The organism is Neisseria sp. P0020.S005, from assembly GCF_051957055.1.
In the GTDB taxonomy this organism is placed as follows: domain Bacteria; phylum Pseudomonadota; class Gammaproteobacteria; order Burkholderiales; family Neisseriaceae; genus Neisseria; species Neisseria subflava_A.
In genome coordinates this window covers 55198-111783 of the sequence record NZ_JBQCWV010000007.1, presented here as the reverse complement: position 1 = coordinate 111783, position 56586 = coordinate 55198, and the positions used below count along the sequence as shown (strand labels likewise).

The following is a 56586-nucleotide window of genomic DNA, read 5'->3' as shown; positions in this document are numbered from 1 at the left end:
GGTTGCTGTCGTTTTTAAGGGCGGCTTGGATTTCGGCAACCGTGCCGCTGAGGAAGGTTTCAAACGTTTTGGTGATTTCGCGCGCCAAAGTCAAACGGCGTTCGGGGAACTGCGCGGCCATATCCGCAAGGCTTGCTTCGATACGGTGCGGCGTTTCAAACATCACAATCGGAAAATCGGCTTCCGCCCATTTGGCCAACAGCTTTTGACGTTCGCCGGTCTTAGGCGGCAGGAAACCGTTGAAGTAAAAATCGGATTCCGTCACCCCAGCCACGCTCAACGCCCCCATGACCGCGCTTGCGCCGACTACAGGCACCACTTTAAATCCGGCTTCGCGCACGCGGGTGGCAAGTTTCGCACCGGGATCGCAAACCGCAGGCGTGCCCGCATCCGAAACTTGGGCGACGCTCAGGCCGTCTGAAAGATAGGCGATAATTTTATCGGCCATTTGCTGCTCGTTGTGTTCGCGCACGCTCACGAGTTTGCCCTGAATGCCGTACGCACTCAAAAGCTGGGCGGTAACACGGGTGTCCTCGGCGCAGATAATGTCGGCCTTTTGCAGAACGGCCAGCGCGCGCAGCGTTATGTCGGCTAAATTGCCGATGGGTGTGGCGACAACGTATAATGTCTGTTTTTCGATGCTGTCGACGGCTTTTTGCAGGTGTTTTGTGTACATAGATTCAAGGCCGTCTGAAACGGCGTCTCTTTAAAAACAATGATTATATAACGGGTAAACTTTTCATGCGCTTAAACCACAAACAGGGGGCGGCGGCCGAAGATGCGGCACTGGCATTCCTGCTGGACAAAGGCTGCTCGCTGCTGGCGCGGAACTGGCATTGCGCCTACGGTGAAATCGATTTAATTGTCAAAAACGGCGGTATGATTGTGTTTGTTGAAGTAAAATACCGCAAAAACCGAGGTTTCGGTGGTGCCGCATACAGCATCTCGCCGTCCAAATTATTGAAATTGCAACGAAGTGTAGAGTATTATCTGCAAAAGTACGGGTTAAACCATGCGCCCTGCCGCTTGGATGCGGTACTGATTGAGGGCGACGGCCAACCCGAATGGATTCAAAATATTACAGGTTAACCTCATGACAACATTACAAGAACGCGTTTCCGCGCATTTTGCCGAGAGCATCCGCGCCAAGCAAGAAGCCGAAAAAGTACTGGTCGAGCCGACCGTACAGGCTGCCGAGCTGATGCTGCAATGCCTGATGAACGACGGCAAAATCCTGGCTTGCGGCAACGGCGGTTCGGCTGCCGACGCGCAACACTTCGCCGCCGAGATGACCGGCCGCTTTGAAAAAGAACGCATGGAATTGGCCGCTGTCGCGCTGACGACAGACACTTCCGCCCTGACCGCCATCGGTAACGACTACGGTTTCGACCATGTATTCAGCAAACAAGTGCGCGCGCTCGGACGCGCCGGCGACGTATTGGTCGGTATCTCCACCTCCGGCAATTCCGCCAACGTTATCGAAGCCATCAAAGCGGCACACGAACGCGACATGCACGTCATCGCCATGACCGGTCGCGACGGCGGAAAAATCGCCGCCATGCTCAAAGATACCGACGTTTTGCTCAACGTCCCTTATCCGCGCACTGCCCGCATTCAGGAAAACCATATTTTGCTGATTCACGCCATGTGCGACTGCATCGACTCCGTCCTGCTTGAAGGCATGTAACCCTTTCTTTTCAGACGACCCCCTTAAAGGCCGTCTGAACACCCAACCGTCCATACCCAAGGAAAAGGATATGAAGAATATCAAACGCTACGCCCTCCCCGTTCTGACTGCGACCCTTTTGAGCCTGAGTCTGAGCGGCTGCGTCGGCGCACTGATCGGCGGTGCTGCCGTCGGCACCAAATCCGCCGTCGATCGCCGCACCACAGGCGCGCAAACCGACGACAACGTTATGGCCCTGCGTGTCGAAACCACCGCACGCTCCTACCTGCGCCAAAACAACCAAGTCCAAGGCTACAAGCCCAAACTGAACGTTGTCGGCTACAACCGCCACCTGCTCCTGCTCGGCCAAGTGGCTACCGAAGGCGAAAAACAATTTGTTGAGCGCATTGCCCGTTCCGAACAAGCCGCAGAAGGCGTGTACAACTACATCACCGTTGCCTCACAAGCGCGTTCGCTCGGCGATGTGACCAACGATACTTGGGGCACATCCAAAGTCCGCGCCACCCTGTTGGGCCTCAGCCCGGCCACCCAAGCACGCGTCAAAATCGTGACTTACGGCAACGTGACCTATGTGATGGGCATCCTCACGCCTGACGAACAAGCCCGCGTGACCCAAAAAGTCAGCACGACCGTCGGCGTACAAAAAGTCGTGACCCTCTATCAAAACTACGTTGCCAACTGATTCACAGGCAACTCAGGCCGTCTGAATATTCAGACGGCCATTCCTCCAACAATTACCTGCCACATCATGTCCAAGAATAATAAAACCCCTTTCCAACTTAAGCCCAAACACCTAATCCGCGCCTTATTCCTTGTCAGCTTTATCGCCGTCGCAGCCCTTGTTGCCGGCGTATTCAGCACCCTAAACTCCAGTAAAACCGACGTACCCGAAAAAAGCCCTGCCGAACAAACCGACACACGCATTGAAGTTTGGCGCCCCAACGGCACTATCGAACTTGAAACCGTCCAACCCGCCCAAGAAGGCGACGCAAAAACCGCCTCCGGAAACCCTGTCGTCCCACAGGACGAAAAAGGCGAAAAAGCGGAAGAAGGTGTAAAAACCAACCGCCCCACTACACACCGCGGCAAACGCACAGAAAACAAACGCGCTGAAGCCGACAAATCAGAAAACACACAATCCGACAACAGCAGCCCTGCCGCTCAAAACACACCTCAAGCAGACAGCCAGCCGGTAGCAAACAAAGCCGCACAAGCAGCAGAAAACAAACCGGCAAAAGCCAAAGTCCCCGAGTCCAAACCGACTCCGAAAGCCGAGCCTGAGGCCAAACCACAAGCCAAACCGCGCAATAAAGACAATCTCGACAACCTGTTTTAAACAGACGGCACACCCGTCCCGTTCAGACGACCCCCATGCCGTCTGAAACAAGAAGGAAACCTCATGGACAAAGTCATCATCAAAACCCCCGAAGAAATCGAAAAAATGCGCGAACTCGGTCGCTTGGTCGCCGAAGCCCTCGACTACATCGGCCAATTCGTCAAACCCGGCATAACCACCAACGAAATCGACAAACTCGTTTACGACTACCACGTCAACGTTCAAGGCGGTTATCCAGCCCCCCTCAACTACGGCAACCCGCCCTACCCGAAATCCTGCTGTACCTCTGTCAACCACGTCATCTGCCACGGTATTCCCGATGACAAACCGCTGAAAGAAGGCGACATCGTCAACATCGACCTGACCATTAAAAAAGACGGCTTCCACGGCGACTCCAGCCGTATGTTTACCGTCGGCAAAGTCTCACCGATTGCCCAACGCCTGATCGACGTGACTCACGCCTCCATGATGGCGGGTATCGAAGCGGTCAAACCCGGCGCCACCCTCGGCGATGTCGGCTATGCCTGCCAACAGGTTGCCGAAAATGCCGGCTACTCCGTAGTACAAGAATTCTGCGGACACGGCATCGGCCGCGGTTTCCACGAAGCGCCGCAAGTGGTCCACTACGGCCGCAAAGGTGAGGGCCTCGTCCTCAAACCGGGCATGATTTTCACCATCGAGCCGATGATCAACCAAGGCAAACGCCATCTGCGCATCCTGAACGACGGTTGGACAGTGGTCACCAAAGACCGCTCACTCTCCGCCCAATGGGAACACGAAGTTTTGGTTACCGAGACCGGCTACGAAATCCTTACCATCAGCCCTGCCAGCGGTAAGCCTTAACCTTGAAAAAACCTTCAGGCCGTCTGAAAACATAGATTCAGACGGCCTAAAATTTATTCGCATTCTCAATCCAGAAAACCGAATAAAAACTCGAAATTAAGTTTTTACCCATATTGAATTGTTTAATTATGTAAAAATTTGCTTATGCCATATCTAAGATAAACGCATAATTTAATGATTTATATAACAAAATTTTACTGAAATAATGAATTAAGAAATATTTACACAAATTATGGCAGACAGCAGAAAACTTCTTTCGAATATACTGTCTAATTATCTAGATCAGCCATTTGCAATACGCCCACATATCACCCCAAAAAACAATAGGGAAAAGGATGCCGGCATTCTTGCAGACCTTTTTTATGCCTAATGGCATACACTAAATACCACAATAAGGAAGATTCATGAAATCGTTCGAAAAAATTGAAAATATCCGCGATATCCGTAAAAAACTCGGCCTGAACCAAATGGACTTCTGGAGTCGCATTGGTGTGACTCAATCCGGTGGTTCCCGTTACGAATCCGGCCGCAATATGCCTAAACCTGTACGCGAATTGCTGCGTTTGGTACACATCGAGCGCGTAGATTTAGCTAAAGTCAACCGTGACGACTTGGCCGTTGCTTCCCTGCTGAAAAACCGCGACCCTGAGTTGTACGCTTCTCTGAAAAAAGAAGCCAAAGCCGACAACAAAGGCAAATAATCAAGCCATTCAAAAAGCCGTCTGAAATTCGTTTTCAGACGGCCTTTTTACTTTCTGCACACTAAGGGCATGTCGCATACATGTCCTTTTTCATTTACGGCTGATACTGTTTGAAATAGTCCAACACCGTTTGCGGCAGCCATTGCAGATTCAGACGGCCCTGATCGCGGCTGACAAAGCCGACATGACCGCCGTATGCCGGTTGCAACAGCGTAACGGCCGAGGACACATCCCGCCCGGTCGGCAGGGCTTCCGGCGGCAGGAAGGGGTCGTTGACGGCATTAAGCAACAGCAACGGCGTATCCACGCCTTTCAGAAACGGTTTGCAGGAATTGCGGCGGTAGTAATCGTGGCGGTCGGCAAAACCGTGTAGCGGCGCGGTAAAGCGGTCGTCAAAATCGCCAAGCGTTTTGCAGTTTTGCTGGCTTAAGGCCGTCTGAAACCGGGGAATCGCCTGGGCTTTCGGCAACAGTGAATTCAAAAAATAGCGCGTGTAAATCAGTCGCGTCATGCCCTGATCAAAACGCGTACCTGCCGCTACGGCATCAACCGGTGCAGAAACGACGGCAGAAGCGCGCGGAACGGCATTGCTGCCCTGCTCGCCCAAATATTTGGCCAAAGCATTACCCCCCAAAGAAACGCCGACGGCGTAGATGATTGAATAGCGTCGGGCCAGCGTGTTGAGCATAAAGGCGATTTCAGTCGTATCGCCGAGGTGGTAAAACACGGGCGCGGTGTTTTCTATGCCGCCGCAACTGCGGAAATGGGCAACCACGCCATTCCAACCGCGCTGCTGTACGGCTTTCATCAACTCGACCGCGTAATGGCTCTCGCTGCTGCCTTCCAGTCCGTGGAACAAAACCACCAGCGGCGCATCAGGGTCGGCGCTGTCGACAAAATCGTAGGCAACTTGGGTTTTGCCGGTACTGTCGGGCAGAAGCTCGCGGCGGTAGTCGGGCGCTTTGCCTTGCAGCAACTTGGCAAACAGGGTGTCGGCATGGCCGTTTCTGAGCCAATAAGGCGTGTTGGGTGAACGTGTATTCATGATTCGTTTCTTCTATTTTTCAGACGGCCTGAAGATGAGCATATACACCAGCAAGGCAGTCAGCGTGCCGTTTGTCCAGCCTGCCCAAACGTCGGTGGGATAATGCACGCCCAAATAAATGCGCGAAAACCCGGTCAACAGGGCAAAGGAAATACCGCCTATCCAAGCGGCGCGGCGGTAGCGCGTGCGGCGGCAAAGCAATATCAGCATGACGGCAATGGCGGCGGAAAACGTACTGTGGCCGCTGGGGAAGGAAAAATTGCTCTCTTCAATCAGGCGCGGCCAAAGCAGCGGACGTTCGCGGGCAAACCATACCTTCACAATCAGCATGTTCAAAGTCGGCACCAATGCCGCCAACACGCAAAACAGTGCCTCGCGCTTCTTATCGGCAAAATACAGGGCTGCGGCGACTGCGCCGATCAGCGGCACGGCAATCGCGGTTTTGCCCAGATAGTGCAACACAGTGGCAATCGGGTCAAACCATGTTCCCGCGTGGGCATGGACGGCGTGCATCAGCGGCGGCTCAAAAGCAAAGCCGCCATATTGCGCCAGCCAAATGCCGATGATGAGGGTCGGCGGTAAAAACAGCAAAGAGGCAAAAGTCAGTGCGCGTCTGGATTGGGCCGGGGATAAGTGCATTATTCCACCGTTTCTTTCAAAGTCGCGCCAATCGCCTGCAAACCCTGCAACGCATCTTCCCACGCCACATCCAGCAAGCGGCAGGCCTCGCCTTCCGCTTTGATGCCGAACTCGATATGCGGCGGAGTATAACGGCCGTCTGAATCGGTACGGCCCACGGTAGGCAGGCTGTACGAACGGACGCCGGCGTAGGTACGCTCAAGATGTTCCATAATCGGCGTAATGCGTGATTCGGGTTGGTCGAACACATATACGCTACGGCTGCCGCGTTCGGTTTGGTTGAAGCGGTCGGCGTAATAAGTTTCCAATACCCATTCGGCCATCGGGTGCGCCATCACGGGGAAACCGGGGAAGAAATAATGCTCACGGATGGAAAATCCGGCGATGTTGTTAAACGGATTGGGCACCAATTCCGCGCCCTCGGGAAAATCCGCCATCTTCAGGCGTTGGGCGTGTTCCGGCGAATCGAGCGGCTCGCCGCGTTTCCGGGTCACGCCTTCGATAAACTTGGCGGCTTCAGGATGGCGGACGACAGGCAAATCCAAAGCGGCCGCTGCGGCTTGGCGTGTGTGGTCGTCAGGCGTAGAACCAATACCGCCGGTAACGAAAGTCGGCAGGCCGTCTGAAAAACTGCGGCGCAGTTGTTTGACCAGCAAATCGGGCTCGTCAGGCAGATATTGCACCTGATTGAGCTTCAGCCCGTGCGATTCCAATAAGGATTTAAAAAAGGCGAAATGCTTGTCTTGACGGCTGCCATGCAGGATTTCATCGCCGATGATAATGAGGTTAAAAGCGTTCATGATGAGGTTTCTTTAATACGGCCCTCCGAACATTCAGACGGCCTAATTGCTGACAATGTATTCCATTTATAAGATAATGGTTTCAACTTTTCAAGTCTGGAGGAATCCCAATGAGCCAAAACCATACCATTTTACAAAATCTCCCCATCGGTCAAAAAGTCGGCATCGCCTTCTCCGGCGGTCTTGATACCTCCGCCGCGCTGTTGTGGATGAAACTCAAAGGCGCGCTGCCTTATGCCTACACCGCTAACCTCGGTCAGCCCGACGAAGACGATTACAATGCCATTCCTAAAAAAGCGATGGAATACGGCGCAGAAAACGCCCGCTTAATCGACTGCCGCGCGCAGTTGGCACACGAAGGCATCGCCGCCATCCAATGCGGCGCGTTCCACGTTTCCACCGGCGGCATCGCCTACTTCAACACCACGCCTCTGGGTCGTGCCGTTACCGGCACCATGCTCGTTTCTGCCATGAAAGAAGATGATGTGAATATCTGGGGCGATGGCAGCACCTACAAAGGCAACGACATCGAGCGTTTCTACCGCTACGGCCTGTTGACCAACCCGGCGTTGAAAATCTACAAACCTTGGCTCGACCAACAATTTATCGACGAACTCGGCGGCCGTCACGAAATGAGCGAATTTCTGATTGCCAACGGCTTCAACTACAAAATGTCGGTTGAAAAAGCCTACTCTACCGACTCCAATATGCTGGGTGCCACCCACGAAGCCAAAGACTTGGAATTCCTCAACAGCGGCATCAAAATCGTTAAGCCCATCATGGGCGTTGCCTTCTGGGACGAAAGCGTCGAAGTCAAACCCGAAGAAGTCAGCGTGCGCTTTGAAGAAGGCGTGCCGGTTGCACTGAACGGCAAAGAATACGCCGATCCTGTCGAACTCTTCCTCGAAGCCAACCGCATCGGCGGCCGTCACGGCTTGGGCATGAGCGACCAAATCGAAAACCGCATCATCGAAGCCAAATCACGCGGCATTTACGAAGCCCCGGGAATGGCATTGTTCCACATCGCCTACGAGCGTTTGGTTACCGGCATCCACAACGAAGACACCATCGAACAATACCGCATTAACGGCCTGCGCCTCGGCCGCCTGCTCTACCAAGGCCGCTGGTTTGACAGCCAAGCGCTTATGTTGCGCGAAACCGCCCAACGCTGGGTTGCCAAAGCCATTACCGGCGAAGTCACCCTCGAACTGCGCCGCGGCAACGACTACTCGATTCTGAACACCGAATCGCCCAACCTGACCTACCAACCGGAACGCCTGAGTATGGAAAAAGTTGAAGACGCAGCGTTCACACCGCTCGACCGCATCGGCCAACTGACCATGCGCAACCTCGACATTACCGACACCCGCGCCAAACTGGGTATTTACTCACAAAGCGGTTTGTTGGCATTGGGCGAAGGCTCCGTATTACCGCAGTTGAATAATAAGGAGTAGAATCAGGGGGCTTTAAAGCCCCCTTATTTTTAAAGGAATAAAATGAAAGAATATAAGGCCGTCATTTATCAAGAGAACCTGCTTTCCAGTTTGGTTTTCGGCAGCGCCAAAATCAATCCGGTCAAATTCAGCGATTTCCTCAATAGCCACGCTTCGCAAGGCTGGAAGGTCGTTACCATGGAAAAAGACCAGCGCCGCATGCTGCTGTTTTTCGTGCGTGAAGCCTACGTCGTCATTTTGGAAAAAGAACGTGTTTAAACTCGGCGTCTATGCCTGTCTCGGATTGTTCGTCAGCTGGGTGTTTCTCTTGATTTTTCAACTTTGGTTTTCCTTCGTCGATGCCGATTTGTTTCTCAAAATCACCCTGACCATGGCAGGTCTTTTCATTATCATTATGGCCAGCTTACTGGTCATCGGCCAGTATTTTTCCGAAAAGAAAATGAAAGACGACGGATTTATCAACTGATACTACTTCGGGAAGCGCCATGTATGCTTTATCCGAAACCTTGACGCAACATCCTTGTTTAATAGACAAGGCCGTCTGAAATGTAAGTTTCAGACGGCCTTATTACCCTTCCCAAATTTATCAAATACCATGAAATTCTTTTCTCACTTTTATCTTGAAAACCATATGTATTTCAACGACTACTTGAAATACGTCCTGATTTTCGCCGCCCTCGTCATCCTCTTGCTCGCCGTATCGCAATACCTGCGCCACCGCATGGACACCAAATACCGCGACCTGAGCATTATTGCGCTGTTGTTGCTTATCCTCATCTGCGGCACGCAATATCTTTCATACAGCGAGCGTCAAAACTTTGCCGCCGATACTTCGCGCATGGTGGGTTTTCTCAATGCCTTGATTGAAAACCAAAAAGTTGAAAAACAAGACATCATCGTCAACAGCACTCGCCTGTTCAACGGCATGATTATCGGCATCAAAAACCAATACTACGAAGTCCATTTCAATCAAGACTTCTCCGCCTACACGCTGACGCCCATCAATTTGGTCAACAACAATATCGAACTCATCGATAAAGAATAACAGGATACACACACATGGAAGCATACTCCCTGCTCGCCCTCAAACTACTGATGGGTATTTTAGGTTTGATTTTGCAAATCAACCTCTTAGGTAAAGGCAACCTCGCGCCGACCTCCGCCATGGACCAAGTGCAAAACTATGTACTCGGCGGCATCATCGGCGGCGTGATTTACAGCGACAGCGTCGGCCTGTTGCAATTTTTCCTCGTGCTGATTTTGTGGACGCTGTTGGTCTTGAGCCTGAAATTCATCAAAAACCACAACCGCTGGGTCAAATCCATCATTGACGGCAAATCCGTCTGGGTTATCGTCAACGGCAAAATCCAAACCGATGAATGCATGAAAAACGGCATCAGCGCACACGACCTCATGTTCAAACTCCGCGCCGCCGGCATCTACGAAATCTCTGCCGTCAAACGTGCCGTGATGGAACAAAACGGCCAGCTCGCCGTCATTAAGTACGGCGACGAAAGCCTGCGCTATCCGCTGATTACAGACGGCCAAGTCGACCCCGACATCCTCGAAATCATTAAGCGTGATGAAGAATGGCTGCAACAGGAACTCGACCACCTCCACCTTGAAGCCTCGCAAGTCTATATCGGCGAATACATAGACGGAAAATTGGTGGCACACCGTTATCCTTCTTGATTTGAAAATAGCAGGCCGTCTGAAACCTTAATTTCAGACGGCCTTTTTGTATTCAGCCCAAACACTGATTTTTTAATCGCGATATTCAAACGTTGTGCCCAAAAATTGAGCCAGTGCGGAGATGTGGGAATGTCGAGGGTCTTTGACGGCGGTCAGCAATAAAATATTGCCGTGCTGTTTTTCCAAATCCAGCAGCCGCTTGATAGCGGCCTGCTCGGCATCGCCTTGCAGCTCTTCGTGATAACGGCTGACAAAACCGTCAAAATTCTCAGCCGGATTTTCATGATACCAGCGGCGCAGGTTTGCACTGGGCGTAATGTCTTTGAGCCAAATCGCCGTAGCGAAAACTTCTTTATGGACGCCGCGCGGATAAAGGCGGTCGATAAAGACGGCGGTCTGTTCGGGATTCGGCTGATAAGCATAAATGCGTTGTACGGTAAACATTTTTTCTCGTCTCCAATGGATTCAGGCCGTCTGAAAATTCAGACGGCCTGATATTTTTTAGGTTTAGAACAGTTTTTTGACTTCGGCTTCGATATCTTCGGCACGCATAAAGGTTTCGCCGATCAGGAAAGTATGCACGCCGTGGCCGCGCATGAAATCGACATCTTCTTTGTTGCGGATGCCGCTTTCGGTTACAACGGTTTTACCGTTCAATTCAGGCAAGAGGTCGAGGGTTTGTTGCAGGGTCACTTCAAACGTACGCAGGTTGCGGTTGTTGACGCCCCACAACGACGTGGTCATGTTGCGGCATTTTTCCAGCTCGGACGCATCGTGCAACTCCAACAATACAGTCATGCCCAATTCGTGGGCAACGGCTTCAAAACGCTCAAGCTGCCCGGCTTCCAATGCGGCGGCAATCAGAAGAACCGCATCCGCACCCCACGCGCGCGCCTGATAGATTTGGTATTCGTCGATGATGAAATCTTTACGCAAGACCGGCAGCGCCACGGCCGCACGCGCCTGTTTCAAATACTCGGGCGAGCCTTGGAAATAAGGTTCGTCCGTCAACACGGACAAACAGGCCGCGCCGGCTTTTTCATAGGCAACGGCGATTTCGGCAGGATGAAAATCAGGACGGATCAGGCCTTTGCTCGGGCTGGCTTTTTTGACTTCGGCAATAATAGCAGGCAGATTCTGCGCGTGTTTTTCACGGATTGAGCCGATAAAGCTGCGAACCGGCGCGGCTGCCTGCGCTTGGGCTTTGATGTCTTCCAAGGAAACGGCGGCTTTTTGGGCGGCCACTTCTTCTGCTTTGGTGGCAAGGATTTTGTTGAGAATATCGGTCATGGCGTTTTTCTATTGGGGCTGATTTTCGGGTTTGAGTCGTGCAACATGCTGCTGCAGATTAGATTTCAGACGGCCTGAATGCCGCTATTTTAATGGTTTGAAAAAAGGCGGGCAAGAATGCCCGCCTTTGTGTCTGCTTCAATTTAGTGATGAATGCCCAAAACGGACGCGTTGTGACTGATGATTTCGTCCGCCAAAGACGGATTGTCGTTCAGCTTGATGCCGTAGCCGGGCACCAATTCTTTCAGACGGCCTGACCATGATTCGGCATGACCTGGGAAGCATTGGTTGATCAGCTTAATCATCAAAGGTACGGCGGTTGATGCACCTGGGGACGCGCCCAGCAATGCGGCCAGCGAGCCGTCGGCATGGGCGACGATTTCGGTACCAAATTGGAGTACGCCGCCTTTTTTCGGGTCTTTTTTGATGATTTGCACACGCTGACCGGCGGTAATCAGTTCCCAATCGTCAGGGTTGGCTTCCGGATAATACTCTAAGAGCGAAGTGAAGCGTTCTTCTTTGGTTTTACGCAATTCGCCCAAGAGGTATTTGGTCAGCGGCATATTAGCCCAACCGGCGCGGAGCATGGGGTAGAGGTTGTCCATGTGGATGGACATCGGCAAATCCATGAGCGAGCCTTGTTTGAGGAAGTTAGGGCGGAAGCCTGCATACGGGCCGAACATCAAATGGCGTTGGCCGTCCACGTTGCGGGTATCCAAATGCGGAACGGACATAGGGGGCGCTCCGACGGAGGCTTGGCCGTATACTTTGGCGTTGTGTTGCGCGGCCGTTTCGGGATTGCTGTTGCGGAAGAAGAGGCCGGAAACCGGAAAGCCGCCGTAGCCTTTGCCTTCGGGGATACCGGATTTTTGCAGCAGGGTCAGTGCGCCGCCGCCTGCGCCGAGGAAGACGAAACGGGTGCGGAGTGTCAACGGGTCGTCATCCTCTTTGGTGCTGCTGGTTTTCAGCACCCATGCGCCGTCCGATTCGCGGTTGAGGTCGTCGACATGGCGGTTGAATTTGATTTTTACGCCTTTGTCGCTCAAGTATTTGACCATCTGGCGGGTCAGGCTGCCGAAATCGACGTCTGTGCCTTCGGCGGAGTAGTTGGCGGCGATGGATTGGTTTTCATCACGGCCGTTGACAACCAGCGGCGCCCATTCGGCAATTTTGGCGCGGTCGGTAGAAAACTCCATTTTTTCAAAGAGTTTTTGGTTTTTGAACACGTCGAAACGTTTTTGCAGATAACTGCAATGGTCGGCGTTCATCACCAGCGACATATGGGGGACGGAATTGATGAAAGTGCGGTCGGTCAGTTTGCCTTCTTCGACCAAAGTCGCCCAAAATTGGCGGCTGATATGGAATTGTTCGGCAATATTGAGGGCGCGGGTCGGATCGATCGTGCCGTCAGCAGTCAGGGGCGCATAGTTCAATTCACACAGCGCAGAGTGTCCCGTACCGGCATTATTCCATGCATTTGATGATTCCAACGCTACATCTTCCAAGCGTTCGATCAGGGTGATTTCCCAAGATGGTTCGAGTTCTTTGAGCAATACGCCCAAAGTGGCGCTCATAATGCCGCCGCCTACTAATACGACATCGGTTGCTTCAGCCATGGTTTTACTCCTACTAAAGTCAGGCATGGTTTGCCTTGTGGTTATCTATCATTATAAACAACTGATTTCATAGGAATTGTTTTGTATTTTTGTTGTGTGTGAAACTTTTGTTGCCTGCTGAGTTTCCGAGCGTAAATGGCGGAAGGCAGTTTCGGTTTGGGTTCCAGATTTCAGGTCTTTATAATATGTTATTGAGAATTTAGTAGATTTTACGGAGAAATGCAAAGATTTTCTGTTCGGTTCATATAAAAATAAGAGATTAGGCCGTCTGAAAACGTTTTCTTAACCTTTATCCGCCAACGTTTGCCAAGAAAAAAGAATTTTTCATTTCTTTTTTAATTGACCGTTTTTGTCAGCAATTTCAGCGCTAACAAACGTGAATCAACCGCCAATCTGCTATCATTTCAACTTATCCCACAACAAGGCAAACCGCCATGTATCTGACACAAGAAAAGCCCTACCGCCCCCTATTGGTCGCACTGATGTTCCTCACCCTGCCGCTGGCGATGATATTGCACAATATCGTGCAAATCGCCTTTTCAGACGGCCAAGGACTGTTGGTTACAGTCAAAAACGGCACATGGGCATGGCAAAGCGGCTGGCAGGATTCCGTCGCATGGTTTGTCTGCGGCATGTTTGCCTTCCTCAACTTGCCGATTGCCGGCGGACTGACCAAGCTGGCGTATAAAAAAATGATGCGCCGGCATTCGCGTTACGCCATCTTCCTTGCCGGTGTCGCAGCGTGTGCCTCAGCGGTGGCAGGCTTGATTTTTGAAGCCATCTTAGGCAATGCCGCATTGGCAGGCATGCGTGGGCAAGGCGTGTTCTACTACACCCTCTCCGTATGGATCATCGCCATGCTGACCCTGCCCAAACAGCTCACGCGCGCGCCGGAGCAGCCCATCGTCTTTCACAAGATGAAACGTTGATTCAACAGGCGCAAACATTTTCAGACGGCATGCTTTCCGTTACCATTACATCCAACGCGTTTTAACCAATAAGGAATAACAAATGAATCAGGCGCAACAGCTCCGCGACGGCATACAGGCACTGGGTTTGGACATCGACGAAGCCAAACAGGCCAAACTCCTAGACTATGCCGCCCTGCTGCAAAAGTGGAACAAAACCTACAACCTGACCGCCCTGCGCGATCCCGCCCAAACCGTCAGCCATCACCTGCTCGACAGCCTGACCCTCCTGCCCTATATCGAACACGCGCAAACCATGCTCGACGTCGGCTCCGGCGGCGGACAGCCCGGCATACCCACCGCCATCTGCCGTCCCGACCTCGACATCACCCTCCTCGATGCCAACACCAAAAAAACCGCCTTTCTGCAACAAGCCGTCATCGAACTCGACCTTAAAAACGTCCGCGTCATCAGCGGCCGCGTAGAAGCCGCCGCCGACTGCCGCGCCGACGTCATCACCAGCCGCGCCTTTGCCGAACTCGCCGACTTCGTCAACTGGACCGAGCACCTCCTCAAAGACGGCGGCTACTGGGCAGCCATGAAAGGCGTATACCCGCAAGAAGAAATCGATAAACTGCCCGAAAGCGTCGCCGTCGAAAAAGTCGAAGCATTGCACGTCCCCCAACTCAATGCCGAACGCCATATCGTCATCATCCGCAAAAAGGCCGTCTGAAAACAACCCAAGCATACCGAATAACGGTACAATCCAGCCATCCACACTTAATACGACAGCAAAGCACATGAGCGCACAAATCCTCGCCGTCGCCAACCAAAAAGGCGGAGTCGGCAAAACCACCACCACCGTCAACCTAGCCGCCTCCCTAGCCTCCAAAGGCCGCCGCGTCCTCGTCGTCGACCTCGACCCCCAAGGCAACGCCACCACAGGCAGCGGCATCAACAAAGCCACCATCGAAAACGGCGTTTACCAAGTTGTACTCGGCGAAACCGACATCCCCAACGCCGTCGTCCGCAGCAAAGAAGGCGGCTACGACGTATTGGGCGCCAACCGCACACTTGCCGGCGCAGAAGTCGAACTCGTCCAAGAAATCGCACGCGAAATCCGCCTCAAAAACGCCCTGCAGCTCGTTGCCGACAACTACGACTACGTCCTCATCGACTGCCCCCCATCCCTGACCCTGCTCACCCTCAACGGCCTGGTCGCCGCCAACGGCGTCATCGTCCCCATGCTTTGCGAATACTACGCCCTCGAAGGCATTTCCGACTTAGTGGCCACCGTCCGCAAAATCCGCCAAGCCATCAACCCCGACCTCGATGTAACCGGCATCGTCCGCACCATGTACGACAGCCGCAGCCGCCTCGTCGTCGAAGTCAGCGAACAGCTCAAACAACACTTCGGCAACCTGCTCTTCGACACCGTCATCCCCCGCAACATCCGCCTAGCCGAAGCCCCCAGCCACGGCCTCCCCGCCCTCGCCTACGAAGCCCACGCCAAAGGCACCCAAGCTTATCTGGACTTAGCTGATGAACTGATTGCACGGTTGGAAAAATAAACAGAAATATGAATATAAAAAGGCCGTCTGAAAGTTGGGAAATACTTTCAGACGGCCTTTGGTTTGATTGGAAAGAACATTTTTAAAAGACCGCGTGCGTGCGTACCGCACACACCCTACACATAGATTTCAAACTCTTTATGATTCATAGGTAGGGTGTGTGCCCGAAGGCACGCACGCGGTTTGATGTAGGCTACGACTTGCTAGACAGGCTACGCTGGCTACACATAAATTTCAAATTCTTTGTGATTCATAGGTAGGGTGTGTGCCCAAAGGCACGCACGCGGTTGCATGGAGGCTACGGCTTGCTGCCGATTAGGCGGGCGATTTGGCCGTAGGTGGTGACTTTACCGAAGGGTATTTCTGAGACGGCGGAAAGGATTTCGTAGGCGAGATGGTCGTTTTTGGAGCGCATGGAATAAGTAGAGAAATAGCGAATCTAATAAAATATTTTTAAAAATAATAAGATAGTGTTTAAAAGGTATTTGGATTAGGTTAATTAAATTGACAAAAAACATAGCCGTGTTTAAATTTAAAGAATTTTAACATTTTGTAATGAATTACTTAAAAAGAAAATCAAGCTTTCTTGAAATTTGTGTTTTATGGAATTAGATTTAATTTAGTCCCTACTGTTAAGTGAGGTGTGAAATGGCAGCAAAATCATTGGCGGTAGCTAAATACATATTAAATCGGCAACGTGAAAAAAATGACACCATGACTGCAATGCAGCTCATTAAAGTTGCGTATATTGCTCATGGCATGATGTTAGGTGTGTTTGGTCGATCTCTACTTGATGAGCAAGTTGAGGCATGGCCTTATGGTCCTGTTGTAAGATCGATTTATCAGGCTATTGCTGGACAAGGTGCTCTTCCTATTACCGATGTTAGAGGGGTGCCAGATGATTGGTACAATCATATTGATCCAAGTGAACGCAAAATTTTAGATTATGTTTGCGACGTATATGGGAATCTCCCTGCTTTTACTTTATCTGATGCTACGCATAAAGAGGGAACTCCTTGGGATACCACTATGAAAAATATAGGAGGATATTACCCACCCATATCAGATAACTTGATAGAAGAGTTTTACAGAACACATGTCATAGGGAAACCTCATGACCGACTGTAGCCAACAATTTTTATTTCCACCTGATGATGAAGGAAGTCAGGAACGGCTAAACGAGTTAGTAAGCCCCTCAACTAGATTTACAAGTACAACTTCTAGTTACCAAAGTCAAAATGCTCTTTTAGAAGATAAAGCAATTCTACTTGACCAATATGACAAACTGGATAAGCAAGAAGCTTTGGAAAACAAGAAACAAAATAGAGAGCTCAGAAAAGATTTTGCTTATAAAGCATATGAGATTGCTTGCGGATGTCTTTCATTTTGGATTGTAATCGTTTGTCTCAGTGCAATTGTGAGTTTTGTTACTGGGCGTGTATTTTTATCAGATACAGCCCTTGGGATTGTTACAACTGGAGTAACTGTAAATGTTTTTGCTGCTTTATTGACTGTTATTAAAGGACTCTTTTCAAAAGAAGGAGATTAAGATTTTTAAGGCTACCTGAAAATTTTCAGGTAGCCTTAAATTTATTCCAACCCCTCCCACACCTTCAACAACCTCTTCACCGACACCGGATACGGCGTCTTCAACTCCTGCGCAAACAGCGATACTCTCAATTCTTCAATCATCCATTTAAACGCGGCGAGGTCGTCTGAAACGGGCTGTCCTTGTTTTATCAAGCTATCCGTTTTTTCCTGCCACATTTGTTCCAGCTCTTGAATATCGGCTTCGCGGGCTGCGTCGCGGGCGGGGTTGCTGCTGTATTTTTCAAGGCGCAGGGTCATGGCTTTGAGGTAGATAGGGAGGCGCGGCCATTGTGCCCATGGGGTATGGCTGGCAAAGCCGGCGGCAAGCAGGGTTTGCAGGCGTAGTCTTAGAAGGTGAGTCAATGGGTGTTTGCCGAGTTTACTGTTGAGTTCGGCATAGGCGGCGGCGGTTTCCTGCAAGTAGCGGCTGAGGGCTTCTTTGACGGCGGGCAGGCGGCTGCGGGCGCGTTTGATTTGCTCTTTGAAGGCTTTTTCGTTGCGCGGCAGCTCGTCTTCGCCGATAAAGGCGCGGTCGCAGACGGCTTGGGTGAGGTCGTCGCGCAGGGTGTCGGCGTTGATGTGTTTGAGCAGCATGGCGGCTTGAGTGAAGCCTTGGATGCCTTTGTTCAGGTCTTTAACTTGCTCTTTTAATTGCAGCTTCATCAATTCGATTACGCCTTGACGGTGTGCCTGTTCGGCGGCTTCGGTAGTGTCAAATAGGCGCAGGGCGATGCGGCCGTCTTTTTCTTTTTGCAGGCCGAGGTAGCCGGTGAGCTGTTGTTTGCCGCGGGCGAATTTGATGGATTCGGGCAGGGTGCCGATGTCCCATGCGGTAACGTTGTCGCGCTCGAATTCTTGGGTGTTGTCGCGGAAGGTAACGGCAGCGGCTTGGCCGAGTTGTTGTTGCAATTCATGCAGTTTGCGGCCGCCGGCAAGCTCTTGTCCGCCATCGTCGATAATGCGCAGATTCAGATAGCAGTGTTCGGGCAACTCTTGCGCCGCCCATGCGTCTTGGTCGATTTGCTCGAGAATCCGCATATCGCCGGCGCTTTTGGCGATAAAGTGCGCCAACTGGGGAATGATGGCGGCTTGGCGGTCGGGATTGCTTTCGAGAAATTTGGTGATGAAATCGGGTACGGGCACGCAAATGCGGCGGATTTGCTTCGGCAGTGCTTTAATCAGCAGCTGGATTTTTTCGCGCAACATACCGGGCACCAGCCATTCGAGCGACGGCGCGTGCAAGCGGTTGAGGACGGTCAGCGGCACGGTCATGGTCACGCCGTCAAGCGGATGGTGTGGCTCGAAGCGGTAGGAAAGTTTGAACTTGCCGTCTGCGGTTTGCCAGAATTTTGGGAACTGTTCTTCGGTAATGTGCGCGGCGGCGTGTTGCATCAAATCGTCGCGGCTGAGGAACAGCAGGCGCGGATTGTCGCGTTCGGCGGTTTTGAGCCAGGCTTCAAAGGTGCGGATATCGGCAAGGGGCAAAGGTTTCAGACGGCCTTTTTGAGATGTAGGCTGCTTTTTGGGTTTGGGGTCGTCTGAAACATTTTGTCGGGTACGTGAACTCGGTTCTCGCTCGCGGTTGGACGCATCTTTGGAATCCGCGTGCGCGGCTTGCGCCACACGCCCTGCGTTGCGCTGGTTTGCTTGTCCGTTTTGATCGGCTGTCTTGTCCGACTGGGTTTGTCCGCCCTCTTCGCTTCCCCAAACGCCGCCTTTCGCGTCTTTCCACACCAGCTCGGGCAGGCATTCGTTATAAAACGCAAACAGGGCTTCGTCATCGACCAATACGTCTTGCTTGCGCGATTTGTGTTCGAGTTCGGTAATTTCTTTAATCAGCTTTTTATTGTGGGCAAAAAAGGCCGTCTGAAGATTGCTTTCCTGCGCCACCAATGCGCCGCGGATAAAGATTTCGCGCGCTTCTTCGGGCGCAACTTTGCCGTAAGACACGGGGCGGCGCGGCAATACGGTCAGGCCGTAAAGCGTCACGCGTTCGCTGGCGACGACTTCGCCGCGTTTTTGTTCCCAGTGCGGCTCGAAATAATGGTAGCGGACGAGGTGCGACGCTTCCTGCTCTATCCATTCGGGCTGGATAACGGCGACATCGCGCGCGTAAAGGCGCGTGGTTTCAACCAATTCTGCCGCCATCACCCATTTGGGCTTGGCTTTGAACAGGGCTGATGCCGGGAAAAGGTGGAAGCGGCTGCCGCGCGCGCCGGTGTAGTCGTTGCCGTCGGGCGATTTCATGCCGACGTTGGCGATGAGGCCGGTGAGCAGGGCGCGGTGGATTTGTTCGTAGCCGGCTTCTTTGGCGGCGCGGATTTGGGCGCGGTGTTGCTTCTTGTCCAGTTGTTTTTGTTTGAGTTTGGCCGCCAAATCTTGGTCGCCTTGGCTTTCAGACGGCCTTAATTGTTCTTGGGAAGGAGGTTGTCTAAACGCGGCTTCTTTGGTGGTCAAACCCATTTCAATCGCGGTTTGGGCAAGCTGGTGGTGCAGCTCGCGCCATTCGCGCATGCGCAGGTGCGACAGGAAATATTGGCGGCACCACTGCACCAGCTGCTTGTTGGACAAACCTTTGTCGCGCTCGCGCTGGAAACTGTCCCAAATATTCAGATAGGCAAGGAAGTCGGATTGCTTGTCGGTAAAACGCTCGTGCGCCTTGGCCGCGGCATCGCGCGCTTCCAGCGGCCGTTCGCGCGGGTCTTGAATCGACAACGCGGACGCGATCACCAATATTTCTGCCATGCAGTCGTGTTTCTTCGCCGCCAGCAAAATGCGCGCAATTTTCGGGTCGATGGGCAGGCGCGCCATTTGTTCGCCGAGCTTGGTCAGACGGTAGCGCGTGTTGGTACCGATATGGCCCGAACTGTTTTGCAGGCCGTCTGAAACATTGGCTGGGTTGGATCGTGCATCCATGCCTGATCCGCGTACTTGGTTTTTCATATTTTGCATAGTCTTGTCGGTCGGGCATCTTCCCCGACATCATCTAAATTTGTCTTTATTGGTTTTCACGCCACTTATTGCGGATAAACATATTCCGCCTTACCGTCGCGAATGTTCAAGCTGCCTGCATCGCCTGTAATCAGATTGCCCGTTACCGAGCCTTCGCTACAACCTGAAACCGGCATATCGTAGCCCAGCGTGTGAATCAGGAACGTTGAAAGCTGCTGATGGAAGGCAATCTCGCAAGGTGCAAAAGCCTGGTTGGCAGCCTGTTGCACGGCCTTATCCGGGCTGTACAACACCAGCGGCACGAGATAGCTGTCGGGCTGCACCGTGCCTTGATTGTAGGTATCCTGGCGCACATACTGGCCATGATCGGAGGTATAGGCAAACAGCCAGTTGCCGTCAGGCTGCTTTTGCAGCTGCTCGAATACGGTTTGAATCATTTGGTCGGTTTTATGGATGGTGTTGTCGTACTTATCCACAATATTGGCTTCGCCGAATACTTTATCTTGAGGCTGCAACAATGCGCCGTATGGGACGTGCGAACCGCGTTGGTGCAATACGATAAAATGCTTGCCCTGCTGCAAATTGATTTTGTCGAACAGCGGCAGCAGCTTCTCATCAGGCATATTGTCGCCGTTGCCGTAGCCAAGCTGCGTCGGCTGAATCAGATGGTCTATCCATTTCTTACCGATTAAGTTCAAAATCGCCATCTCGTTTTCCGCCTGCGCGCTGTAAAAATACGTTTCATAGCCCTGCTCTTTGGCGAGGCGGAACATATTGGTATCGCCGCTGCTGATTTGTTCATAGCCGTTGGCATGCGGTATCGCATTGAAAAAGCTGGGCAGGGACACAGCCGTCATCAAAGCGGCGGAATAGCTTTGTTTCACAATCGGCTTAAATTCGGCTTGCGAAAGCTGGGTTAAAAACGGCGAAGTTTCGCGTCCGTAACCAAACAGTTTCAAATGCGCCGCACTTTCGCTTTCGCCCATAATCAGGACGATATTTTGAACACTGCCCTGCCCGATTTTGCTTGGCGCTGGCTGTTTGAACACAGGGATTTTGCTTAAATCAAACAACTGATACGGCAACACGCGCCCGACAAAATAGCCGAAGCTGAAATAATTGGCTTTGACTCGGCTGTATGTCGGCTTAGGCGAAATACCGTGTTCCTGCGTCGTACTGAATGAACGTCCAAAAATCAGCAACATCGCCGCAATAAATAAAATATCGGCGGCAAAATGCGTCTTACGGCGGAACTTGGCAAGGCTGCAAAACAACACGACTTCCAACACGCCCCACAACGCAGGCAGCCACAACTTATCCAACATCGACGCGCCCGCGCTGCCGACTTCGGTAACCTCTTTCAGCATCAGCCAATAATTAATGCCCGTTATCCAACTTTGATAAACCGCGTAATGCACATTGTTGGCAATAATGCTGAACGCAAAAAACACCGCAATCAACAAACGCGTCACCTTATAACGCGCAAACAGATACAGCGCAGCAATCACAAATGTCAGCGCAAACGTTTCCGCAATTTTCGCAGTCGGCAGAGTTTCAATCCCGAATACAAAGCGATAGGCGATTTCGCTGGCAGTAAGTAAAGACGAATACAGAACAAGCGTGAGGAAAGATTTTTTCATCATTAATATTTCACAATAAAAAATTTACCGATTGGGTTTTAAAACCCAATATTCCCTTTTCAATAGTTTTTAGTTTCTCAATGATTTAGGCCGTCTGAAAATGAAACATGACCTGCCATTTTATGAAGAAAGCTTTTATTTTCAGACGGCCTCCACCGCCCCCAATTCCAGCAATACCTGAAAACCGTCATTGATATACACTGGAATGTTACCAATAAAATATAAGTAATTTTCAGATCAATGGGCGATCGTGCATTTATTTGATTGTTCAAGCTGCATCAAGGAGACTAGAATCAGTTTCAGAGATCATAATAGATTTTAAACTACATGAAAAATTTGACATATCAAGTTAACTTCTTCTTTCTAAAGCTTCATCAAATAAAAACTGCCCACCTTGAATCTTTCCGTTTTCAATCAGCAAAGTTGCCTTAAAAGGCATTGGTGCTGTAGCTGATGCAGAAATTTGTGTTAATTGCTGGATTAATTCTTGCTGATAATATTTAAAATCCTCATTACATCTATGAAATAATGCTTCATATGCTAAGGTACTACTATCAAAATTAGTAATGCCTTTGGCATTTTTACTAGCTTGTCTCAAATGTTCTTGTATTTTGGTAACTCTACAACTAATAAATTTATCAGTATCACTTACAAAAGTTTTTAATTCATTACTATAAAATTCTTTGTTTATTTTATTGGCATTACCCATGTAAAGAATAGCATACATCATCATTACAACATTGCAGCATAATTGATAAGACTCATAATATTTATCCCACTCTTTCATTCTTTTAATCATGGATTTAACATCTCCACTATTATTCATTCCCATGAAACTATCAAATTTAATATTACAAATTTGTTCAAATACTCTATGCAAATCTTTTTCTAAATGTGATTTAATTGCCAAATTATCATCTAATCCTTTTTGCAATCTACCTTTATTTTCATTAAAAATAGGCGTTTCTTGCCCATAACCGGTCATGTGCTCACTTACCAACTTAAGCAGTTTAATAGTTGTATCAATTTTGCTACGTCGTTCATCTTCTAGAAAATGCCTAATTTCATTAATTCCTTTTTGTATTTCTTTTAATTTTTCATTGATATCAGCTAAATGTTTTTGAGCAACAACTGTTGAAGCCAAATTAAAAATAACTCCTGAATTAATAACTTGTTTCAACGTATTAGCCTCAAAAATCCTTACATTCTCCGTAACACCAAATTTCCCATCCTTATTAACGCCATGAACCATACCGCGCAAGCCATTTCCATCTTTGGCAAGTGTAAGTTTTCTAGGGTCTATATTGATGCTGACTATTTGATTTTTAACTGTTTCAAATTTCGTTGCCAATGAAGGAATATTACTAAACAACTGATTAAATGAAGAAATATTAGATTCATTAAATTCATTTTTTATTTTAGGCGGTTCGGTATATTCAGTTAAAGATAGAATAACATCTTTATCAGCAGCATCCGTGATAAGCAAGTCTTGATTTGACAAAATTTTTACGGATTCAATTTCTTGTTTATCCCAATAGTTTTGCTTCATCATTTTCAACCATGAGATTTGAACAACAAAAGGGATGGTAATTCGTAAAGCAGGTGAAGAGAGACCTAATGCGAAGCCTCCTATTATTCCATCTGTTATATTTTTAGAAATTATTTTTCCCATATCTATGCTTTTTTTATATCTATCTTCAAAAAGTATAGATTCCCACTCGGTAGAAAATAAGGTTTGAATAATTTTTTGTTCCTTCTCCTCATTAGTAAGTTGATTTTTATCTCCAATTAATAACTTAAATACATCGTTTAAAATTTCATGATACGTGATTAAATTATCTTTACTTCTTATCGCATTAACAAAAGTATTTCCACCATATTTTTGAAACTCAATTAATAATAAATTGATCTCATCTTTTGTAAAATTTCTGTTTGATTCCTTTGCCAAAATCAAAACATCTTTAACCGTTGAATTTAGCGTACTACGCCCTTTACCAAAATCGGTTATAATATCAACTAAATCAATAATATGTTGTTTATCAACTGTCAAAAGAAAATCAACTAATTCTTGTCTTGCCATTTCATATCTCAAAATTTTCATTAAAAATATTTTTAGAATATTGCTATATTGAACCTAAAACCAATAAATTTATGTAAGTTTCGTCTTAAACCAATGATATATATTGCCAGATAACATTGGTTATTCTAACAACCTATTTTACTGTTTTCAGACGGCCTCCACCGCCCCCAATTCCAGCAATACCTGAAAACCGTCATTGATATACCGCGAATCGGGCATTTCTAAAAATGGGAATGCTGCTACGTCGCCCAAGTTCAGCGATGCCATGCGCAGGATGACGGCGGCGAGGTTGCTGCGGACGATTTCTGGGTCGGTAAATTCGGGGCGGCTGTTAAAATCTTCTTCTGAAAACAGTCGGATACATACGCCTGCGGAGACGCGGCCGCAGCGGCCGGAGCGTTGGCGGGCGGCGGCTTGGGAGATTTTTTCGACATGAAGCTGCTCCACTTTCGCCCGTGCAGAATAACGTTTGACACGTGCTAGGCCGGTGTCGATGACGTATTTGATGCCCGGCACGGTGAGCGAAGTTTCGGCGACGTTGGTTGCCAGCACGATGCGGCGTTTCGCGCCTGAGGGGTGGAAGATTTTGTGCTGTTCGGCGTGCGACAGGCGTGCGAACAGGGGCAGGATTTCGTCGTTTCGGCGCAGCGTGGATTTGCGCAAGGCTTCGGTGGCTTCGCGGATTTCGCGTTCGCCCGGCAGGAATACTAAAATATCGCCTTCGCCATAGCGTGCCAATTCGTCGGCTGCATCGACAATCGCGTCGGTCAGCTCGACTTCTGCATCGTCTTCGTCTTTGCTGGTCAGCGGTCGATAGAGGATTTCGACGGGATACGTCCGTCCGCTCACTTCTAAAACGGGGGCGCCGTTGAAGTGTTGGGAGAAGCGTTCTGCGTCTATCGTTGCCGAGGTGATAATGACTTTCAAATCGGGGCGGCGCGACAGCAGTTGTTTCAAATAGCCCAAGAGGAAGTCGATGTTCAGGCTGCGTTCGTGCGCTTCGTCGATGATAATCGTGTCGTAGGCGGCGAGATAACGGTCGGTCTGGGTTTCCGCCAACAGGATGCCGTCGGTCATCAGCTTGACGTAGGCATCACGCGAGGTGTGGTCGGTAAAGCGCACTTTATAGCCCACCGCGCTGCCTATTTCGGATTTCAGCTCTTCGGCAATCCGCTCTGCCACGGAGCGCGCAGCCAAACGGCGCGGCTGGGTATGCCCGATTAGCCCCGCTGCCCCGCGTCCGAGTTCCAAACAAATCTTGGGTAACTGCGTGGTTTTGCCCGAACCGGTTTCGCCGCAAATAATCGTTACCTGATTCTCGGCAATGGCTTTTTTGATTTCGTCGAGTTTTTCGTGAACGGGCAGCGTGTTGTCGAATTCGGGCTTGGGCAGTTTGGACAGGCGTTGCAGATAGAGGTCGTGCGATTTTTTGTATTTTTCCTCAACCTTAGCCAAGCCGCCGTATTTATTGGGGTTTTTAAAGGCAGATCGCAGAAAATGGCGGTCTTTGGAGAGGGTTTGGGCGAAATCGGGTTGCGGCATGATGGTGCAATGAATTAAATAATGTGAAAAGAATGGAATTATAGCAAAAGGCCGTCTGAAACTTGCTTGCTTTCAAGTTTCAGACGGCCTTTGTATGGGTAAACCGTTTTAGTCGGCGGCGTGCCAAGGTTTTTGCATACCGGCGTGGAAACTCGGTTTTTCTCCGCCCCACAAGGTGTCGATGTCGTAGAAGTCGCGCACGGCAGGGAGCATGACGTGGACAACGAGGTCGCCTGCGTCGACGAGCGTCCATTCGCCGCTGTCGCCTTCGGTGCTGAGGATTTCGAAACCGGCTTCTTTCAAATCGACGGCAACGTTGTTCGCCAGTGCTTTAACTTGGCGTGTGCTGTCGCCGCTGGCAATAATCATGCGGGCGAACAGGGAGGTTTTGTCTTGGGTTTCCAAAACAGAGATGTCTTTGGCTTTAATGTCTTCGAGGGCGTTTACGGCCACTTCGACCATTTTTTGCAGGTCTTGCAATTCTTGTTCGTTCATTATTTTCCTAGTTGAAATGTTTTCAGACGGCATTATAGCTTATCTGCCTGAATAAACGCTATTTTTCATAGAGTTTGTGTTGACGGATGTATTGGGCGACAGGTTGCGGCAGGCCGTCTGAATGGTACGTTTTGGCGAGATTGGCGCGGATTTGGGTGGAGCTGGTATTGTGCAGCGGCGCGTTGAGGATGCGGACGCTGCCGTTTTGCAGGGCTTCGCCGAGCCATGCGTGCAATTCGCGCGGGGTTTTGTTGAGGTTGTCGCCCTGTCGCATGGCAATGGCGATATGGGTCTGGCGCACGAGGGTTTGCCATTTTTTCCATGTGTGCAGCTGCATCAGGCTGTCGCTGCCCATCAGCCACCACAGTTGCGCGCCGGGAAACTGCTGGCGGAAGATTTGAACGGTGTCAAACGTATAGGTCGCGCCGTCGCGGACGATGTCGCAGTCGCTGGCGGCGAATTTCGGCTCGTCGGCGATGGCGAGTTCGACCATATTGAGGCGCTCTTGTGCCGGCGTGCGCGTGCTGTCTTTGTGGTACGGGTCGCCTGCCGGCAGGAAGACGACAAGGTCCAAACCGATTTCGTCGGCGAAGGCGCGGGCGATGTGGAGGTGGCCGTCGTGAATGGGGTCAAACGTGCCGCCGAATAATCCGATGTTTTTCATTTCGTGGTGGTGTCTGCGTTAGATGTTTTGGCCGTCTGAAGCAGGCAGGCTGCCGTCAACAATCAGGTTGAGCTTGCCTGTGGTCGGATGGATGACCAGGCCGTGGATGGCGATGTTGTCGGGCATCAGCGGATGTTTGCGAATCAGCTCGACGGTATGGCGCACGCTGTCTTCGACGTTGTCAAAACCGGTCAGCCAGCCGTCCAAATCGATACCGGCATTGCGCAGGGTTTCGATGCGGTCGTCGGGGATATTGCTGTCGTGTACGCGTTGGAGGAACTCTTCGGCGTGTAATCCGCGCATACCGCAGTCATGGTGGGCAATGACCATGATTTCTTTGACTTTGAGTTCAAATACGGCCACCAACAAACTGCGCATCACCGAACCCCAAGGATGGGTCACCAGCGCACCGGCGTTTTTGATGAGCTTGGCGTCACCGTTTTTCAAGCCCAACGCATTGGGCAGCAGCTCGATAATGCGTGCGTCCATGCAGGAAAGGATGGCCAGCTCGCGGCCGGGGTATTTGTTGGTAAAGTATTTTTCGTATTCGCCCGTTTCGACGAAATGTTGGTTATAGGCGAGGATTTCGCTCAATTCGCTCATGATGTGCTCGTTTCGGATGGTTTACTCTATTATAGCGTTTTTCGGGTAGTGCGGTTGTTTTGCAAATTCGCCGTAAACGGCTAAAATCGACGTATCTTTAGTTCTTTTGGAGGATGCGCCATGTCTCAGTCTTTCCGTTTTGAACAGGTATTCGCGTCCGATGTCCACGACGCATTGTGGGATTGGGCGCAAACCAGCTATGGCGCATCCGACGATTGGTGCATTCTGTATCTCAACAGCCTGCCTTTAGGCCGTCTGAACCCGTTATGGCGCGAACGCCTCGGGCAAGATTGGACAGGCAGGCAGTCGACCCTTTCAGACGGCCTGAATTTGGAAACCGACAGCTGGGCTCAGATGGGCGACAGTTTGCAAACGCTGGCGCAACAGTGGCGCGAGTGCGGTTGGCTCAAAGGTTGGCGCGGTGAAAAGTTCGACATCTGCGACCAGTCGGGCAAGCCTTTATGTGCACTCGAACGCGCCGCCTTCCGCCCGTTCGGCCTGATGAGTCAGGCAGTGCATTTGAACGGATTGGTCGAAACAGAAGACGGTTTGCGCTTTTGGATAGGCCGCCGCAGTCCGCACAAAGCCGTTGATCCGAACAAACTCGACAACCTGACCGGCGGCGGCATCAGCAGCGGCGAGATACCGTCTGAAGCCGTCTGCCGCGAGGGCGAAGAAGAAGCCGGCATTCCCGCTTCATTAACCCCCCATATCCGACCGACCGCCCAAATATATAGTTTGCGCCCGGTTAATCGCGGTGTCCATAACGAAATCCTGTATATTTTCGACATCGTCCTGCCCGAAGACTTCCAACCCGCCAACCAAGACGGCGAAGTTGCCGGTTTTGAACTGATGGACATCACCACCCTGCTCGATGCCATGTTGGGCGGGCACATGATGCACGATGCCCAGCTGGTCACGATCGAAGCCTGCCGTCGATACGGCCTGATCGACCCCAAACATCCGCTGTCTGCATGGCTCGACAGCATCCGTTGCCGACCCCATTTTTAAAGGCCGTCTGAAACCATGTTGCAACTCAAAAACATCAACAAATGCTTCGGCAGCAAAGCCGTTGCCCAAGACATCAACCTAAACGTCGAAGCAGGCGAAATCCTAGCCGTACTCGGCCGCTCCGGCTGCGGCAAATCCACCCTGCTCAAAACCATCGTCGGCCTGGTGCGTCCCGACAGCGGCGAAGTCTGGCTCAACGGCGACAACATTACCGACATGCCGTCTGAAAAGCGCAATATCTCGCTGATGTTTCAAGACTACGCCCTTTTGCCGCATTTAACCGCTCTCGACAACGTCGGCTTCGGCCTCAAAATGCGCCACCTGCCCAAAGCCGAAATCGAAGAACAATCCATGCAGGCCTTACGCGACATCGGTTTGGAACACGAAGCGCAACGCAAACCCGAAAGCCTCTCCGGCGGCGAACAGCAACGCCTCGCCCTCGCACGCGCCCTCATCACGCGCCCGTCGCTATTGCTCTTGGACGAAGCCTTCTCCAGCCTCGACACCCACCTGCGTCACCACCTGCGTACCCTGACTGCCGAACGCATCCGCAGTCAAAACATCCCTGCCATCCTCGTGACCCACTCCGCCGAGGAAGCCTGCACCATGGCCGACACCATCGCCATCATGCACGAAGGCCGCATCCTCCAACACGGCACGCCGGAAACCCTTATCCGCCGCCCCGTCAACGCCCAAGCCGCCCTGCTACTCGGTTTGGCCAACACCGGCGACACACGCTACATCCCCCAACACGCCATCCGATTCGACCCGGACGGCACGTCCGTCCGCATCAGCGAAGCCATTCCTCTCGCCGAAGGCATACGCCTCACCCTCACCCATCCGCAATACGGCGATTTAATTTGGTATCCCCACGCCGACCACGATACGGACAAACCGCAAACCGGACAGGAAATCCGCATCAGCGTGGATGAAAGTCAGATTGTTTGGTTTAATTGAATCTAATGGATTGAGAAAAAGAAAAAGGCCGTCTGAAATTTAAGTTTCAGACGGCCTTTGTTATCTCAGCCATCAATCAGACAAACCCATCTGATCTACAAGCGCTTTTTACTTCACTTTCGTACATACCTCACGGGCAGTCCCGTCTTCAGACACCAATTTGCCTGTTTTATCCAGTTGATACACATTATCTTTTCCGGGTTTGTCCATCTCCGCGACCAATCCGGTGTACATCATGCTTTCCAAGAGTCGTCCATCCTCCGACTTTTCCAACCACGCCAGCGTTTCGGGGCTGTGCTGTCGTGAAACTTCGCTATATTTGATTTGGCTTTCCGTCAAGGCATTGTTTTCAAAACGCCATTTCCCTGAGCCGACAACACGGTATGCCAAGACATTGCCGTCATCATCGATTTTGAGTATAGCATCGCCACGGAAACTGCCGTCCTGAAGATATTCGACTTTTGCATCACTGCGAATGTTTTCATCAGAACCCACGCAATGCCATGTACCGACAATCGGAGAAGCCAGAGCAGTTGTTGCGGATAAAAGCACCGGCAAAATAAAGAGTTTCATCTATTTCCTTTCTTAAAATAGGCCATCTGAAAAGTTGCAACGACATTGAAGCTGCATTTTCAGACGGCCTTTGCGAGTATTTTACTGCAGGCGGACGTTCAAGAAATATAAATCACGAGACCGGCAATCAGCACCAGCTGGACACCCAGCTTCATCAGTGCAGTACGACTGACGAAGTAGATAAACCAAGTGCCGGTCAAAATCAACAGTAGAATAATCAACCACGGCCGCCATTTGTTGAGGTGGACGGCTTCGGTAAAGCAGGTATAAATATGAAGTACGACGATGGCGACGATGAACAATATAGGCACGATGAAGTCCATAATTTGATTTCCTTTTAATGAGGCCGTCTGAAAACCCTGGTTTCAGACGGCCTTGTTTAAATCAAAATCAGTCTTTCAACTTCGCCAACTGAGTTTGGACTTTCGCCATTTTGTCTTCCAATTCCGCCAAATCGGCTTTGTCTTTTTCCACCAAATGCGCCGGGGCTTTTTCTGTGTAGCCGGGTTTGGAGAGTTTGGCATTGAGTTTGTCCAAGGCTTTTTGCAGCTTCTCGGCTTCTTTGCTCAAACGGGCGGTTTCGGCGGCTTTGTCGATTTCGACTTTCAACATCAGGCGCGCGCCGTTGCAGACGGCGACAGGTGCGTCTTCCGCTTCGGGCAGGCTGTCCACCAGCTTGGCTTCGGTCAGTCGGGTTAGCGACGGCAGGTATTTGAGCAGGCCTTCGAGTTCTGCACTGCCTTCGACAAAGAGCGGTGCTTTGACGTTTGGCGCGATACCCATTTCGCCGCGCAGTTTGCGCACTTCTTCCACCAAGTCTTTCAATGCGGCCATTTTGTCGAAGGCCGTCTGAACGATTTGTTCTTTATCGGCTTGCGGATAGGCAGCCAACATGATGCTGTCGGCGGTTTTGGCATTCGCCAGAGGCGCAACAACCTGCCACAGCTCTTCGGTAATGAAAGGCATGATTGGGTGCAGCAGGCGCAGGATGGTTTCGAGTACGCGCACGAGGGTGCGGCGCGTGGTGCGCTGGGTTGTCGGGCAGCCGGTTTGGATTTGCACTTTTGCCAGCTCGATGTACCAGTCGCAATATTCGTTCCACACAAATTCGTACAGCGTTTGCGCGGCCAGGTCGAAGCGGTAGGTTTCAAAGGCTTCGGCAACGGCGGCTTCGGCTTGTTGCAGTTTGCCGATAATCCATTGGTCGGCAAAGGTAAACGCCAACGGCTGCATTTCGTCTTGACCGCAGTCTTTGTCTTCGGTGTTCATCAACACGAAGTTGGTGGCGTTCCACAATTTATTGCAGAAGTTGCGGTAGCCTTCGGCGCGCTTGAAGTCGAAGTTCACGCTGCGACCGAGGCTGGCGTAGCTCGCCATGGTGAAGCGCAAGGCGTCCGCGCCCATGCTGGGGATACCTTCGGGGAAGAGTTTTTTCGTGGCTTCTTCCACTTTCGGCGCGGTTTCGGGTTTGCGCAGACCGGTCGTGCGTTTCACTAGCAGCTTGTCCAAGTCGATGCCGTCGATCAAATCCACAGGGTCGATGACGTTGCCTTCGGATTTGGACATTTTTTTGCCTTCGTGGTCACGCACGATGCCGTGGATGTACACGTCTTTAAACGGTACTTTGCCGGTGAAGTGTGTGGTCATCATAATCATACGCGCCACCCAGAAGAAGATGATTTCGTAGCCTGTTACCAAGACGTTGGACGGCAGGAAGGCTTTGAGTTCGTCGGTTTCAGACGGCCAGCCGAGCGTGGAGAACGGCACGAGCGCGGAGGAGAACCATGTATCCAATACGTCTTCTTCGCGGGTCAAGCCTGTTTTGCCGGCTTGTTTTTCGGCTTCTTCCTGATTGCGGGCAACGTAAACATTGCCTGCTTCGTCGTACCACGCGGGGATTTGATGGCCCCACCACAGTTGGCGCGAGATACACCAGTCTTGGATGTTGTTCATCCATTGGTTGTAGGTGTTGACCCAGTTTTCGGGAATGAAGCGCACTGCGCCGCTGTCGACGGCTTTTTTGGCTTTGTCGGCGAGGCTCAAGCCTTTGAATTCGCTGTCAGGCTCGCCACCGTTTGGGGTGGCGGACATGGCGACAAACCATTGGCTGGTCAGCATCGGCTCAATCACTGAGCCGGTACGGTCGCCTTTCGGCGTCATCAGCGTGTGCGGTTTGATTTCGACCAAGAAGCCTTGTTCCTGCAAATCGGCAACCATTTGTTTGCGCGCGGCAAAGCGGTCTAAGCCTGCGTATTTTTCAGGCAGGGCAAAGCCTGGTTGCGCTTCGCCTTTGAAGTTGAACACTTCAGCGTTTGCCAGCACTTTGGCTTCCAAATCGAACACATTAATCAGGCGCGTGTCGTGGCGTTTGCCGACTTCGTAGTCGTTGAAGTCGTGCGCAGGCGTGATTTTCACGCAGCCTGTACCAAAGTCTTTTTCGACGTATTCGTCAGCAATCACGGGGATGGTACGGCCGGTCAGCGGCAGGATCAATTCTTTGCCGATTAAATGGGTATAACGTTCGTCTTCGGGATTGACGGCAACGGCCACGTCGCCCAGCAGTGTTTCAGGGCGGGTAGTCGCCACGATGACGGCTTCGGCGGGATTGTCCGCCAGCGGATAGCGGATGTGCCACATAGAGCCTTGTTCTTCCACACTTTCCACTTCCAAATCAGACACTGCCGTACCCAAAACCGGATCCCAATTCACCAAGCGTTTACCGCGGTAAATCAAGCCTTGTTCATACAGACGCACAAACACTTCGGTTACGGTTTCGGCACGCACGTCGTCCATCGTGAAATACTCGCGCGTCCAGTCGGCAGAGCAGCCCACGCGGCGCATTTGTTGGGTAATCGTGCCGCCGGAAACTTCTTTCCATTCCCACACTTTTTCCAAGAATTTTTCGCGCCCCAAGTCATGACGCGACACGTTTTGCGCGGCAAGCTGACGCTCGACCACGATTTGCGTGGCGATGCCCGCGTGGTCGGTGCCGGGAATCCAGGCGGTGTTGCAGCCTTTCATGCGGTAGTAGCGGGTCAGGCCGTCCATGATGGTTTGGTTGAAGGCATGGCCCATGTGCAGCGTGCCGGTTACATTGGGCGGCGGCAGTTGGATGGAGAAAGACGGTTTCGTCAAATCCATATCAGGCTGGAAATAGCCCTGCTCTTCCCAGTTTTGATAATGTTTGGATTCGATTTCGGCTGGATTGTATTTGTCTAACATGATGGAACTTTGTGAAATTAAGGTTATTTTTGATGTGCGGATTATAACGCAAAAAGGCCGTCTGAATCATTTCAGACGGCCTTTGGCATACGGGTTTTAAAAATGGAACAATACCAGGCTGACGGCAATCACCGCCATGCCCGTTGTCAGGCCGTAAACGGTTTCGTGGCCGTCTGAATAGCGTTTGGCGGCCGGCAGCAGCTCGTCCAACGCCAAAAACACCATCACTCCGGCTATCACGCCGAACACCGAACCAAACACGGCAGGCGACAAAAACGGCTGTAAAATCAAATAGCCCAAGGCCGCTCCCAAAGGTTCGGCCAAGCCGGATAGCAGACACGCCCATACCGTTTTCTTACGGCTGCGGGTAGCAAAATAAACCGGCGCGGCGATGGAAATGCCCTCCGGAATATTATGGATGGCAATCGCCAAGGCCAAAGGCATCCCGACCGCCGGATTTTCCAAGGTGGCAAAAAACGTCGCCAAGCCTTCGGGGAAATTGTGCGCCGTAATCGCAAACGCCGCCATCATGCCGACTCGCGCGATATGGCGGCGTTTGCTTTCTTGAAACGACGGGTCTTGCGCGTCTAAAGTTTCATGCGGGTTCGGCACCAGGCGGTCAATCAGCGCAATGCCGCCCATACCGGCCAAAAATGCCATGGTCGCCGCCGCAAACGCGTGGTCTTTATCATAAATTTCAGCGAACGCCTCGCTGGACTTACTGAATATCTCCGTCAGGGAGACATACACCATCGCACCGCCGGCAAATGCCAAACCAAACGACAACACGCGCGGATTAGGCGTTTTGGAAAACATCACCAAGCCGCTGCCTAATACGGTAAACAAACCGGCAGCCAGCGTGATGGAAAAGGCAACGGCCAAATTGGACATCGAAAAATCGGGCATGAGAAAACCTGCGCTAAAAGCTGGGACAGGTTCAGACTAACACTTTTCAATGATTATGATAATAGTTATTATTTATTTTATTGATTGGATACCCGGATTTTGAAACAAAAGGCCGTCTGAAAAATGGTTTTCAGACGGCCCTTAAGTTTGAAATGTCGCTAAACCTTATCGCTTTCCAGCTTAAGCCTGATAGCGTGACAGGCTCAAATCGTCGCTGCGGATTTCGGTGTCTTTACCGCTCACGATATCGGCGGTTAATTTTGCCGAACCCAGCGACATGGTCCAGCCCAAAGTGCCGTGGCCGGTATTCAGGAAGAGATTATCAAAGCGGGTGCGCCCGATTAACGGCGTGCTGTCGGGCGTCATCGGTCTGAGGCCGCTCCAGAACAATGCTTGGCTCAAATCGCCGCCTTCGGGGAACAAGTCGTTGACGACCAAAGCCAAGGTTTCGCGGCGTTTTTCGGGCAGTTTGATTTCGTAGCCCGACAATTCCGCCATGCCGCCGACGCGGATTCTGTTGTCGAATCGTGTGATGGCGACTTTGTAGCTTTCATCGAGAACGGTGGAAACCGGTGCGCCGTCTGAATTGGTGACCGGCAGGGTCAAGGAATAGCCTTTGACAGGATAAATCGGCAGATTGAGGTCCAACTGAGCCAAAACCGTCCTGCTGAAGCAGCCGAGCGCGCAGACAACGGCATCTGCTTCAAACCACCCTGTTTCGGTTTCAACGGCTTTGATGCGCAGCCCGTTGTGGTCGATGCGGCTGATGGTTTGGTTGAAGTGGAACTGTACGCCCTTTTCCTGACACAATTTGTATAGGTTTTCAGTGAAGAGGTGGCAGTCGCCGGTCGCGTCTGCAGGCAGGTGCAGGCCGCCGGCAATTTTGGTGGTAACGCGTGCCAGCGCAGGCTCAAATTCCGCGCATTCTTCGGGTTTCAGACGGCGGTACGGCACGCCGTAACGTTCCAAAACGGCAATGTCTTGTTCTGCCGCTTCGACTTCTTTAGCCTGACGGAAAATCTGCAACGTCCCTTTCTTTCGCCCTTCAAAATTCATGCCGGTTTGCGCTTCAAAACGGCGGAACATTTCACGGCTGTATTCGGAAATCCTGACCATGCGCTCTTTATTGATTTGATAGCGCGCTGCCGTGCAGTTTTGCAGCATTTGCCACAGCCATTCGATTTGATACAGGCTGCCATCAGGGCGAAACAGCAAAGGCGGATGGCTTTTAAACAGCCATTTCAGCGCTTTGGTCGGGATACCGGGTGCAGCCCAAGGCGTGGTATAGCCGTAGGAAAGCTGGCCTGCATTGGCAAAACTGGTTTCCATCGCCACGCCCTCGGCGCGGTCGATGACCGTTACTTCATGTCCTGCCTCTGCCAGATACCACGCGGAAGATACGCCGGCCACACCAGCACCTAAAACAAGCACTTTCATTTTTCTCCTCCTCTGACTTTTTTCAAAAATACAGATATCAGGTCGTCTGAAACACATTTTCAGACGACCTCAGGCATCAATGTGGCAACTCTCCGTTTCTGACTTTCTGTTTGAAGTCACGCGTTTCATTGACGATTACTTTAGCCATTAAAAGGAGTGCGATCAGGTTGGGCAGCGCCATCAGACCGTTGAAGGTATCTGAAGCCAGCCATACCAAATCAAGGCTCAAGACTGTACCCAGCATGACGGAAGAAACATAACCGATGCGGTACAGACCGGCAAATTTCTCGCCGAATACATAAACCGCACATTTCTCGCCGTAGTAGCACCAGCCTAGAATGGTTGAGTAAGCGAAGAAAATCAGACCGATGGTGACAATCCAACCGCCGATGCCGGGCAGCATTTTTTGGAAAGTAACGGTTGTCAGCGCCGCGCCGCTCAATTCAGGTTTCACAAACTCGCCGCCTGCACCGAGCAGACCCATGACCAACACGATACCGGTAATCGAGCAAACGACGATGGTGTCTAAAAACGTACCGGTCATGGAAACCAAAGCCTGACGGACGGGGTGGTCGGTTTTCGCGGCGGCGGCGGCAATCGGCGCAGAACCCATACCCGCCTCATTGGAGAACACGCCGCGCGCCACGCCGTAGCGGATGACCGTACCGATGGCGCCGCCTGCAACGGCTTGCGCGCTAAACGCATCGGAGAAAATCAGTTTGACGGCGGGCATCAATACATCGGAATTAATCACGATAATGGCAATACCGCCCACCACATAAAACACTGCCATGGCAGGTACGATAAAGGACGCGGCTTTGGCAATGCCCTTAATGCCGCCCAAAAGCACGATGGCCGTTAATACAGTCAATATCACGCCGGTATAGGCAGGTTCGACGCCAAAGCTGGTTTGCACTGCCTGCGCAACCGAGTTGGACTGCACCGAGCTGCCGATACCGAAGGAAGCGAATGTGCCGAACAGCGCAAATGCGACGGCCATCCATTTCCAGTTTTTGCCCAAGCCTTTTTCGATGTAATACATCGGGCCGCCGGACATTTCGCCTTTGGAATTGGTGACGCGGTATTTCACCGCCAACACACCCTCGCCGTATTTGGTGGCCATACCGAAAATGGCGGTCATCCACATCCAAAATACCGCGCCCGGGCCGCCGGTTACCACCGCAGTCGCCACACCGGCGATGTTACCCGTACCGATGGTGGCGGAAAGCGCAGTCATCAACGCCGCGAAATGGGAAATATCGCCTTCGTGGTCTTCACCGTTTTCATGCTTCTTTGACGGCACAAACGCCTGTTTCAGCGCATAACCCAACATAGTGAACTGCAAGCCTTTCAGCAAAACGGTCAGCAAAATGCCCGTACCGACCAGCAGCATCAACATAATAGGTCCCCAGACCCAGCCGCTGATGGTTTCGAAAAAGGCTTTGAGATTGTCTAAAAACAATTGCATGGCTTTCTCCTTTGTCTGTTTTATTTTTTATGCACTACTTTTTGTAGTGTCATGTAATTTCAGCACAGAATATTCAATAAGACAATATCTTTCTTTTTAAAAAGATTTTTGAGGTTTTACCCTAAAAAGATATCTATTTAGACCGGTCAGATTGTTTACAATCCACTAAAAATAAAGGCTGCGGCCGAGATAAAATGCCAAATGAAAGTTAATCAACCATCAATTAAGACTGCAAAAATTAAAATGACACAATCGACAAATGGCACATTATTGAAAAATACAAACACGCAAATCTTGTTTTAAAAAAGCCTCAGGCCGTCTGAAAGATGGTTTTCAGACGGCCTGATGCTTGTTAACTATATTGATTCAGGTTGATGAATGTTGCCCAAGTAACTGCGCCAACAGTCGGGCAAAGCGTTCTGTCGCGCCTTCGCTGGTGTGCAAATACAGGGCTGGCTCGATGAGTTCCAATTCATTGAGCAGGAAGGTATCGCCGACCAATGTACCGTCCACTCGGGCGTAAACCGGCATTTGCGGCAAAGCGGCCAGTACGTCTTGTGCGGCACTGATGGCAAACTCGGGTGGCTCAATACCGAACACCGACACACCATAGGCCGAGTTGGCGCGCCATTCGCCTTGCGGCGGCTGACGGCGCACGGCATGGCTGAATGCGCCGTTGAAAAACACCAGCGATGTTTCGCCTGCTGTTTCGATTTCGCGGATATAAGGTTGAACAATCATACCTTGCGGATAATCCGCCATGTTCACGTCCAATGCCTCCGCACAAACTTTAACCACGCCTTTGCCGCTCTGCCCAAATGCCGGCTTGATGACCGCTTCCGTCCAGCCCTGTTGGTTCAGGATGTCGGCCAATTCGGCTTTTTGCGGCGGAACGAACACACTGGGAATCACTTGCGCTCCGCGCGCCGCCAAATCGCACAAATAAGTCTTTTCCATATTCCAAGCCATCAATTCGGGCGGATTGATAAAACGCTGCCCCGCCTGCCCGGCATGTTCCAGCCATTGGCGGAAGGCTTCGGGTTCGGCGGCATAATCCCATGCGCACAAAGGCAGTAAAAACGGCGCGGACGGATGGTTTTGCCACACATCAAATACGGTTTTCACGCCCATGCTTTCCAAGCATGCCGCCAATGTTTTCAGGTTGTCCGATGGTTCAGGATAGGTTTGGCAGGTAATGAGTGCCAAAACGGTTTGCTCGATCATGGTTGCCGCCTCATTGCTAAAACCAAAATTATATAGCGAAATCAAACCAAAAGATTTTTCAGACGGCCTGATACATGAGGCCGATTCTGATAAAATGGTTTCCCCTTTTTCCGTCGGAACATGCTCATGAAATCTGCTCACGTCCTTGTCTGGTTCCGCCGCAACCTCCGCCTGCACGACAATGCCGCGCTTAATGCCGCCGTTGCAAGCGGTTTGCCCATCGCCTGTGTCTGGGTCAGCCAAAGGCCGTCTGAAAACCACAATCCGCGTCAAAGCCTGTTCCATTATCAAGCCGCACAAGAGCTGCATACCCGTCTGGCGGCGCACCATATTCCTTTATATGTCGTCGCTTCCGACGAAGACCTCCTCCCCTTGGCTACTGCGCTTAATGCCCATACCGTCATCACAGACGAAACCTATACCGAAGCCGAAATCCGCCAAGACAACCACCTCTGGCACAATTTCGACCGCGCAGGCATTGCCCTGCAACACGCCACCGACCGCGGCATTTTGGCCAAATCCCCCCTCATGGATGCCAACGGCCTGCCCTACACCGATTTTGCCGCCTATAAACAAGCATGGTTGCAGGCTTATTCAGGACAAAGGCCGTCTGACACCGAATTGCCTGTTCAAACCGGACAAAACGTTCCACTGTTTCCAGCCCATACCGGCGCAATATTGCCTGCCTATCAACAGGGCGGCGAAACCGCAGCCTTAACGCAATGGCACGCGTTCAAACAGAATTTGGTTCACTACCCGATTACCCAAAACTTTCCGGCACGAAAAAACACCAGCCTCCTCAATGCCTACCTGTCCGCAGGCTGCATTTCACCGCGCCTGCTGGCCGCCGAAGGCTTGGCAAACCGACATTTCGAGTGGCTGGACAAACTTATTTTCCGCGACTACTGCTACCAGCTCGCCTACCACCGCCGCCTACCCGAAACAACCAATGCCGCCCCAGTACGCGAATACTGGCGACACGGCCAAACCGGCGTGCCCATCATCGACGCTTCCATCCGCGGCCTCGAAGCCACCGGCCACTTACACCCCGTTCTCCAGCAGCTGTGCGCCCACTATTTCTGCCATGCCCTCAACTTCGACCCCAACCAAGGCATCGCGTGGACAGCCTCCGTCCAAACCGGCACCGACCCCGCGCTCAACCAAGCCAACTGGCACCTCGCCGCACAAGACACGGCCACCGTCCGCTATGCCCATCGTTCACATCAAATCGATCCCGACGGCAGCTACATCCGCAGTTACCTCCCCGAATTGGCGCACCTGCCGTCCACCCTTATCCATACGCCGTGGGCCGCCGCCGATGACATCGACACACACGGCTACCCCTTTCCCAAGGCCGTCTGAAACCTGCGTTCACACCAAAAAACCACACTAGATACAGCTGAAAAACGTTCAAACAAAATATTTTGGTTTCAGACGGCCAAACAGATTGAATAGCCAAGATTTACACGGTAAACTTACGTCATTAAAAAATTTTATTATTTCATTACAATGAAACCCGCATTCGACATAAAAACGTCACGTTTGGACGTCTTATCCATCCATCTGCACACCGCAGATTTAACCGAATTGGAAGAATTCCTACGCCAACTGGCAGGCCAATCCCAAGACGAATTCGTTCCCTTCATTTTAGACGTACAAGATTTCGACCATCCCGAATCCATCGATTTGGGCGGCATGATTTCCCTGTTTGCCCGTTACGGCATGCAAATTTTAGGGCTACACCACACCAGCGATACCTGGGCGGCAGCGGCGGCGCGTTACCACTTGGTCTTCAAACAAGGAAACTCCACCCAGGCAGCCGACACACAGGCAACGCCTGCCCCGCGCCAAGCACCGCAGCCGCAAGACGTACAAGCCACCGTTATCAACAATCCGACCGTATTGGTCAGCACGCCCGTGCGTACCGGCCAGCAGGTTTACGCCGAAAACGGCGACCTCATCGTTACCGGCATCGTCAGCCAAGGTGCGGAACTTATCGCCGACGGCAACATCCATATTTACGCCCCCATGCGCGGCAGAGCGTTGGCCGGTGCAAAAGGCAATACCAACGCGCGCATCTTTATTCATTCCATGCAGGCCGAATTAGTCTCCGTTGCCGGTATCTACCGCAACTTCGAGCAAGACCTGCCCGAGCATCTGCACAAAAAACCCGTACAAGTATCATTGCAAGACAACCGACTGGTTATCAGCGCAATCGACGCCGAATAAACATTAGTACTTAAAAAGGAAATATCGTGTCCAAAATCATCGTAGTAACCTCAGGTAAAGGCGGCGTAGGCAAGACCACTACCAGCGCCAGCATCGCAACCGGCCTGGCCCTGCGCGGCCACAAAACTGCCGTGATCGACTTCGACGTCGGTTTGCGCAACCTCGACCTGATTATGGGTTGCGAACGCCGCGTCGTATATGACCTCATCAACGTTATCCACGGCGAAGCGACTCTCAACCAAGCCCTGATTAAAGACAAAAACTGCGAAAACCTCTACATCCTGCCTGCATCGCAAACCCGCGATAAAGACGCGCTGACCCGCGAAGGCGTGGACAACGTGATGAAAGAGCTGGCCAGCAAAAAAATGGGCTTCGAATTCATCATCTGCGACTCCCCTGCCGGTATCGAACAAGGCGCACTGATGGCGCTCTACTTTGCCGACGAAGCCATCATTACCACCAATCCGGAAGTATCCAGCGTCCGCGACTCCGACCGTATCTTGGGCATTTTGCAAAGCAAATCCCGCAAAGCCGAACAAGGCGGCACAGTTAAAGAACACCTGCTGATTACCCGCTACTCCCCTGAGCGCGTAGCCAAAGGTGAAATGCTGTCTGTACAGGACATCTGCGACATCTTGCGTATTCCATTGATCGGTGTGATTCCTGAATCACAAAACGTTCTGCAAGCTTCCAACGCCGGCGAACCTGTCATCCACCAAGACAATGCCGCAGCAGCAGAAGCCTATAAAGACGTTATCGCCCGCCTCTTGGGTGAAAACCGCGAAATGCGTTTCCTCGAAGCTGAGAAGAAAAGCTTCTTAAAACGACTGTTCGGAGGTTAATACATGTCACTGCTCGATATGCTGTTCGGCAGAAAGCCGAAAACCGCCACAGTCGCGCGCGACCGCCTGCAAATCATCATCGCGCAAGAACGCGCACAAGAAGGCCAAGCTCCGGACTATCTGCCAACCCTGCGTAAAGAGTTGTTGGAAGTCCTGTCCAAATACGTCAACGTATCATTGGACGACATCCGCATCTCCCAAGAGAAACAAGACGGCTTGGACGTTCTTGAGCTGAACATCACCCTGCCGGAACAAAAAAAGGCTTAACACATGACCTTGACCGAATTGCGTTACATCGTAGCCGTCGCACAAGAACGTCACTTCGGACGTGCCGCACGACGCTGCTTTGTCAGCCAGCCCACCCTCTCCATCGCCATCAAAAAGCTGGAGGAAGAGCTGTCGGTATCCCTGTTCGACCGTAGCAGCAACGACATCATCACGACCGAAGCGGGCGAGCGCATTGTCGCCCAAGCCCGCCGGGTTCTGGAAGAAGCAGAACTCATCAAACACCTTGCCAATGAAGAGCAAAACGAATTGGAAGGCGCGTTCAAACTCGGCCTGATTTTTACCGTTGCCCCCTACCTTCTGCCCAAGCTCATTACCGCGCTGCGTGAAACCGCGCCGAAAATGCCGCTGATGCTGGAAGAGAACTATACCCACATCCTGACCGAGTCGCTCAAACGTGGCGATGTCGATGCAATCGTCGTTGCCGAACCGTTCCAAGAGCCGGGCATCGTAACCGAGCCTCTGTATGACGAACCTTTCTTCGTCATTGTTCCCAAAGGACATCACTTTGAAGAACTCGATGCCGTTACGCCTCAGCTTTTGGGCGAAGAACAAGTGTTGCTGCTGTCCGAAGGCAACTGTATGCGCGACCAAGTGTTGGCGAGCTGTTCCGAATTGGCTTCCAAACAGAAAATCCAAGGTTTGACCAATACCCTGCAAGGCAGCTCCATCAACACCATCCGCCACATGGTTGCCAGCGGTTTGGCCATCAGCGTCATGCCTGCTACCGCATTGACCGAAAACGACCATATGCTTTTCAGCATTATCCCGTTTGAAGGCACTGCACCGCACCGCCGTGTCGTTTTGGCCTATCGTCGCAACTTTGTCCGACCGAAAGCACTGACTGCTTTGCGTACTGCCATTTTGCAATCGCAACTGACCGGTGTAACCTTCGTCAACGAATAAACCGTAAAACAAAAGGCCGTCTGAATGTTCAGACGGCCTTTTTATTTTTAACCGAATAAAGGATTAGTAGCGAGTATGAACCTGACTGCCGATAACACCACCCAAAGCCGCACCACCCAAGGTAGAGCCAGTATCGCCACCAATCAAGTTACCTGCCACACCACCCAATACCGCACCAGCAGCAGTGTTGCGTTGGGTTTGAGTCATATTGGCACATGCACCCAAAGAAGCGGCCAGCATGATCAAGGTCACAGTTTTTGCAAAAGTTTTCTTCATGGTTTGATTCTCCATCAGGGGTTAAGCTTTATATGGAACAGTATGGCACAACCTTTCATTAATATATTTTCTGATAAGTAAAGACAGATTAAACTAAGATAACGCCCTTGATGAACGGTTAACTTCAAAAACAAACGGAAATTCCAATAGAATATTTATAAAATTTAATATATTTGGCATAAAATTGCGCATACATCAACCGCATTCGGTAGTGATACAATGACGACTTGTCTGAATTACCGGAAACACCCGTCATGAGTATCTACGCACTGGCACACATCATCCACGTTTATTGCGCGATTGCCTTTGTCGGCGGCGTATTTTTCGAAATGCTGGTTCTCTCCGTTTTGCACACCGGCCACGTTTCGCGCGAATCGCGCCGCGAAGTCGAACGTGCCATGTCCTATCGTGCCGTCCGTGTAATGCCGCCTGTTGTCATTACCCTGTTCATCAGCGGCATCGTGATGGTGTACAACCGCTACCTGCCGATACTGCACCACCCATTCGACAGCTCCTTCGGCATCATGCTGAGCATCAAAATCCTGTTGGCAATAAGCGTTTTGGTACATTTTGCCATCGCCGTCGTCAAAATGGCACGGCACACCCTCACCGTCGGCTGGTCGAAATACATACACGCCGTCGTATTCAGCCATATGCTGTTTATCGTCTTTTTTGCCAAGGCGATGTTCTACCTGTCTTGGTAAACCTTACCCATACCCCACACACAAGGATTGTTTATGACCCAATACCCGTCCGTCGGCTCGCCGATGTTTTACGGCATCTTCTTTATTGCCGTCTTAATCATGATCGCCATCGATATGGTATCGCTGAAAAAAAACGGCGCCCACAAAGTCAGCATAAAAGAAGCCCTCGCCTGGAGCGGCATTTGGGTGGCCGTATCCTGCGCATTTGCAGGCTGGCTCTATTTTGAACTGGCGGGCAACCCGACTTACGGGGCCGTTGTCGCCAAAGAAAAAGTTCTCGAATTCTTCACCGGCTATGTACTCGAAAAATCCCTTGCCGTCGATAACATCTTCGTTTTCCTGATGATTTTCGGCTACTTCAAAGTAGAACCCAAATTCCAACACCGCGTCCTGCTCTATGGCGTATTCGGCGCAATCGTCCTGCGCGCCATCATGATTTTCATCGGCGCAGCCTTGGTACAACAATTTGAATGGATTTTGTACCTCTTCGGCGCCTTCCTCTTATACACCGGCATTCACATGATGAAACCGGAAGCCGAAGCTGAAGAAGACCTTTCCCAAAACAAGATCCTGACCCTGATCAAAAAAGTCATCCCGACCAGCCAACAGTTTGACGGTGAAAAATTCTTTACCATCGAAAACGGCAAACGTATCGCTACGCCGCTTTTGCTGGTATTGATTATGATCGAATTGAGCGACGTCATCTTCGCCGTGGACAGCATCCCCGCTATTTTTGCCGTAACCACCGACCCTTTCATCGTCCTTACTTCCAACATTTTTGCCATCTTGGGCCTGCGTGCCATGTACTTCCTACTGGCAGACTTTGCCGAACGCTTTATTTTCCTCAAATACGGCTTGGCTTTCGTGTTGAGCTTTATCGGTATCAAGATGCTGATTATGCACTGGGTACATATCCCGATTTCCATTTCCCTGTCTGTCGTCTTCGGCGCACTGGGTGCGTCCATCCTGACTTCTTTGGTATATACGCGTCAGCAAGAGAAAAAATAATCTGCCGATATAAAAAGGCCGTCTGAACATTTCAGACGGCCTTTTCAAATATCAAACACCAGCTTATTTAGCAGCGTCTTTCAATTTGTCGGCAGCTTCTTGAGTCGCATCGGCTGCTTTACCCATAGCGTCTTTAGCTGCATCTTTGGCAGCATCCTTAGCATCAGAAACAGCTTCTTTAGCTTCTTCAACCGCTTTACCGGCAGCATCTTTAGCGTCAGAAACTGCTTTATCCGCAGTTGCTTTAGCATCTGCAGCAGCGTCTTTAACATCAGAAACAGCTTGCTCAGCCGCACCTTTGGCTTCAGAAGCAGCAGCATCAACAGCAGAAGCTGCATTTTCAGCAGCAGCGTTTACATCGGAAGCAACAGCAGAAGCCGCCTCTTGGGTTTCTTTTTTCGCTTCTTGTGTACACGCAGCCAGACCGGCTACCATCATTGCAGCAATCAATAATTTTTTCATATTGTATATCCTTTGGTCTAAAAAATATCTGTCAAAACTGACAGACCCAAAAATCATAACATAATAAATGCTCAAAAAAGGAAGAATTAACGCCAAATGACAGCCGATTTACGTTTTTTGAAAAAAATTTCAAAAAAACAGTTGACGAAAAGAAACAAGTTCCCTATAATGCACAGCTTATCGGGTCGTTAGCTCAGTCGGTAGAGCAGCGGACTTTTAATCCGTTGGTCGAGCGTTCGAATCGCTCACGACCCACCAAATATGAAAACCTGCTTTGAAAAAAGCAGGTTTTTTTTATATTCTCCATCAAGCCTTTCTTCACTCGATACCTCCCTTATTATCAACATCAAGAATATTCGAGCTTTGTCACAATGCTGTTATAGATGTAACTGAAAGCATCACAAACCTCTTGAATCAATCAAACCCAACTCCTCACCCAACATCTTTTTCTAAAAACTTCCAAATACCTACCATCAACCCACGCTAAATCCTCTTGTATGCCAGACAATTTAGGCATAGACTAAAACTACATCCAACTACAACAACAGGAGAAGGTTTGATGAAACAACTGTCTATGTATATTAACGGCCGCTTTGAAACCGACTTTAACGGTACATGGCGTGATGTATTGAATCCGGCAACCGAAGAAGTCATCGCGCGTGAGCCTAAAGGCGGAAAAGCCGATGTTGATCGTGCCGTTGCCGCGGCCAGAGATGCACAAACTGCATGGGAGCGTTTGCCTGCCGTTGAGCGCGGCGCATACCTGCGCAAAATTGCCCAAGGCATCCGCGAACGTGCCGACGAACTGACGGATACCATTGTTGCCGAAGGCGGTAAAACAAAAGATTTGGCACGCATAGAAGTTATGTTCACTGCCGATTATCTCGACTACCAAGCAGAATGGGCGCGCCGTTATGAAGGCGAAATCATCCAAAGCGACCGCCCGCGCGAAAATATTTTATTGTTCAAACGTCCTTTGGGCGTAATCGCCGGCATTTTGCCGTGGAACTTCCCATTCTTCCTGATCGCCCGCAAAATGGGCCCGGCTTTGGTAACCGGCAATACCATCGTCGTCAAACCAAGCAGCGTTACCCCGATTAACTGCCACATTTTTGCTGAAATCGTTCATGCTTCAGGCTTACCGGCCGGCGTATTCAATGTCGTCAACGGCCCAGGCGCAGAAATCGGCAATGCCTTGGCATCACATCCGCAAGTCGATATGGTCAGCCTGACCGGTTCTGTCGATGCAGGCCGCCAAGTGATGGAAGCCGCCGCCGCCAACATTACCAAAGTCTCACTGGAACTGGGTGGCAAAGCCCCTGCCATCGTTCTGAAAGATGCCGACTTGGATCTGGCCGTCAAATCCATCTTGGCTTCACGCGTGGGCAATACCGGCCAAATCTGTAACTGCGCCGAACGCGTGTATGTCCACAACAGCCTGAAAGACGCGTTTATCGAAAAAATGACCGCCGCCATGAAAGGCGTACGCTACGGCAACCCGGCCGAAGCCGAAGCAGGCGCGCTGGAAATGGGTCCGCTGATTGAAGAGCGCGCTGTCAAAGCCGTTGCTGAAAAAGTCGAACGCGCAGTTAGACAAGGCGCAACCTTGGTTTGCGGCGGCAAACGTGCCGACGGCAAAGGCTACTTCTTCGAACCTACCCTGCTGACCGATACCGACAACAGCATGGACATCATGAAAGAAGAAACCTTCGGCCCAGTCCTGCCGGTTGCCACTTTTGACACACTCGACCAAGTCATCGCTTTGGCAAACGACAGCGAATTCGGCCTGACCAGCTCCGTCTATACCACCAATCTGAATGAAGCGTTTTATGTAACCCGCCGCTTGCGTTTCGGCGAAACCTACATCAACCGCGAAAACTTCGAAGCCATGCAGGGCTTCCATGCCGGTTGGAAAAAATCAGGTATCGGCGGCGCGGACGGTAAACACGGTTTGGAAGAATATCTGCAAACCCAAGTTGTTTATTTAGAAACCGATATCTAACTGCCCTTCATAAAACAAAAGGCCGTCTGAAACCGATTTTTCAGGTTTCAGACGGCCTTTCTGCCTTTATAGAAAAAAACACCGACATCGCGTAAAATAGAGCCAATTTTTCACTTTATTCAGGCCGTCTGAAAACTCCGGCAGCCTGACTCATTTTTCCGGAAAACACCATGAGCGAACAAAACAATCCGCAAATCGAGCCGCAGTTGGACGAAAACCAAATCATCGCCCTGCGCCGCGAGAAACTGCACAACATCCGCAAAGAACGCAATGCCTACCCTAACGATTTCAAACGAGACAGCTTTGCCGCCGACCTGCACACCCAATACGGTGAAATCAGCAAAGAAGAACTCGACCCGCAAGGCATTCCCGTCAAAGTGGCCGGCCGCATGATGCTCAAACGTCAAATGGGCAAAGCCAGCTTCGCCACCATTCAAGACGTTACCGGTCAAATCCAGCTTTATTTGAACAACAAAGGCGTGAGCCAAGAAGTTTTGGACGACTTCAACCACTGGGACTTGGGCGACATCGTCGGTGCGGAAGGTACTTTGTTCAAAACCAACCACGGCGAATTGACCGTGCGCGTATCCAACATCCGCCTGCTATCCAAATCCCTACGCCCTCTGCCGGACAAACATAAAGGCTTGAGCGACCAGGAAACCAAATACCGTCAACGCTACGTCGATTTGATTGCCAACGAAGAATCGCGCAATACGTTTATCAAACGCAGCCAAATCATCCAATCCGTGCGCAATTTCATGGTCAACGAGCATTATTTGGAAGTCGAAACCCCAATGATGCACCCGATTCCAGGCGGTGCGACAGCAAAACCGTTCGTTACCCACCACAATGCCTTGGACATTCCGCTCTATCTGCGCATCGCTCCCGAGCTGTATCTGAAACGCCTGGTTGTCGGCGGCTTGGAACGCGTGTTTGAAATCAACCGCAGCTTCCGTAACGAAGGCATGTCCGTGCGCCACAACCCCGAATTCACCATGATCGAATTCTACGAAGCCTTCTCCGACTACGAACGCATGATGCAAATGGCGGAAGACATCATCCGCAACGCTTCCCGCGCGGTAAACGGCACGGCAAAAATTAGCTACAACGGCAAAGAAGTCGATTTGGAAAGCCCGTTTGAACGCCTGACCATTCTCGGCGCCATCAAAAAATACAATCCGCACTACACCGATGAGCAGTTGAACGATGAAGAATGGTTGAAAAAAGAAATCGTCAAACACGGCGAAAGCCTGCCTCCGTCTCCGGGTATCGGCAGCCTGCAACTTGCCCTGTTTGAAGGTTGCGCCGAGGGCAAACTGTGGAACCCGACTTTCATCATCGACTACCCTGTCGAAGTGTCGCCATTGGCACGCGCATCCGACAGCAAACCGGGTTTGACCGAGCGCTTCGAGCTTTTCGTTGTCGGCCGCGAACTGGCAAACGGCTATTCCGAGTTGAACGATCCGGAAGACCAAGCCGAACGCTTCAAAGCGCAAGTGGCGCAAAAAGACGCCGGCGACGATGAAGCCATGCACTATGATGCCGACTACATCCGCGCCATGGAATTCGGCCTGCCACCGACCGGCGGTTGCGGCATCGGCATCGACCGCTTGGTAATGTTGCTGACCGATTCGCAAACCATCCGCGACGTGATTCTGTTCCCACAAATGCGTCCCGAATAACGCATTGAAATAAAATCAAGGCCGTCTGAAAACAAGACTCTGTTTTCAGACGGCCTTTTTGTTCAAATATGTAAAACGGAAGAGTTTAAATCGATAAATTCTTTACACCATAATAATAAAATTACATGATAATCAAAAAGATAATATAAAAAAGAATATGTAAACGTTTTTCAGTTTGTTGACAGTCTGCTAGAATACATCCAGTTACAGACAGCCTCCACACACAGGCCGTCTGAAAATGCAGAAACTCTGAAAGGTTTGTATGGATCAATTTTTCGAACAGCTTCACGGCTGGATAAACGCCATCAACGACCAAATGTGGTCGGGGTTGGTATATATGCTTTTAGGCGCAGGCCTCTTTTTCACCGTTACCACCGGTTTTGTACAATTCCGCCTCTTCGGCCGCAGTATCAAAGAAATGCTGAGTGGCCGCAAACAAGGTGATGATCCGCACGGAATCACACCATTCCAAGCATTCGTTACCGGCTTGGCCAGCCGCGTAGGCGTGGGCAACATCGCCGGCGTGGCGATTGCCATCAAACTCGGCGGGCCGGGCGCGGTATTCTGGATGTGGGTAACCGCCTTAATCGGCATGAGTTCGGCGTTTGTCGAATCTTCACTGGCCCAACTCTTTAAAGTCCGGGACTACGACAACCACCACTTCCGCGGCGGTCCTGCCTACTACATAACTCAAGGCCTGGGACAAAAATGGCTGGGCGTTTTGTTCGCCCTGAGCCTGATTTTCTGTTTCGGCTTTGTATTTGAAGCCGTACAGACCAATACCATCGCCGATACCACCAAAGCGGCATGGGGCTGGGATCAACACTATGTCGGTGTCGCCCTAGTCATTCTGACTGCCCCGATTATCTTCGGCGGTATCCGCCGCGTATCCAAAGCCGCGGAAATCATCGTTCCGCTGATGGCGGTTTTATATCTCGTCATAGCACTCTTCATCATTGCTACCAATATTTCCCTGATTCCTGACGTGTTCGGTCAGATTTTCTCCAACGCGTTCAACTTCGATTCGGCTGCAGGCGGTTTCCTCGGCGGTCTGATTTCGACTACCATGATGCAGGGTATCAAACGCGGCCTGTATTCCAATGAGGCGGGTATGGGTTCCGCGCCGAACGCCGCAGCCGCAGCCGAAGTGAAACACCCCGTCTCCCAAGGCATGATTCAAATGCTGGGCGTTTTCGTCGATACCATCATCGTCTGCTCATGCACCGCCTTTATCGTCTTGACCTATCAACAGCCTTACGGTGACCTGAGCGGTGCGGCGTTGACGCAGGCGGCGATTGTCAGCCAAGTAGGTCAATGGGGCGCGGGCTTCCTTGCCGTCATCCTGTTTATGTTTGCCTTTTCAACCGTTATCGGCAACTATGCCTATGCCGAGTCCAACGTCCAATTCATCAAGAGCCATTGGCTGGTTACCGCCGTTTTCCGTATGCTGGTTTTGGCATGGGTCTACTTCGGCGCAGTTGCCAACGTACCCTTGGTATGGGATATGGCAGACATGGCCATGGGCATCATGGCATGGATTAACCTCGTTGCTATCCTGCTCCTGTCCCCACTTGCCTTCCTGCTGTTGAAAGACTACACAGCCAAGCTGAAAATGGGTAAAGACCCAGAGTTCAAACTCTCTGAACACCCGGGCTTGAAACGCAAAATCAAATCCGATATCTGGTAAAACCAAAGGCCGTCTGAAATTTCAGACGGCCTTTTTAATCTATTCAAAAGATTTGCCCCTTGAAATCGAAGAGTTTCAAGGGGCTGATGATGTTTTTCAGAACAGAATTCTGAAAAACAGAGCATTGCGACACGATGTATCTTCATACATCCTTCGAAGTCTTATTGTAGCAACGTTTCTCATTTCGCAGTGCAACAATATGGACAGATTCTAATTCCAAATCGGCACCCAGTCAAGCATTTCGTTTGCATAGTAATACTTACCTAGGATATATTTATACTTACCAAACATCATATTACGGAGAAACTGATGGCTGCATTCAAACCCAATCCAATCAACTACATCCTCGGCCTCGATATCGGCATCGCATCCGTCGGCTGGGCGATGGTAGAAATTGACGAAGAAGAAAACCCCATCCGCCTGATTGATTTGGGCGTGCGCGTATTTGAGCGTGCCGAAGTCCCAAAAACAGGCGACTCTCTCGCAGCGGCAAGACGCTTGGCACGCAGTGTTCGCCGCCTGACCCGCCGTCGCGCCCACCGTCTGCTTCGGACCCGTCGCCTATTGAAACGCGAAGGCGTATTACGAGCCGCCGATTTTGATGAAAACGGCTTGATTAAATCCTTACCGAATATACCATGGCAACTTCGTGCAGCCGCATTAGACCGCAAACTGACGCCTTTGGAGTGGTCGGCAGTCTTGTTGCATTTAATCAAACACCGCGGCTATTTGTCGCAAAGAAAAAACGAGGGCGAAACTGCCGATAAGGAGCTTGGCGCTTTGCTTAAAGGCGTAGCCGACAATGCCCATACCTTACAGACAGGCGATTTCCGCACACCAGCCGAATTGGCTTTAAGTAAATTTGAAAAAGAAAGCGGCCATATCCGCAACCAGCGCGGCGATTATTCACATACGTTCAGCCGCAAAGATTTGCAGGCAGAGCTGAATTTACTGTTTGAAAAACAAAAAGAATTTGGCAATCCGTATGTTTCAGACAGCCTTAAAGAAGGTATTGAAACTCTGCTGATGACGCAACGCCCTGCCCTGTCCGGCGATGCCGTTCAAAAAATGTTGGGGCATTGCACCTTCGAACCGACAGAACCTAAAGCCGCTAAAAACACCTACACAGCCGAACGTTTCATCTGGCTGACCAAGCTGAACAACCTGCGTATTTTAGAGCAAGGCAGCGAGCAGCCATTGACCGATACCGAACGCACCATACTTATAAATCAGCCGTATAAAAAGAAACTGACTTACGCACAAGCCCGTAAGCTACTGGGTTTAGAAGATACCGCCTTTTTCAAAGGCTTGCGCTATGGTAAAGACAATACCGAAGCCTCAACATTGATAGAAATGAAGGCCTACCATGCCATCAGCCGTGCGCTGGAAAAAGAAGGATTGAAAGACAAAAAGTCCCCATTAAACCTTTCTCCCGAATTACAAGACGAAATCGGCACGGCATTCTCCCTATTCAAAACCGATGAAGATATTACAGGCCGTCTGAAAGACCGTGTTCAGCCCGAAATCTTAGAAGCGTTGTTGAAACACATCAGCTTCGATAAGTTCGTCCAAATTTCCTTGAAAGCATTGCGCCGAATTGTGCCTCTAATGGAGCAAGGCAAACGTTACGATGAAGCCTGCGCCGAAATCTACGGAGACCATTACGGCAAGAAAAATACGGAAGAAGAGATTTATCTGCCGCCGATTCCCGCCGACGAAATCCGCAACCCCGTCGTCTTGCGCGCCTTATCTCAAGCCAGAAAAGTCATTAACGCTGTTGTACGCCGTTACGGCTCCCCTGCACGTATCCATATTGAAACGGCAAGGGAAGTAGGAAAATCGTTTAAAGACCGCAAAGAAATCGAAAAACGCCAAGAAGAAAACCGTAAAGACCGGGAAAAAGCCGCCGCCAAATTCCGAGAGTATTTCCCCAATTTTGTCGGCGAACCCAAATCCAAAGATATTCTGAAACTGCGCCTGTACGAGCAACAACACGGCAAATGCCTGTATTCGGGCAAAGAAATCAACTTAGGCCGTCTGAACGAAAAAGGCTATGTCGAAATCGACCATGCCCTGCCGTTCTCGCGCACATGGGACGACAGTTTCAACAATAAAGTGCTGGTATTGGGCAGCGAAAACCAAAACAAAGGCAACCAAACCCCTTACGAATACTTCAACGGCAAAGACAACAGCCGCGAATGGCAGGAATTTAAAGCTCGTGTCGAAACCAGCCGTTTCCCACGCAGTAAAAAACAACGGATTCTGCTGCAAAAATTCGATGAAGATGGCTTTAAAGAACGCAATCTGAACGATACGCGCTACGTCAACCGTTTCCTGTGCCAATTCGTTGCCGACCATATGCTGCTGACAGGTAAAGGGAAAAGACGTGTCTTTGCCTCAAACGGACAAATTACCAATCTGTTGCGCGGCTTTTGGGGATTGCGCAAAGTGCGTGCGGAAAACGACCGCCATCACGCCTTGGACGCAGTCGTTGTTGCCTGCTCGACCGTTGCCATGCAGCAGAAAATTACCCGTTTTGTACGCTATAAAGAAATGAACGCGTTTGACGGCAAAACCATAGATAAAGAAACAGGAGAAGTGCTGCATCAAAAAGCACACTTCCCGCAACCTTGGGAATTTTTCGCACAAGAAGTCATGATTCGCGTCTTCGGCAAACCGGACGGCAAACCCGAATTTGAAGAAGCGGATACCCCCGAAAAACTGCGTACCCTGCTCGCAGAAAAATTATCATCTCGTCTCGAAGCCGTGCACGAATACGTTACGCCACTGTTTGTTTCACGCGCGCCCAATCGGAAGATGAGCGGGCAAGGCCATATGGAGACCGTCAAATCCGCCAAACGACTGGACGAAGGCATCAGCGTGTTGCGCGTACCGCTGACACAGTTAAAACTGAAAGACTTGGAAAAAATGGTCAATCGGGAGCGCGAACCTAAGCTATACGAAGGACTGAAAGCACGTTTGGAAGCACATAAAGACGATCCTGCCAAAGCCTTTGCCGAGCCGTTTTACAAATACGATAAAGCAGGCAACCGCACCCAACAGGTAAAAGCCGTACGCGTAGAGCAAGTACAGAAAACCGGCGTATGGGTGCGTAACCACAACGGCATTGCCGACAACGCAACCATGGTGCGCGTAGATGTGTTTGAGAAAGGCGGCAAGTATTATCTGGTCCCAATTTACAGTTGGCAGGTCGCAAAAGGGATTTTGCCGGATAGGGCTGTTGTTGCTTATGCAGATGAAGAGGACTGGACTGTAATAGATGAAAGCTTCAGATTTAAATTTGTACTTTATGCCAATGATTTGATTAAAGTTCAGCTTAAAAAAGATAGTTTTTTAGGTTATTTTTCAGGATTAGATCGAGCCACAGGAGCTATTTCTCTTAGAGAACATGATATGGAAAAATCGAAAGGTAAAGACGGTATATATAGAATCGGTGTTAAAACCGCCCTTTCATTCCAAAAATACCAAATTGATGAACTGGGCAAAGAAATCAGACCATGCCGTCTGAAAAAACGCCCACCTGTCCGTTAAATTAAACTATCCCTGTTTCAAACGGCCTGAAGCAGGGATTTTTTATATAAAAATAAGGGGGAAAATATGACTTGGCGCAGCCTGCTCATTCAAAACGGCGGCAAACTATCCTTGCAACGCCGACAACTGCTGATTCAACAAAACGGCGAGTCCCATACCGTACCATTAGAAGACATCACCGTTATCATCATCGAAAACCGAGAAACCCTGATTACTGCCCCACTCCTATCAGCCTTAGCCGAATATGGCGCAACCTTACTGACATGTGACGAACAGTTCCTGCCCTGCGGACAATGGCTGCCTTATGCCCAATATCACCGCCAACTTAAAATCCTCAAGCTGCAGCTGAATATAAGCGAACCCTTAAAAAAGCAAATCTGGCAACATATCGTCCGTCAAAAAATCCTGAATCAAGCATTTGTCGCAGACGAAACAGGCAATGATCTTGCAGCCAAACGGCTGCGCACTTTGGCATTCGAAGTCCGTTCAGGCGATACAGGAAACCGTGAAGCCCAAGCTGCCGCCCTCTACTTCCAAGCCCTCTTTGGAGAAAAGTTTACCCGTAATGACAACAACGCCGTCAATGCTGCATTGAACTACACCTACGCCGTACTCCGTGCAGCAGTAGCACGCGCCCTGACCTTATATGGCTGGTTACCTACATTAGGCTTGTTTCATAGAAGCGAACTAAATCCATTCAATCTCGCCGATGACTTTATCGAACCCTTACGCCCATTGGCCGACCTGGTCGTTATACATTTGCATGAACAAGGCCGTCTGAAAACTGATCTGACCCCTAATATCAAACAAAACCTTATCAAGACCCTTCACTGTCAAATCTGCATCGAACGGCAATACTTCAGCACCTTGGCTGCCATAGACAAAATGATTTCCTCATTTCAAGCCAGCGTAACTGACAAAAATGCCAAACAGCTGAAACTGCCTGAAATCTTGCCATTGAAAGAATACCAATATGAGTGAGGCCAAATTTATGAGGATTATTGTCTTCTTCGACCTACCGGTTACCACAGCGGCAAAGCGCAAAGCTGCCAATCAATTCCGCCAGTTTCTATTAAAAGATGGATACCAAATGCTCCAGCTTTCCGTATACAGCCGTATTGTCAAAGGTCGAGATTCGTTGCAAAAACACCACAACAGGCTATGTGCAAACCTACCGCAAGAAGGGTCAATCCGCTGTTTGGAAGTAACGGAAAAGCAATATGCCACCATGAAACTACTATTGGGAGAGCTAAAAACCCAAGAAAAAAGAGTAAATTCAGACCAACTATTATTATTTTAAGCTCATTTTTTAGACAAAATAAAACGGGAAACCCTTATAAAATAAGGATTTCCCGTTGAGGTATTGTAGCACTGCGAAATGAGAAAGGGAGCTACAACTCATACTGTAACGACTAGCGTGCGTTCTTAATTGTAGCACTGCGAAATGAGAAAGGGAGCTACAACTTGTGGAGCAGGCGCGGCGGGTGCAGCAGGATTGTAGCACTGCGAAATGAGAAAGGGAGCTACAACTGGTAACAAGTAAACAATAGCGTCCATCTAATTGTAGCACTGCGAAATGAGAAAGGGAGCTACAACCATACCAGTACAGGTAAAGTGCTGTTCCCAATTGTAGCACTGCGAAATGAGAAAGGGAGCTACAACAACGCCGAAATCGGTGTTGATGTCCAAAATATTGTAGCACTGCGAAATGAGAAAGAGGCTATTCAAATAAAAAAGCACCACCTAAACAGGTAGTGCTTTCATATCAATTTGCTTATTCAGCAGAATCAGCTGCTTTTTCAACCAATTCAACCAATGCCAAAGGAGCATTGTCGCCTTTACGGAAACCGTATTTCAGTACACGAACATAGCCGCCGTTACGAGCAGCAAAGCGTGGACCTAATTCGTCAAACAATTTAACTACAACATCACGATCGCGAGTGCGGTCAAAAGCCAAACGACGGTTTGCCAAAGAAGGTTTTTTACCCAAGGTGATCAAGGGCTCAACTACGCGGCGCAATTCTTTTGCTTTAGGCAAAGTTGTCACGATGGTTTCGTGAGTCAACAAGGAATTCGCCATATTGCGCAGCATCGCAGCACGGTGGCTGCTAGTACGGTTTAATTTGCGGTTGCCATTACGATGACGCATGTCATTATCCTTTAATCTTCAAACTTACGGCTTTTCTAAGCCTACAGGCGGCCAAGCTTCTAATTTGGAACCTAATGTCAGACCTTTAGAGGCCAACACTTCTTTGATCTCATTCAAAGATTTACGACCCAAATTAGGGGTCTTGAGAAGCTCGGTTTCAGTACGTTGAATCAAATCGCCAATATAGTAAATATCTTCAGCTTTCAGACAATTAGCTGAACGTACGGTTAATTCCAAATCATCTACAGGACGCAGCAAGATAGGATCGATAGGAGGCGCTTTTTCTTCAACCTCTTCAACCGGAGTACCTTGCAGATCTGCAAAAATAGACATTTGGTCAATTAAGATACGTGCGGCACTACGTACAGCTTCTTCTGGATCAATAGAACCATTGGTTTCAATATCCAAAACCAATTTATCTAAATCCGTGCGTTGCTCTACGCGTGCAGGTTCAACTTCAAAGCTAACACGACTGATGGGCGAAAAGCTCGCATCCAACTGAATCGCACCAATCTGTTTATTCTCATCACGCAATACGCGACGGCCTGAAACAGATTGATAACCACGACCTTGCTCTACTTTAATTTCCATGTCGATTTGGCCATTGTCGGACAAGTGGCAAATAACATGTTCAGGATTGATGATTTCCACATCGTGTGGCAAATCAATATCACCGGCTACAACAGCACCGGCACCTGTTTTTTTCAAAGTCAACTGAACTTGATTACGACCGTGAAGCTTGAATACGATACCTTTAATGTTCAAGAGAACGTCAACAACATCCTCTTGAACACCATCAATAGTAGAGTATTCGTGCAATACGCCGGAAATAACTACTTCAGTTGGGGCAAAGCCA

General features: G+C 50.5%; 57 protein-coding genes, 1 tRNA gene and 1 CRISPR repeat array (2 of these 59 cut by a window edge). Of the genes, 32 read left to right on the top strand and 26 right to left on the bottom strand.

Annotated features, from left to right (window positions below):
- Positions 1–676, bottom strand: the 5' portion of a protein-coding gene (gene rsmI, locus ACTHTU_RS07390) for a 16S rRNA (cytidine(1402)-2'-O)-methyltransferase (RefSeq protein WP_440362179.1). 212 nt of this gene lie to the left of the window's left edge; only the first 676 of its 888 coding nucleotides appear in the window; its start codon is at positions 674–676; its stop codon lies beyond the left edge, outside the window.
- A 65-nt stretch (positions 677–741) separates the two neighbouring features.
- Here rsmI and ACTHTU_RS07385 point away from each other — a divergent pair, with 65 nt between their 5' ends.
- From ACTHTU_RS07385 to ACTHTU_RS07360, 6 genes are all read left to right on the top strand, one after another.
- Entirely contained in the window at positions 742–1089 is a 348-nt protein-coding gene (locus tag ACTHTU_RS07385; protein ID WP_440362178.1) for a YraN family protein, read from the top strand.
- Positions 1090–1093: 4 nt separating this feature from the next.
- Positions 1094–1687: a phosphoheptose isomerase gene (locus ACTHTU_RS07380; RefSeq protein ID WP_003680645.1), complete on the top strand. Its 594-nt coding sequence runs from the start codon at positions 1094–1096 to the stop codon at positions 1685–1687.
- Positions 1688–1757: 70 nt separating this feature from the next.
- A complete protein-coding gene (locus ACTHTU_RS07375) occupies positions 1758–2369 on the top strand; it encodes a BON domain-containing protein (protein WP_039862284.1) in 612 nt (203 codons plus the stop codon).
- Between the two features lie 66 nt (positions 2370–2435).
- Complete coding sequence (locus ACTHTU_RS07370; RefSeq protein ID WP_107867921.1) at positions 2436–3023, top strand: hypothetical protein; 588 nt, start codon at positions 2436–2438, stop codon at positions 3021–3023.
- 42 nt (positions 3024–3065) lie between these two features.
- The gene (gene map / locus ACTHTU_RS07365; protein ID WP_432760584.1) at positions 3066–3866 is read left to right on the top strand and encodes a type I methionyl aminopeptidase; all 801 of its coding nucleotides are present in this window, start codon (positions 3066–3068) and stop codon (positions 3864–3866) included.
- Between the two features lie 404 nt (positions 3867–4270).
- Complete coding sequence (locus tag ACTHTU_RS07360) at positions 4271–4567, top strand: helix-turn-helix domain-containing protein (RefSeq protein WP_003680641.1); 297 nt, start codon at positions 4271–4273, stop codon at positions 4565–4567.
- Between the two features lie 94 nt (positions 4568–4661).
- Here the strand turns inward: ACTHTU_RS07360 and ACTHTU_RS07355 are convergent, their stop codons facing one another.
- Genes ACTHTU_RS07355 through ACTHTU_RS07345 form a run of 3 tightly spaced genes read right to left on the bottom strand, consistent with a single transcriptional unit; the run spans position 4662 to position 7051 of the window.
- A complete protein-coding gene (locus ACTHTU_RS07355) occupies positions 4662–5612 on the bottom strand; it encodes a YheT family hydrolase (RefSeq protein ID WP_107867923.1) in 951 nt (316 codons plus the stop codon).
- Positions 5613–5624: 12 nt separating this feature from the next.
- Entirely contained in the window at positions 5625–6251 is a 627-nt protein-coding gene (locus ACTHTU_RS07350; RefSeq protein WP_070748568.1) for a phosphatase PAP2 family protein, read from the bottom strand.
- Positions 6251–7051, bottom strand: a complete 801-nt coding sequence (locus ACTHTU_RS07345) for a competence/damage-inducible protein A (protein WP_049330862.1) — start codon at positions 7049–7051, stop codon at positions 6251–6253. Before ACTHTU_RS07345 ends, ACTHTU_RS07350 begins: the two co-directional genes overlap by 1 nt.
- A gap of 110 nt (positions 7052–7161) precedes the next feature.
- On the opposite strand from ACTHTU_RS07345, the gene argG reads away from it, so the two are divergent.
- From argG to ACTHTU_RS07320, 5 genes are all read left to right on the top strand, one after another.
- On the top strand, positions 7162–8505 hold the full coding sequence (argG, locus tag ACTHTU_RS07340) for an argininosuccinate synthase (protein ID WP_070645264.1): 1344 nt from the start codon (positions 7162–7164) through the stop codon (positions 8503–8505).
- A gap of 42 nt (positions 8506–8547) precedes the next feature.
- Positions 8548–8763 (top strand): DUF4177 domain-containing protein, encoded by a 216-nt coding sequence (locus tag ACTHTU_RS07335; protein WP_003749376.1) that lies wholly within the window; start codon positions 8548–8550, stop codon positions 8761–8763.
- Positions 8756–8971 carry a hypothetical protein gene (locus tag ACTHTU_RS07330; RefSeq protein WP_440362177.1) on the top strand — a complete coding sequence of 72 codons (216 nt, stop codon included), beginning with the start codon at positions 8756–8758 and terminating at the stop codon, positions 8969–8971. Before ACTHTU_RS07335 ends, ACTHTU_RS07330 begins: the two co-directional genes overlap by 8 nt.
- 129 nt (positions 8972–9100) lie before the next feature.
- The gene (locus ACTHTU_RS07325) at positions 9101–9550 is read left to right on the top strand and encodes a DUF3290 domain-containing protein (protein WP_049330865.1); all 450 of its coding nucleotides are present in this window, start codon (positions 9101–9103) and stop codon (positions 9548–9550) included.
- A gap of 14 nt (positions 9551–9564) precedes the next feature.
- The gene (locus ACTHTU_RS07320; RefSeq protein WP_107724200.1) at positions 9565–10197 is read left to right on the top strand and encodes a DUF421 domain-containing protein; all 633 of its coding nucleotides are present in this window, start codon (positions 9565–9567) and stop codon (positions 10195–10197) included.
- A gap of 72 nt (positions 10198–10269) precedes the next feature.
- On the opposite strand, the gene ACTHTU_RS07315 is transcribed toward ACTHTU_RS07320, so the two are convergent.
- From ACTHTU_RS07315 to ACTHTU_RS07305, 3 genes are all read right to left on the bottom strand, one after another.
- Positions 10270–10641 carry a DUF488 domain-containing protein gene (locus ACTHTU_RS07315; RefSeq protein WP_314513853.1) on the bottom strand — a complete coding sequence of 124 codons (372 nt, stop codon included), beginning with the start codon at positions 10639–10641 and terminating at the stop codon, positions 10270–10272.
- A gap of 63 nt (positions 10642–10704) precedes the next feature.
- On the bottom strand, positions 10705–11487 hold the full coding sequence (trpC, locus tag ACTHTU_RS07310) for an indole-3-glycerol phosphate synthase TrpC (RefSeq protein ID WP_440362176.1): 783 nt from the start codon (positions 11485–11487) through the stop codon (positions 10705–10707).
- Positions 11488–11630: 143 nt separating this feature from the next.
- A complete protein-coding gene (locus tag ACTHTU_RS07305; RefSeq protein ID WP_440362175.1) occupies positions 11631–13103 on the bottom strand; it encodes a malate:quinone oxidoreductase in 1473 nt (490 codons plus the stop codon).
- A gap of 434 nt (positions 13104–13537) precedes the next feature.
- Here ACTHTU_RS07305 and ACTHTU_RS07300 point away from each other — a divergent pair, with 434 nt between their 5' ends.
- From ACTHTU_RS07300 to ACTHTU_RS07290, 3 genes are all read left to right on the top strand, one after another.
- Positions 13538–14032: a hypothetical protein gene (locus ACTHTU_RS07300; protein ID WP_049336842.1), complete on the top strand. Its 495-nt coding sequence runs from the start codon at positions 13538–13540 to the stop codon at positions 14030–14032.
- Positions 14033–14114: 82 nt separating this feature from the next.
- A complete protein-coding gene (rsmG, locus tag ACTHTU_RS07295) occupies positions 14115–14744 on the top strand; it encodes a 16S rRNA (guanine(527)-N(7))-methyltransferase RsmG (RefSeq protein ID WP_440345021.1) in 630 nt (209 codons plus the stop codon).
- A 67-nt stretch (positions 14745–14811) separates the two neighbouring features.
- The gene (locus ACTHTU_RS07290; RefSeq protein ID WP_440362174.1) at positions 14812–15582 is read left to right on the top strand and encodes a ParA family protein; all 771 of its coding nucleotides are present in this window, start codon (positions 14812–14814) and stop codon (positions 15580–15582) included.
- Between the two features lie 298 nt (positions 15583–15880).
- Here ACTHTU_RS07290 and ACTHTU_RS07285 read toward each other — a convergent pair whose 3' ends face one another.
- Positions 15881–15997, bottom strand: a complete 117-nt coding sequence (locus tag ACTHTU_RS07285) for an MGMT family protein (RefSeq protein ID WP_440362173.1) — start codon at positions 15995–15997, stop codon at positions 15881–15883.
- A gap of 233 nt (positions 15998–16230) precedes the next feature.
- Here ACTHTU_RS07285 and ACTHTU_RS07280 point away from each other — a divergent pair, with 233 nt between their 5' ends.
- Positions 16231–16710 carry a Panacea domain-containing protein gene (locus ACTHTU_RS07280; RefSeq protein ID WP_440362172.1) on the top strand — a complete coding sequence of 160 codons (480 nt, stop codon included), beginning with the start codon at positions 16231–16233 and terminating at the stop codon, positions 16708–16710.
- Complete coding sequence (locus tag ACTHTU_RS07275) at positions 16697–17131, top strand: hypothetical protein (protein ID WP_440362171.1); 435 nt, start codon at positions 16697–16699, stop codon at positions 17129–17131. The genes ACTHTU_RS07280 and ACTHTU_RS07275 overlap by 14 nt, the downstream gene beginning before the upstream one ends.
- A gap of 41 nt (positions 17132–17172) precedes the next feature.
- Here ACTHTU_RS07275 and ACTHTU_RS07270 read toward each other — a convergent pair whose 3' ends face one another.
- The 7 genes from ACTHTU_RS07270 to ACTHTU_RS07240 form a co-directional block, all read right to left on the bottom strand.
- On the bottom strand, positions 17173–20124 hold the full coding sequence (locus ACTHTU_RS07270; RefSeq protein ID WP_440362170.1) for a DUF3418 domain-containing protein: 2952 nt from the start codon (positions 20122–20124) through the stop codon (positions 17173–17175).
- A gap of 65 nt (positions 20125–20189) precedes the next feature.
- Positions 20190–21767 carry a lipooligosaccharide phosphoethanolamine transferase gene (lpt3, locus tag ACTHTU_RS07265; RefSeq protein ID WP_440362169.1) on the bottom strand — a complete coding sequence of 526 codons (1578 nt, stop codon included), beginning with the start codon at positions 21765–21767 and terminating at the stop codon, positions 20190–20192.
- Positions 21768–22113: 346 nt separating this feature from the next.
- A complete protein-coding gene (locus ACTHTU_RS07260; RefSeq protein WP_440362168.1) occupies positions 22114–23844 on the bottom strand; it encodes a hypothetical protein in 1731 nt (576 codons plus the stop codon).
- Between the two features lie 147 nt (positions 23845–23991).
- The gene (hrpA, locus tag ACTHTU_RS07255) at positions 23992–25386 is read right to left on the bottom strand and encodes an ATP-dependent RNA helicase HrpA (protein ID WP_440362167.1); all 1395 of its coding nucleotides are present in this window, start codon (positions 25384–25386) and stop codon (positions 23992–23994) included.
- A gap of 108 nt (positions 25387–25494) precedes the next feature.
- On the bottom strand, positions 25495–25881 hold the full coding sequence (rsfS, locus tag ACTHTU_RS07250; protein WP_002246503.1) for a ribosome silencing factor: 387 nt from the start codon (positions 25879–25881) through the stop codon (positions 25495–25497).
- 58 nt (positions 25882–25939) lie between these two features.
- Positions 25940–26545 (bottom strand): nicotinate-nucleotide adenylyltransferase, encoded by a 606-nt coding sequence (gene nadD / locus ACTHTU_RS07245; protein WP_440362166.1) that lies wholly within the window; start codon positions 26543–26545, stop codon positions 25940–25942.
- Between the two features lie 18 nt (positions 26546–26563).
- Positions 26564–27148 carry a beta-class carbonic anhydrase gene (locus ACTHTU_RS07240; protein WP_049322449.1) on the bottom strand — a complete coding sequence of 195 codons (585 nt, stop codon included), beginning with the start codon at positions 27146–27148 and terminating at the stop codon, positions 26564–26566.
- A gap of 120 nt (positions 27149–27268) precedes the next feature.
- On the opposite strand from ACTHTU_RS07240, the gene ACTHTU_RS07235 reads away from it, so the two are divergent.
- Together ACTHTU_RS07235 and ACTHTU_RS07230 are read left to right on the top strand one after the other, a co-directional pair.
- On the top strand, positions 27269–28159 hold the full coding sequence (locus tag ACTHTU_RS07235) for an NUDIX domain-containing protein (protein WP_440362165.1): 891 nt from the start codon (positions 27269–27271) through the stop codon (positions 28157–28159).
- 15 nt (positions 28160–28174) lie between these two features.
- The gene (locus tag ACTHTU_RS07230; protein WP_440362164.1) at positions 28175–29116 is read left to right on the top strand and encodes an ABC transporter ATP-binding protein; all 942 of its coding nucleotides are present in this window, start codon (positions 28175–28177) and stop codon (positions 29114–29116) included.
- A 108-nt stretch (positions 29117–29224) separates the two neighbouring features.
- Here the strand turns inward: ACTHTU_RS07230 and ACTHTU_RS07225 are convergent, their stop codons facing one another.
- The 7 genes from ACTHTU_RS07225 to ACTHTU_RS07195 form a co-directional block, all read right to left on the bottom strand.
- Positions 29225–29689 carry a hypothetical protein gene (locus ACTHTU_RS07225; protein WP_070583781.1) on the bottom strand — a complete coding sequence of 155 codons (465 nt, stop codon included), beginning with the start codon at positions 29687–29689 and terminating at the stop codon, positions 29225–29227.
- A 98-nt stretch (positions 29690–29787) separates the two neighbouring features.
- On the bottom strand, positions 29788–30015 hold the full coding sequence (locus ACTHTU_RS07220; protein WP_070645656.1) for an enterochelin ABC transporter: 228 nt from the start codon (positions 30013–30015) through the stop codon (positions 29788–29790).
- A 64-nt stretch (positions 30016–30079) separates the two neighbouring features.
- Positions 30080–32911: a valine--tRNA ligase gene (locus ACTHTU_RS07215; protein ID WP_440362163.1), complete on the bottom strand. Its 2832-nt coding sequence runs from the start codon at positions 32909–32911 to the stop codon at positions 30080–30082.
- Between the two features lie 96 nt (positions 32912–33007).
- Positions 33008–33817, bottom strand: a complete 810-nt coding sequence (gene zupT / locus ACTHTU_RS07210; RefSeq protein ID WP_004520220.1) for a zinc transporter ZupT — start codon at positions 33815–33817, stop codon at positions 33008–33010.
- 180 nt (positions 33818–33997) lie between these two features.
- Positions 33998–35254, bottom strand: a complete 1257-nt coding sequence (locus ACTHTU_RS07205) for a D-amino acid dehydrogenase (RefSeq protein ID WP_440362162.1) — start codon at positions 35252–35254, stop codon at positions 33998–34000.
- 76 nt (positions 35255–35330) lie between these two features.
- On the bottom strand, positions 35331–36722 hold the full coding sequence (locus tag ACTHTU_RS07200; protein ID WP_070645660.1) for an alanine/glycine:cation symporter family protein: 1392 nt from the start codon (positions 36720–36722) through the stop codon (positions 35331–35333).
- A 366-nt stretch (positions 36723–37088) separates the two neighbouring features.
- Complete coding sequence (locus ACTHTU_RS07195; protein WP_070645662.1) at positions 37089–37946, bottom strand: ATP-grasp domain-containing protein; 858 nt, start codon at positions 37944–37946, stop codon at positions 37089–37091.
- 126 nt (positions 37947–38072) lie between these two features.
- On the opposite strand from ACTHTU_RS07195, the gene ACTHTU_RS07190 reads away from it, so the two are divergent.
- From ACTHTU_RS07190 to ACTHTU_RS07170, 5 genes are all read left to right on the top strand, one after another.
- Positions 38073–39308 (top strand): FAD-binding domain-containing protein, encoded by a 1236-nt coding sequence (locus tag ACTHTU_RS07190; RefSeq protein WP_440362161.1) that lies wholly within the window; start codon positions 38073–38075, stop codon positions 39306–39308.
- A 147-nt stretch (positions 39309–39455) separates the two neighbouring features.
- The gene (gene minC / locus ACTHTU_RS07185) at positions 39456–40175 is read left to right on the top strand and encodes a septum site-determining protein MinC (protein WP_070583793.1); all 720 of its coding nucleotides are present in this window, start codon (positions 39456–39458) and stop codon (positions 40173–40175) included.
- A 26-nt stretch (positions 40176–40201) separates the two neighbouring features.
- Positions 40202–41017, top strand: a complete 816-nt coding sequence (minD, locus tag ACTHTU_RS07180; RefSeq protein ID WP_070645666.1) for a septum site-determining protein MinD — start codon at positions 40202–40204, stop codon at positions 41015–41017.
- Between the two features lie 3 nt (positions 41018–41020).
- Positions 41021–41284, top strand: a complete 264-nt coding sequence (gene minE, locus ACTHTU_RS07175) for a cell division topological specificity factor MinE (RefSeq protein WP_003680625.1) — start codon at positions 41021–41023, stop codon at positions 41282–41284.
- A 3-nt stretch (positions 41285–41287) separates the two neighbouring features.
- Positions 41288–42208 carry a hydrogen peroxide-inducible genes activator gene (locus ACTHTU_RS07170; RefSeq protein ID WP_049330768.1) on the top strand — a complete coding sequence of 307 codons (921 nt, stop codon included), beginning with the start codon at positions 41288–41290 and terminating at the stop codon, positions 42206–42208.
- Between the two features lie 63 nt (positions 42209–42271).
- On the opposite strand, the gene ACTHTU_RS07165 is transcribed toward ACTHTU_RS07170, so the two are convergent.
- Positions 42272–42484 (bottom strand): glycine zipper 2TM domain-containing protein, encoded by a 213-nt coding sequence (locus ACTHTU_RS07165; protein ID WP_003684747.1) that lies wholly within the window; start codon positions 42482–42484, stop codon positions 42272–42274.
- A gap of 254 nt (positions 42485–42738) precedes the next feature.
- Here ACTHTU_RS07165 and ACTHTU_RS07160 point away from each other — a divergent pair, with 254 nt between their 5' ends.
- Positions 42739–43188 (top strand): CopD family copper resistance protein, encoded by a 450-nt coding sequence (locus tag ACTHTU_RS07160; RefSeq protein WP_440362160.1) that lies wholly within the window; start codon positions 42739–42741, stop codon positions 43186–43188.
- 33 nt (positions 43189–43221) lie between these two features.
- Positions 43222–44196, top strand: coding sequence for a TerC family protein (locus ACTHTU_RS07155; protein WP_440362159.1), 975 nt, complete (start codon positions 43222–43224; stop codon positions 44194–44196).
- 63 nt (positions 44197–44259) lie between these two features.
- On the opposite strand, the gene ACTHTU_RS07150 is transcribed toward ACTHTU_RS07155, so the two are convergent.
- Entirely contained in the window at positions 44260–44658 is a 399-nt protein-coding gene (locus ACTHTU_RS07150) for an Ag473 family lipoprotein (protein WP_070645672.1), read from the bottom strand.
- Between the two features lie 182 nt (positions 44659–44840).
- Between ACTHTU_RS07150 and ACTHTU_RS07145 the strand changes: the two genes are divergently transcribed.
- The 7 genes from ACTHTU_RS07145 (at position 44841) to cas2 (ending at position 54881) form a co-directional block, all read left to right on the top strand.
- Positions 44841–44916 (top strand) — tRNA-Lys (locus ACTHTU_RS07145).
- Between the two features lie 301 nt (positions 44917–45217).
- Positions 45218–46660: an aldehyde dehydrogenase gene (gene aldA, locus ACTHTU_RS07140; RefSeq protein ID WP_440362158.1), complete on the top strand. Its 1443-nt coding sequence runs from the start codon at positions 45218–45220 to the stop codon at positions 46658–46660.
- A gap of 170 nt (positions 46661–46830) precedes the next feature.
- Positions 46831–48342: a lysine--tRNA ligase gene (gene lysS / locus ACTHTU_RS07135; RefSeq protein WP_049323415.1), complete on the top strand. Its 1512-nt coding sequence runs from the start codon at positions 46831–46833 to the stop codon at positions 48340–48342.
- A gap of 262 nt (positions 48343–48604) precedes the next feature.
- The gene (locus ACTHTU_RS07130) at positions 48605–50029 is read left to right on the top strand and encodes an alanine/glycine:cation symporter family protein (RefSeq protein WP_440362157.1); all 1425 of its coding nucleotides are present in this window, start codon (positions 48605–48607) and stop codon (positions 50027–50029) included.
- Between the two features lie 309 nt (positions 50030–50338).
- Positions 50339–53581, top strand: coding sequence for a type II CRISPR RNA-guided endonuclease Cas9 (cas9, locus tag ACTHTU_RS07125; protein WP_440362156.1), 3243 nt, complete (start codon positions 50339–50341; stop codon positions 53579–53581).
- Positions 53582–53647: 66 nt separating this feature from the next.
- Positions 53648–54562 (top strand): type II CRISPR-associated endonuclease Cas1, encoded by a 915-nt coding sequence (gene cas1, locus ACTHTU_RS07120; RefSeq protein WP_440362155.1) that lies wholly within the window; start codon positions 53648–53650, stop codon positions 54560–54562.
- Positions 54555–54881, top strand: coding sequence for a CRISPR-associated endonuclease Cas2 (gene cas2, locus ACTHTU_RS07115; RefSeq protein WP_033912916.1), 327 nt, complete (start codon positions 54555–54557; stop codon positions 54879–54881). The genes cas1 and cas2 overlap by 8 nt, the downstream gene beginning before the upstream one ends.
- A gap of 62 nt (positions 54882–54943) precedes the next feature.
- A CRISPR array of direct repeats spans positions 54944–55244; the repeat unit is 37 nt; unit sequence ATTGTAGCACTGCGAAATGAGAAAGGGAGCTACAACT.
- Between the two features lie 111 nt (positions 55245–55355).
- Here the strand turns inward: cas2 and rplQ are convergent.
- Together rplQ and ACTHTU_RS07105 are read right to left on the bottom strand one after the other, a co-directional pair.
- Entirely contained in the window at positions 55356–55730 is a 375-nt protein-coding gene (gene rplQ / locus ACTHTU_RS07110) for a 50S ribosomal protein L17 (protein WP_070608381.1), read from the bottom strand.
- A 24-nt stretch (positions 55731–55754) separates the two neighbouring features.
- Positions 55755–56586: the 3' portion of a DNA-directed RNA polymerase subunit alpha gene (locus ACTHTU_RS07105; RefSeq protein ID WP_070608379.1), read on the bottom strand. The gene runs 155 nt beyond the window's last position; the window shows 832 of its 987 coding nt (coding positions 156–987); the start codon falls outside the window, past its right edge; its stop codon occupies positions 55755–55757.

Excerpts from the sequence above, each read along its gene's own strand:
- ACTHTU_RS07385 (WP_440362178.1), top strand. The coding sequence starts at position 742 with ATGCGCTTAAACCACAAACAGGGGGCGGCGGCCGAAGATGCGGCACTG.
- ACTHTU_RS07380 (WP_003680645.1), top strand. The coding sequence starts at position 1,094 with ATGACAACATTACAAGAACGCGTTTCCGCGCATTTTGCCGAGAGCATC.
- ACTHTU_RS07375 (WP_039862284.1), top strand. The coding sequence starts at position 1,758 with ATGAAGAATATCAAACGCTACGCCCTCCCCGTTCTGACTGCGACCCTT.
- ACTHTU_RS07370 (WP_107867921.1), top strand. The coding sequence starts at position 2,436 with ATGTCCAAGAATAATAAAACCCCTTTCCAACTTAAGCCCAAACACCTA.
- ACTHTU_RS07360 (WP_003680641.1), top strand. The coding sequence starts at position 4,271 with ATGAAATCGTTCGAAAAAATTGAAAATATCCGCGATATCCGTAAAAAA.
- ACTHTU_RS07355 (WP_107867923.1), bottom strand. The coding sequence starts at position 5,612 with ATGAATACACGTTCACCCAACACGCCTTATTGGCTCAGAAACGGCCAT.
- ACTHTU_RS07350 (WP_070748568.1), bottom strand. The coding sequence starts at position 6,251 with ATGCACTTATCCCCGGCCCAATCCAGACGCGCACTGACTTTTGCCTCT.
- ACTHTU_RS07345 (WP_049330862.1), bottom strand. The coding sequence starts at position 7,051 with ATGAACGCTTTTAACCTCATTATCATCGGCGATGAAATCCTGCATGGC.
- argG (WP_070645264.1), top strand. The coding sequence starts at position 7,162 with ATGAGCCAAAACCATACCATTTTACAAAATCTCCCCATCGGTCAAAAA.
- ACTHTU_RS07335 (WP_003749376.1), top strand. The coding sequence starts at position 8,548 with ATGAAAGAATATAAGGCCGTCATTTATCAAGAGAACCTGCTTTCCAGT.
- ACTHTU_RS07325 (WP_049330865.1), top strand. The coding sequence starts at position 9,101 with ATGAAATTCTTTTCTCACTTTTATCTTGAAAACCATATGTATTTCAAC.
- ACTHTU_RS07320 (WP_107724200.1), top strand. The coding sequence starts at position 9,565 with ATGGAAGCATACTCCCTGCTCGCCCTCAAACTACTGATGGGTATTTTA.
- ACTHTU_RS07315 (WP_314513853.1), bottom strand. The coding sequence starts at position 10,641 with ATGTTTACCGTACAACGCATTTATGCTTATCAGCCGAATCCCGAACAG.
- trpC (WP_440362176.1), bottom strand. The coding sequence starts at position 11,487 with ATGACCGATATTCTCAACAAAATCCTTGCCACCAAAGCAGAAGAAGTG.
- ACTHTU_RS07305 (WP_440362175.1), bottom strand. The coding sequence starts at position 13,103 with ATGGCTGAAGCAACCGATGTCGTATTAGTAGGCGGCGGCATTATGAGC.
- ACTHTU_RS07300 (WP_049336842.1), top strand. The coding sequence starts at position 13,538 with ATGTATCTGACACAAGAAAAGCCCTACCGCCCCCTATTGGTCGCACTG.
- rsmG (WP_440345021.1), top strand. The coding sequence starts at position 14,115 with ATGAATCAGGCGCAACAGCTCCGCGACGGCATACAGGCACTGGGTTTG.
- ACTHTU_RS07290 (WP_440362174.1), top strand. The coding sequence starts at position 14,812 with ATGAGCGCACAAATCCTCGCCGTCGCCAACCAAAAAGGCGGAGTCGGC.
- ACTHTU_RS07285 (WP_440362173.1), bottom strand. The coding sequence starts at position 15,997 with ATGCGCTCCAAAAACGACCATCTCGCCTACGAAATCCTTTCCGCCGTC.
- ACTHTU_RS07280 (WP_440362172.1), top strand. The coding sequence starts at position 16,231 with ATGGCAGCAAAATCATTGGCGGTAGCTAAATACATATTAAATCGGCAA.
- ACTHTU_RS07275 (WP_440362171.1), top strand. The coding sequence starts at position 16,697 with ATGACCGACTGTAGCCAACAATTTTTATTTCCACCTGATGATGAAGGA.
- ACTHTU_RS07270 (WP_440362170.1), bottom strand. The coding sequence starts at position 20,124 with ATGCAAAATATGAAAAACCAAGTACGCGGATCAGGCATGGATGCACGA.
- lpt3 (WP_440362169.1), bottom strand. The coding sequence starts at position 21,767 with ATGATGAAAAAATCTTTCCTCACGCTTGTTCTGTATTCGTCTTTACTT.
- ACTHTU_RS07260 (WP_440362168.1), bottom strand. The coding sequence starts at position 23,844 with ATGGCAAGACAAGAATTAGTTGATTTTCTTTTGACAGTTGATAAACAA.
- hrpA (WP_440362167.1), bottom strand. The coding sequence starts at position 25,386 with ATGCCGCAACCCGATTTCGCCCAAACCCTCTCCAAAGACCGCCATTTT.
- rsfS (WP_002246503.1), bottom strand. The coding sequence starts at position 25,881 with ATGAACGAACAAGAATTGCAAGACCTGCAAAAAATGGTCGAAGTGGCC.
- nadD (WP_440362166.1), bottom strand. The coding sequence starts at position 26,545 with ATGAAAAACATCGGATTATTCGGCGGCACGTTTGACCCCATTCACGAC.
- ACTHTU_RS07240 (WP_049322449.1), bottom strand. The coding sequence starts at position 27,148 with ATGAGCGAATTGAGCGAAATCCTCGCCTATAACCAACATTTCGTCGAA.
- ACTHTU_RS07235 (WP_440362165.1), top strand. The coding sequence starts at position 27,269 with ATGTCTCAGTCTTTCCGTTTTGAACAGGTATTCGCGTCCGATGTCCAC.
- ACTHTU_RS07230 (WP_440362164.1), top strand. The coding sequence starts at position 28,175 with ATGTTGCAACTCAAAAACATCAACAAATGCTTCGGCAGCAAAGCCGTT.
- ACTHTU_RS07225 (WP_070583781.1), bottom strand. The coding sequence starts at position 29,689 with ATGAAACTCTTTATTTTGCCGGTGCTTTTATCCGCAACAACTGCTCTG.
- ACTHTU_RS07215 (WP_440362163.1), bottom strand. The coding sequence starts at position 32,911 with ATGTTAGACAAATACAATCCAGCCGAAATCGAATCCAAACATTATCAA.
- zupT (WP_004520220.1), bottom strand. The coding sequence starts at position 33,817 with ATGCCCGATTTTTCGATGTCCAATTTGGCCGTTGCCTTTTCCATCACG.
- ACTHTU_RS07205 (WP_440362162.1), bottom strand. The coding sequence starts at position 35,254 with ATGAAAGTGCTTGTTTTAGGTGCTGGTGTGGCCGGCGTATCTTCCGCG.
- ACTHTU_RS07200 (WP_070645660.1), bottom strand. The coding sequence starts at position 36,722 with ATGCAATTGTTTTTAGACAATCTCAAAGCCTTTTTCGAAACCATCAGC.
- ACTHTU_RS07195 (WP_070645662.1), bottom strand. The coding sequence starts at position 37,946 with ATGATCGAGCAAACCGTTTTGGCACTCATTACCTGCCAAACCTATCCT.
- ACTHTU_RS07190 (WP_440362161.1), top strand. The coding sequence starts at position 38,073 with ATGAAATCTGCTCACGTCCTTGTCTGGTTCCGCCGCAACCTCCGCCTG.
- minC (WP_070583793.1), top strand. The coding sequence starts at position 39,456 with ATGAAACCCGCATTCGACATAAAAACGTCACGTTTGGACGTCTTATCC.
- minE (WP_003680625.1), top strand. The coding sequence starts at position 41,021 with ATGTCACTGCTCGATATGCTGTTCGGCAGAAAGCCGAAAACCGCCACA.
- ACTHTU_RS07170 (WP_049330768.1), top strand. The coding sequence starts at position 41,288 with ATGACCTTGACCGAATTGCGTTACATCGTAGCCGTCGCACAAGAACGT.
- ACTHTU_RS07165 (WP_003684747.1), bottom strand. The coding sequence starts at position 42,484 with ATGAAGAAAACTTTTGCAAAAACTGTGACCTTGATCATGCTGGCCGCT.
- ACTHTU_RS07160 (WP_440362160.1), top strand. The coding sequence starts at position 42,739 with ATGAGTATCTACGCACTGGCACACATCATCCACGTTTATTGCGCGATT.
- ACTHTU_RS07155 (WP_440362159.1), top strand. The coding sequence starts at position 43,222 with ATGACCCAATACCCGTCCGTCGGCTCGCCGATGTTTTACGGCATCTTC.
- ACTHTU_RS07150 (WP_070645672.1), bottom strand. The coding sequence starts at position 44,658 with ATGAAAAAATTATTGATTGCTGCAATGATGGTAGCCGGTCTGGCTGCG.
- aldA (WP_440362158.1), top strand. The coding sequence starts at position 45,218 with ATGAAACAACTGTCTATGTATATTAACGGCCGCTTTGAAACCGACTTT.
- lysS (WP_049323415.1), top strand. The coding sequence starts at position 46,831 with ATGAGCGAACAAAACAATCCGCAAATCGAGCCGCAGTTGGACGAAAAC.
- ACTHTU_RS07130 (WP_440362157.1), top strand. The coding sequence starts at position 48,605 with ATGGATCAATTTTTCGAACAGCTTCACGGCTGGATAAACGCCATCAAC.
- cas9 (WP_440362156.1), top strand. The coding sequence starts at position 50,339 with ATGGCTGCATTCAAACCCAATCCAATCAACTACATCCTCGGCCTCGAT.
- cas1 (WP_440362155.1), top strand. The coding sequence starts at position 53,648 with ATGACTTGGCGCAGCCTGCTCATTCAAAACGGCGGCAAACTATCCTTG.
- cas2 (WP_033912916.1), top strand. The coding sequence starts at position 54,555 with ATGAGTGAGGCCAAATTTATGAGGATTATTGTCTTCTTCGACCTACCG.
- rplQ (WP_070608381.1), bottom strand. The coding sequence starts at position 55,730 with ATGCGTCATCGTAATGGCAACCGCAAATTAAACCGTACTAGCAGCCAC.